Source organism: Naasia lichenicola, assembly GCF_004801885.1.
GTDB lineage: Bacteria > Actinomycetota > Actinomycetes > Actinomycetales > Microbacteriaceae > Naasia > Naasia lichenicola.
Genome location: NZ_SSSM01000006.1, coordinates 172,764 through 229,114, shown reverse-complemented (window position 1 = coordinate 229,114; position 56,351 = coordinate 172,764). Strand labels below are relative to the sequence as shown.

The following is a 56,351-nucleotide window of genomic DNA, read 5'->3' as shown; positions in this document are numbered from 1 at the left end:
GCAGGTCCTCGACGGACGGGCGGAGCGGATCGAGGTAGATGCTCGACCCCGAGATGCCCTCGGCGAACAGCTCGCGGCGAGCCAGCTCGTACGGGTCGAGGCGGCCGAAGCGCTCGTGCACAGCCTTCGTCGACGCCATGCCCCAGCTCAGCTTGTAGACCCGCCCGGAGGCGTCGGTCTGCAGCGCGCCGGGCGCCTCGATCGTGCCGGCGAACCAGGAGCCGATCATCACCGAGGCGGCGCCGGCGGCGAGCGCCAGCGCGACGTCGCGCGGGTAGCGCACTCCCCCGTCGGCCCATACGTGCACGCCCAGCTCGGCCGCGGCCTGCGCGGTCTCGAGCACGGCGGAGAACTGCGGACGACCCACCGCCGTCATCATCCGGGTCGTGCACATCGCGCCCGGCCCGACGCCGACCTTGGCGATGGTCGCTCCGGCTTCCGCGAGATCGCGGACGCCCTCGGCGGTGACGACGTTGCCGGCGACGATCGGGATGTCGAGCTTCAGGGAGCGGATCGCGGCCAGCGCCGCGATCATCCCCTCCTGGTGGCCGTGCGCGGTGTCGACGACGAGCACGTCGATCCCTGCGGCGACGAGCGCCTTCGCCTTCGCAGCGACATCGCCGTTGATCCCGACGGCAGCGGCGACACGCAGTCGACCGGAGGCATCGACGGCGGGCGTGTAGATGGCCTGACGGACCGCGCTCTTCCGGCTGATCGTGCCCACAACTCTTCCGTGCCGCAGGACGGGAGCGAACTCGATGTCCGCCGCGACCATCGCGTCGAACGCGGCCTTGGGAGAGTCGATGTCGTCCGCCTCCAGGGCGGGGTGGCGGCCGTGCACGAGATCGCCGAGGCGCGCATCGGCCAGCGCGGTGCCCAGGCGGGTCGCGGGGACCACGCCGACCAGGGTCTCGCCGTCCATCACGACGATGCCGTGGCCTTCGAGCGCGGGGAGGCGCTGGCGGGCGGCCTCCACCGTCGCCTCGGACGGCAGCACGTGCGCGGTGTCGAACTGGGTCGGCTGGGCCTTCACCCAGGCGATCGCCTCACCGAGCTCCTGCAGCGGCATGTCCTGTGGGAGCACTCCCAGCCCGCCGCGTCGTGCGAGCGACGCCGCCAGCCCCGGCCCCGTGACCGAGTTCATGTTCGCCGAGACGATCGGGATCGTCGCGCCCGTCCCGTCGGGGGTGGCGAGCGACACGTCGAGCCTGCTGCGGATGCCGGAACGGCTCGGGATGAGGAACACATCGGAGTAGGTCAGGTCGTGGCTGGGCATCGAGCCGTGGAACTCCATGAGAACTACGGTAGCGCGCGCCCAGCTTGGGCCTCCGGTCTCGTTAACGGGTTTAGGCTTGAGGACCGGACGCACAGCCGAGGCAATGGAGAGTGGGCGAGCACCCGTGTCGAGTCAATTGACCGGAACTGACGAAGGGGCGGCCGGAGAGTTCGGCGCCAATGAGTGGCTTGTAGACGAGCTCTACGAGCAGTACATCGTGGACAAGAATCTTGTCGACAAGTCGTGGTGGCCCATCCTCGAGGCCTACCATCCCGTCGAGTCGCACGTCGCGGAGGGCTCTCTGCCCGACGCCCCCGGTGCGCCGACGGCTCCTGGAGGCCCCGAGACGCCCGCGCCGTCGATCGCGCCGCCACCCGCTTCTACACCGAGCGCGCCGGGCTCCCCCGAGCCGAATCCGCCGGCACCCGTTGAGCCGACCGTCCCGACGCCGCCGGCCGAGCCAGCACCGGGCACGCAGCAGGTGCCGACGCAGCAGGCACCCACCCAGACCATGCCGACCCAGACCGTCTCGGGCGACACCGCGCAGCCGCTGGCGTCTCAGCCGCAGACGGGTCAGATCTCGGCCCGCACCACCTCGGCGCCGCCGAAGTCGCAGCCGATCCCCGCCGAGGCCCCCGCCGCAGCGATGCGCTCCGACGTGCCCGTCGAGGACACCGTCGTCCCCCTGCGCGGGATGGCCAAGTCGCTCGCGACCAACATGGACCAGAGCCTGTCCATCCCGGTCGCCACCAGCGTGCGCACGATCCCCGCCAAGCTGATGATCGACAACCGCATCGTCATCAACAACCACCTCAAGCGCACCCGCGGCGGGAAGATCTCCTTCACCCACCTGATCGGCTGGGCGCTGGTCCAGGTGCTCAAGGAGTTCCCGAGCCAGAACGTGCACTACGCCGAGATCGACGGCAAGGCATCGGTCGTGCAGCCCGCCCACGTCGCGCTCGGCATCGCCATCGACATGCCCAAGCCCGACGGCAGCCGCGCCCTGCTGGTGCCGTCGATCAAGCGCGCCGACACCATGGACTTCGGCGAGTTCGTCGCGGCCTACGAGGCGCTCGTGCGCAAGGCCCGCGGGAACAAGCTCGAGGCCGGCGACTTCCAGGGCACCACCCTGTCGCTGACCAACCCCGGCGGCATCGGCACCGTGCACTCCGTGCCGCGGCTGATGAGGGGCCAGGGCGCCATCATCGGCGCCGGTGCCCTCGAGTACCCGGCTCAGTTCCAGGGGTCGTCCGAGCACACGCTCATCGACCTGGGCATCGGCAAGACCATCACTCTGACCTCGACCTACGACCACCGCGTCATCCAGGGCGCAGGATCGGGCGAGTTCCTCAAGATGGTGCACGAGCTGCTCATCGGGCAGCGCGGCTTCTACGACGACATCTTCGCGGCACTGCGCATCCCGTACGCGCCGATCCACTGGAACTCCGACATCGCGGTCGACCTCTCGGACACTGTCTCGAAGACCTCCCGCGTGCAGGAGCTCATCAACGCGTACCGCGTCCGCGGGCATCTGATGGCGGACATCGATCCGCTCGAATACCGCCAGCGCACCCACCCCGACCTCGAGATCGAGCGTCACGGCCTCACCTTCTGGGACCTCGACCGCGACTTCGTGGTCGGCGGCTTCGGCGGCCGCCGCTCCCTGCTGCTCCGCGAGGTGCTCGGCATCCTGCGCGACTCGTACTGCCGCACAGTGGGCATCGAGTACATGCACATCCAGGTGCCAGAGCAGCGCAAGTGGATTCAGGACAAGGTCGAGCGTCCCTACGTCAAGCCGACGCACGACGAGCAGATGCGCATCCTCAGCAAGCTCAACGAGGCCGAGGCCTTCGAGACCTTCCTGCAGACCAAGTACGTCGGCCAGAAGCGGTTCAGCCTCGAGGGCAGCGAATCGCTGATCTCGATGCTCGACACCGTCATCCAGCGTGCCGCCGAGGACGAGCTGTCCGAGGTCGCCATCGGAATGGCGCACCGCGGGCGTCTCAACGTGCTGACCAACATCGCCGGCAAGACCTACGGCCAGATCTTCCGAGAGTTCGAAGGCACCCAGGACCCCAAGACGGTCCAGGGCTCCGGTGACGTCAAATACCACCTCGGCACCGAGGGCACCTACCAGGGTGCGGGCGGCGCGAAGATCCCGGTCTACCTCGCCGCCAACCCGTCGCACCTCGAGGCCGTGAACGGCGTCCTCGAGGGAATCGTGCGGGCCAAGCAGGATCGCCAGCCGGTCGGCTCGTTCCGGGTGCTGCCGATCCTCATCCACGGCGACGCCGCGATGGCCGGACAGGGCATCGTCTTCGAGACCCTCCAGATGTCGCAGCTGCGCGGATACCGCACCGGCGGCACCGTGCACCTCGTGGTCAACAACCAGGTCGGCTTCACCACTCCCCCGCACGAGTCGCGCACCTCCGTCTACGCGACCGATGTCGCCAAGGCGATCCAGGCGCCGATCTTCCATGTGAACGGCGACGACCCCGAGGCCGTGGCCCGGGTCGCCGAGCTCGCCTACGAGTTCCGGCAGGCCTTCCACAAGGACGTCGTCATCGACCTCGTCTGCTACCGCCGCCGCGGGCACAACGAGGGCGACGACCCCTCGATGACCCAGCCGCTGATGTACAACCTCATCGAGGCCAAGCGCAGCGTGCGCAAGCTGTACACCGAGGCGCTCGTCGGACGTGGCGACATCACGCAGGAGGAGTACGACAACGCCCACCGGGACTTCCAGGACCGGATGGAGCGCGCGTTCGCCGAGACGCACGCCGCGCAGACCTCGTCGATCCCGATCGTCAAGGTCGACGCGGACTCCGACGCGGTCGCTGACATCGAGCTCCCCGAGTCGCAGCGCGGAGACGCGGCCGCCGGCGAGCCCGAGACCACCGGCATCGCCGAGTCCGTCGTCACCCTGATCGGCGACGCGCACGCCAACCCGCCGCAGGGATTCTCGGTGCACCCGAAGCTGCAGGCGCTGCTCAAGAAGCGCACGGAGATGAGCCGCTCCGGCTCGATCGACTGGGCGTTCGGAGAGCTCCTCGCCCTCGGCTCGGTCCTGCTCGAGGGCACCCCGGTTCGGATGGCCGGCCAGGACTCGCGTCGCGGCACATTTGTGCAGCGGCACGCGGTCTTCCACGACCGTGAGAACGGTCAGGAGTGGCTGCCGCTCGCCAACCTCAGCGAGAGCCAGGCCAAGTTCTGGATCTACGACTCGCTGCTCAGCGAGTACGCGGCGATGGGCTTCGAGTACGGCTACTCCGTCGAGCGTCCCGATGCGCTCGTGCTCTGGGAGGCGCAGTTCGGCGACTTCGCCAACGGCGCGCAGACCGTCATCGACGAGTTCGTGTCGTCCGCCGAGCAGAAGTGGGCTCAGCGCTCGTCGGTCGTGCTGCTGCTCCCCCACGGCTACGAGGGCCAGGGACCGGACCACTCGTCCGCCCGCATCGAGCGCTACCTCCAGCTGTGCGCGGAGAACAACATGACCGTCGCGCAGCCGTCGACCCCCGCGTCGTACTTCCACCTGCTCCGTCGTCAGGCGTACTCCCGCCCGCGCCGCCCGCTCGTGGTGTTCACGCCCAAGTCGATGCTGCGCCTGCGCAGCGCGACCAGCGAGGTCGCCGACTTCACGTCGGGGCGCTTCGAGCCGGTCATCGACGATGCGCGGATCACCGACGAGGCCGCCGTCACACGCGTCGTCCTGCACTCCGGGAAGATCGCCTACGACCTCCTCGCCGAGGCCGCCAAGCGCGAGAACCCCGAGAGCGTCGCGCTGGTGCGCGTCGAGCAGTACTACCCGGTGCCGATCGAGCCGCTCAACGCGGTCCTCGACAGCTATCCGAACGCCGAGCTGGTCTGGGCGCAGGACGAGCCCGAGAACCAGGGCGCGTGGCCGTTCGTCTGCCTCGAGTTCAGCAAGCACCTGCACGGCCGCACGGTCTCCGTGGTCAGCCGGGCGGCTGCCGCGTCGCCGGCCGCGGGCTCGGCCAAGCGCCACGCCAAGGAGCAGGCCGACCTGGTCGCCCGCGCCATCGGCTAGCCCTCGCGCTGTCGCGCATCGAGATGCCGCTTGCCGTCCCTATTCCTGCCGAATAGGGACGGCAAGTGGCATCTCGTCTGCGCCTGAAACGACGAATTGCCACTTCTGGCTCTCAACACCGAGGTGTGGGAGCCAGAAGTGGCAATTCGAGAAGGGGTGCGGCCCGGGTCAGTGAGCCTGGTGGTCAGTGGGACTGCAGCGTGCGGATGCGCAGCAGGACCTGGTCGCGCAGCTCGGTGGGCGCCTGGTCCTTGCATGCACGCTTGACGGCCTCGGTCAGGACCAGGCCGACCTTGTGCTCGCCGGAGCAGTCGACGCAGTTCTCCATGTGCTCTCGGATGTCCGCCGCATCGGCGCCCTTGAGCTCATGGTGCAGGTACTCTTCGAGCTCCTGCTTGGCCTTGTCGCATCCGCAATCGGTCATGATCTGGTCCCTGCTCCCTCGTCCGGCACTGCCGTAGTGTCGGTGCTCGTGCTCCCGGCGCTCGCCCCGTTGGAGGCGACGCTCGCGGTGGTCTTGGTGGAACGGCGACGCGACGTCTCTCCGACGGCGATGCCCCGCTCCTTGGCGTACTCGCCCAGCAGCTCGCGCAGCATGCGACGGCCGCGGTGCAGCCGGCTCATCACGGTGCCGACCGGCGTCTTCATGATGTCGGCGATCTCCTGGTAGGAGAACCCTTCGACGTCGGCGAAGTAGACGGCCATCCGGAAGTCCTCGGGCACCGCCTGAAGGGCGTCCTTGACCGCGGAGTCGGGCAGGTGATCGATGGCTTCGGCCTCGGCGGAGCGTCCGACCGGCGAGGTGGCGGATTCGGCGCTGCCGAGCTGCCAATCCTCGAGGTCGTCGATGGTGCCCTGGTACGGGTTGCGCTGCTTCTTGCGGTAGCTGTTGATGAAGGTGTTGGTGAGGATCCGGTACAGCCACGCCTTGAGGTTCGTGCCCTGCTGGAATCCGGCGAAGGCCGCGTACGCCTTGACGAAGGTCTCCTGCACCAGGTCCTGCGCATCGGCGGGGTTGCGCGCCATCCGGAGTCCGGCGGCGTACAGCTGGTCGATGAACGGCAGCGCCTGCTCCTCGAAGAGCGCGCGAAGGTCGGACGGGGAGGGCTTCGGGGCGGCGGCATCGTCCGCCTCTGCCTCGTCGGCCTCGTCCTCTGCGTCGAGGGCCTCTTCGATCGTGTCCTCGGCCTCGTCGACCTGTTCAGCATCGACCTGTTCGGCATCGACGTCTGGGGCGAGCTCGGCCGGGACCGGCGCCTCTCCGGCCTGCTCGAGGGCGGTCTCTTCCAGCACTGCGGGGGCGGACTGGTCCGCGGGATTGCTCATCGCGCTCCAGCCTAGTTCGCCGGGTTCGCGCGGTCCGGCGAAGGTGGGAGCCGTCGTGGAACGGGGGCGCACGAGCAGTGCTGTCATCATCGCCGTCCCATCCTCTCGATGCGTCTCTCGATCCGCCGGTCGGCGGTGGCCAGTACTGTAGGTAACCGATGGGCATCTTGGGGTATTCCTCGCCGCAGTTCGAGCTGCCGGGCGACGAGTTCGAGTCGCGGGTGGCCGTTCCGCCGCCCACCACGGCATGGCTGGCACCGAATGCGACGGGCCCGCTCGGCTCCCGCGTCGCTCTTCCCGGATCGAAGTCGCTGACCAACCGCGAGCTGGTCCTCGCGGCCCTCGCCGAGTCGCCGTCGCGCCTGATCGCGCCCCTGCGCTCGCGCGACAGCATCCTGATGATCGATGCCCTGCGAGAGCTCGGAGTGACCATCGATCCCGTGAACGGGACCGACACGGGCTTCGGACCCGACCTCGTCGTGACGCCCGGCGAGCTCGGCGGTGGCGTCTCGGTCGACTGCGGCCTGGCCGGCACGATCATGCGCTTCCTTCCCCCTGTGGCCGGCCTGGCTCTCGGGCCGGTGACCTTCGTCGGCGATGCGGCCGCGTCGCGACGCCCCATGCGGACGACGATCGACTCCCTGCGCGCCCTGGGCATCGACGTGAGCGACGACGGCCGCGGCACCCTCCCCTTCACCGTGCACGGCACGGGACGGATCGAGGGCGGCGAGATCCAGATCGACGCCTCGGCGTCGAGCCAGTTCGTCTCCGGTCTGCTGCTCGCCGCCGCCCGCTTCGAACGCGGTCTGACACTGCGTCACACCGGCGAGCACCTGCCGAGCCTTCCGCACATCGAGATGACCATCGCCGTCCTGCGCGACCGCGGGGTCGAGGTGAGCTCGCCCGAGACCGGCGTCTGGATCGTCGAGCCGGGTCCGATCGCCGGTCGCGAGGTGGTCATCGAACCCGACCTCTCCAACGCCGCACCCTTCCTCGCGGCTGCGCTCGTCGCCGGAGGATCGGTCACGATCCCCCGCTGGCCCGAGTCGACGACGCAGGTCGGCGACCATCTGCGCGACCTGCTCGCCCGCTTCGGCGCCCAGGTCAGCCGAGTGGGCGACGCCCTCACGGTCGATGGGCAGGAGGGAGTGATCGGCGGCCGGAAGTTCGCCGGGATGGACATCGACCTCAGCGCCGGGGGCGAGCTCGCCCCCGCGATCGTGGCGCTCTGCGCCCTCGCGACCGGTCCCAGTCGAGTCACCGGGATCGGACACCTGCGGGGCCACGAGACGGATCGGCTTGCCGCGCTCGCGACCGAGCTGAACGCGATCGGCTGCCAGGTGACCGAGCTCGAGGACGGACTCGCCATCCGCCCGGGACAGCTGCGCGCCACGGATCGGATGTGGGGCGCCTACGAGGACCACCGGATGGCGACGGCCGGCGCGATCCTCGGGCTGGCCGTTCCTGGCATCATCGTCGACGACATCACCACCACGGCCAAGACGATGCCCGACTTCCCCAAGCTGTGGTCGCAGATGCTCGGACGGATCAACACGGGCGGCTTCACCCCGAACCTGGAAGTGCCGGAGTGACCGTCGCCAGGGCGTGCCTGTGAGGGGACGGCAGTGAGCTGGCTCGACGACGCCGACGACGACGGGCCGTACGGCGAGTACGACGAATCGGCCGCACGGGTGCGCCCGAATCCCAAGGGCAACCGACCACGGTCCAAGCAGCGCCCCGAGCACTCCGACGCGCAGCGCGGCCGCGTGCTCACGGTGGATCGCGGCCGCGTCGGCGTGCTCGTCCGCGAGGGCGAGGACGACGAGCACGAGATCTTCGCCAAGCGGGCCCGCGAGCTCGGTCGCAACTCGATGGTCACGGGCGACTTCGTGGATGTCGTGGGAGATGTCACCGGCGAGGATGGCACGCTGGCCCGGGTGGTCCGGATCGCGCCGCGCACCTCGCTGCTGCGCCGCAGCGCCGACGACACCGACGCCGTCGAGCGGATCATCGTCGCGAACGCCGATCAGATGCTCATCGTTGTCGCCGCCGCGAATCCCGAGCCGCGCACGCGCCTCGTCGACCGCTATCTCGTCGCCGCCTTCGACGCCGGGATCGAGCCCATCATGGTCATCACCAAGACCGATCTCGCCGACCCGACCGAGTTCCTGTCGGAGTTCGCCGTCCTCGATCTCGATGTGATCACGAGCGCCTCCGACGATCCGCCCCTCGACGCCCTCTACGAGCGCCTCGTCGGGCACACCACGGTTGCGGTCGGGCACTCGGGTGTCGGCAAGTCGACGCTCGTCAACGCGCTCGTCCCCACGGCCGACCGCGCGGTCGGGGTGGTCAACGAGGTGACCGGCCGTGGACGCCACACCTCCTCGTCGACGGTCTCCCTGCGGGTGCGCGCGCCGGGCGGCGGCACCGGCTGGATCGTCGACACCCCCGGTGTCCGTTCATTCGGCCTCGGCCACGTGGTCAAGGAGAACGTGATCCTCTCCTTCGCCGCGCGGGCGATCGTGCCGGACGGGGATCCGCCGGACGGGATCGCGCTGCGCGACGCCCATGACTGGGAGATCGTCGATCGGGTCATCGACGACCTCGAGCTCGGCGAGGTCGGCAAGCGCCGGCTCGAATCGCTCACGACCATCCTCACGAGCCTCGGCGGCACCGCCCGCGCCGGGGAGGCGGACAGCCCGTCGCTAGGCTGATCGCGTGAGCGACCCTGCACCTCAGAACGACGACGGCGCCCCTCTGTTCGACCTCGCGGACGATCTCCGGCTGGCCCGCGACCTCGCCGACATGGCGCATGTCATCTCGGTGGACCGCTTCCGCGCGCTCGATCTGAAGATCGAGACCAAGCCCGACCGGACTCCCGTGACGGACGCCGATCGGGCCGTCGAGCAGGCGCTCCGAGCGGCGCTGCGCGAGTCCCGTCCGCACGACCGGATCCTCGGCGAGGAGTACGGCGGCACCCGCGAACCCGGTCGACAGTGGATCCTCGACCCCATCGACGGCACAGCGAACTTCCTCCGCGGCGTGCCCGTATGGGGAACGCTCATCGCGCTCGCGGTCGACGGGATGCCCGTGGTCGGCGTGGTCAGCGCCCCGGCGCTCGGCCGGCGCTGGTGGGCGGCCCGCGGCGAGGGCGCGTGGACCGTCGACTCCCCCGGCGCAGATGCCCGCCGCATTCGGGCATCAGGCGTGCAGACGCTCGCCGACGCCTCGGTCAGCTACAACAGCCTCAAGGGCTGGATGGAGTGGGGCCGCGGACCGCAGCTGCTCTCGCTCGCCGAGCAGGTCTGGCGGACCCGCGGCTATGGCGAGTTCTGGTCGTACATGATGGTCGCCGAGGGCACCGTCGACATCGCCGGCGAACCGGAGATGCAGCCCTACGACAATGCGGCGCTCATCCCGATCGTCGAGGAGGCGGGCGGCCGCTTCAGCTCGTTCGACGGCGTCGCTGGTCCGTGGGAGGGCACCGCGCTCGCGACGAACGGGCTCCTGCACGACGCGACCGTCTCGGCCATCTCCGTCGCCTAGACCCTCGGGCGTCAGGAGAACCGCCCCGGGCCTCTGGCGGATCAGGCGCATTTCGCGTGTTCGCTGATCCGCGCAGATTCAGGCGGCCTTGACCCGCTGACGCAGGTCGAAGATGCCGAGCACGAGTGCGACGGCGATCAGCGAGAGCGACACCAGCAGGCCATTGCGGTAGCTGTCGTGGTAGATCGCCAGCCCGGCGTCGCTTCCGCCACCCTCCGCATAGAGGGTGGAGAAGAAGGTGGAGGATGCGGCCGCGACTCCGATGGCCGTGCCGATCCGCTGACCCAGCTGGCCCATCGAACCGGCGACTCCGCCCTCCGAGACCGGCACATCGGCGAGGGTGAGCGTCTGATTCGGCGAGATCACGAATCCGCCGCCGAGCCCGGCGACCGCGAGCGCCGCCGCCATCAGCCACGGCGTGAGCTCGCGCGGGGACAGCGTCGCCGCCAGCACGGCAAGACCGAAGCCGACGAGGACCACGGCCAGCCCGGTCACCACGAGTGAGCGCCCGCGCTTCTCCACCAGCCGTCCGCCGATCGATGCGGTGACGGCCGAGACGAGCGCGAACGGGATGGTGACCATGCCCGCGAAGACCGCCTGCAGGCCGAGGCCCTGCTGCAGGTAGAGCGTGGTCAGCAAGAAGGTGGCAGGCAGCGCGGCGAAGTAGGCCGTCGCGATGAGCAGCCCGTTGCGATACGAGCCGAGCTTGAACAGCGCGAATCGCACCACCGGCGTCTTGCCCCGGTCGGCGTAGCGGTGCTCCCAGAGGGTGAACGCCGCTGCGAACGCGACCGCGCCGATGAGGAAGAACCAGCGTCGCGGATCGTCCGTCGGCCCGCCTGTGGTGAGCACGAACGGGAGCATGAGCGTGAGGATCGCGCCGCCGAGCAGCGCGATGCCGACCGGATCGAGGTCTGCCGGCCCGCTGGGGGCCATCTGCTTCCGCGGCAGAAGGCGGGCGGCGAAGAAGAGCAGCGCGATGCCGAGCGGGATGTTCATCCAGAACAGCAGCCGCCAGCCGTCCTGTTCGCCGCCGACGAAGATGAGCAGACCGCCGATGGTGGGCCCGAAGGCGGTGCTGAGCCCGATCGTCGCGCCGAACGTGCCGAACGCACGCGCTCGCTCGGCCCCTTGGAAGAGCTGCTGCAGTAGCCCGATCACCTGCGGCATCTGGATGCCGGCGGCGATGCCCTGGAGGAAGCGGAAGATCAGCAGGAATGTGGTGTTCGGCGCGAGCGCGCAGGCCAGGCTCGTCAGGGTGAACAGGCTGACGCCGATGAGGAACATGGTGCGTCGGGAGGCGATGTCCCCGATCCGGCCGGCGGGCACGAGCGCGAGGCCGAAGGCGAGCGCGTACCCGGCGACGATCGACTGCAGCTCGGAGGGACCGGCACCGAGGGACGCCTCGATGGAGGGCAGTCCCACGTTGACCTTGGACAGGTCGAGGATGGTCAGCGCCGCGACGGCGACGCAGATGATGAAGGCCCTGCGCTTGGTGCGCTCGTCGATCTCGGGAGCGCCGTCCGACGCACTGGTCGAAGGCGAGGTGGACATCGATTCCACGGTATACCCGCCGTGGGGGCAGTCGCCTGCGCCCCCGTCAGCTCGGCGAGCGGAACCCTCGCTCGACGCGGGCGCGAACAGTGCCAGGATCGACGGATGCGCATCGACGGCATCGAGCTGCGGGTCGTGACCCTGCCCCTGGTCTCCCCCTTCGTCACCTCATTCGGCACTCAGACCGAGCGCACGGCGCTGCTGGTGCGAGCAGTCGCGGACGGCGTCGAGGGGTGGGGCGAGTGCGTCGCCCTGCCCGAGCCGGTCTACTCCAGCGAGTACGTCGTGGGCGCCCTCGACGTCATCGAACGGTTCCTCGGCCCCGCACTGCTGAAGGAGTCCGACCTCACGGCGGGTCGGGTCGGACCCGTGCTGCACTCGTTCGTCGGCCATCGCATCGCCAAGGCCGCCCTCGAGATGGCGATCCTGGACGCGCAGCTCCGGTCCGCGGAGCAGAGCTTCGCGGACTACCTCGGAGTGACGAAGGACCGTGTGCCGAGCGGGGTCTCCGTCGGCATCCAGCCGTCCATCGCAGATCTCGTCACGGCCGTGGGCGGCTATCTCGACGAGGGCTACCAGCGGATCAAGATCAAGATCAAGCCCGGCTGGGACATCGAGCCGGTAAAGGCGCTCCGTGCGGAGTTCGGCGAGATCCCGCTCCAGGTCGATGCGAACTCGGCGTACACCCTCGACGATGTCGCGATCTTCCAGGAGCTCGACGACTACGGGCTGCTGCTGATCGAGCAGCCGCTGTACGAGGACGATATCCGACTGCACTCGGTGCTCGCGCGGATGATCAGCACCCCGATCTGCCTCGACGAGTCGATCGTGTCAGCGCGGGCGGCGGCGGACGCGATCGCCCTGAACGCGGCGCAGATCATCAACATCAAGCCGGGCCGGGTGGGCGGCTATCTGGAAGCCATGCGGATCCACGAGCTGGCCTACTCCGCGAGCATCCCCGTCTGGTGCGGGGGCATGCTCGAGACCGGGATCGCCCGCGGCGCGAACGCCGCGCTCGCGGCGCTGCCCGGCTTCACCCTCCCCGGCGACATCTCCGGGTCCGACCGGTTCTACCGGGAGGACATCACCGAGCCGTTCGTGCTCGAGGACGGCTTCATCCGCGTGCCGACCGTTCCGGGCATCGCCCGCCTGCCGATCATGGACCGCCTCGAGGAGGTCACCGTCAGCACCCGGTGGATCGGCTCCGACCCGCGCTGAGCGGATGGGCTCGGCTCAGAGCGCCTTGGCCGCGGCGACGAGCACCTGGTTGAGGCTCGGTGCGCCCTCGGCGCGGAACACCTCGGCGCCGGCCGCGTTGCGGATCAGCACCGTCGGGGTCGCCTCGATGCCCTCCGCCTCAGCCTCGTCGACATGCGCGACGACGTCGAGATCGGCGAAGCTCGCTCCGGGAATGAGCCGTGCAGCCTCTTCGAGCACCGTGCGGGTCTGCATGCACGGACCACAGAACGCGGACGAGAACAGGACAAGCTGCACGGTCTGCACCTGCACGAACGACACCTCTCGACGAACCGGGCTCACGTGAGCCCTCAACAGCGGCGATGGTGGCCGGTTGTGGAGATGGGGGGAATTGAACCCCCGTCCACTGCTGTAATTCCGCGCCTTCTACGGGCGTAGCCAAAGAGAGCGTTCTACTCGGCTCCGACCTTTGCCCTTGGCATCCAGGTCGACGAGCCCAGTCTCAGTTCAAGTCCCACGACGCCCTGAGACACAGCGTCATAGCAAGCCCTCTAGCTGACGCCAGCATCCGCGACGAGGGCACGCGCGGGCTGACGGACTTCATGGCTCTGGCTTAGACAGCGAGAGCGAAGTCGGTGCGCTTGGAATTGGCACCTGTTGTTTGCAGAGATCGTTAACGAGATAACCCTGCATCCTCGGCCCGCTTCTCACAGTCATGCAGGCAATGTCGAAACCGATCATCCCCATGCGTGCCTTCCGACCGGTTCGCACCGGCCTGTGAAGGGGCCACCATCGCGCTGTTGAGTTGTGTCGCCGCCCTTTCGGACGGCTCATCAGTGTAGAACATCGGTCCGACCGGATCTATGCCCATCGGACGTGGGCCGTCCAACCTGTGTTGCTAGGTTGACCGGCGTGAACCTGGATTCCCCCAACGCTGCAGACGCAGATCCGACCCTCCCCGCAGAGTTCGCGGCTCTGGCGGAGTCGACGTACGTCTCCTTCACCACGTTCCGCCGCACCGGAGTCGGGGTCTCGACCCCGGTCTGGATCGCCCGTGCCGGCGATGCGCTCGTCTTCACGACCAGCCGCGAGTCGGGCAAGGTCAAGCGGCTGCGCGCCCGCGGAGACGTCCTCCTGCAGGCCTGCGACCGCGTCGGCGCGATCCCGGACGGGGCACCGGAGGTCGTCGGCCGCGCGGTTGTCGTCGAGGACCCCGACGGAATCGCGGAAGGCATCGCAGCCATCATCGGCAAGTACAAGGATGCGGCCACCCGTCTCATCGGCGGCACGGGCGACCGGATCGCCGCCACCCGCGTCGTCATCCGGATAGCGCCGGCAGCCTCGCCCGCCGATTGAACCGTTCACGCAAGCGGAGATCGGCTGATGAGGCCGGTTTCGACGCTGGATGAGACCCGAAGTCCGCTTGGGTGAACGCGGCGGACCCGTCGAGCGGCCCTAGTCCCCCAGGTTGCGCTGCGTGCCCATGGCGCGCTGCGCCTCGCGGGTGTCCTGACGCTCGCGCAGGGTCTGGCGCTTGTCGTACTCGCGCTTGCCCTTGGCGATCGCCAGCTCGACCTTGGCCTTGCCGTCGTTGAAGTAGATCTGCAGGGGAACGAGGGTGTAGCCGCCGTCACGGATGCGGTGGCTGATCTTGAGGATCTGCTCTTTGTGCAGGAGGAGCTTGCGCTTGCGCCGAGTGGCGTGGTTCGTCCAGGTCCCCTCGGTGTACTCGGGGATGTGCACCGCGTCGAGCCAGATCTCGCCGTTGTCGATGTACGCGTAGCCGTCGACCAGGGACGCGCGGCCCATCCGGAGGGACTTCACCTCGGTGCCGTAGAGCACCATCCCGGCCTCGTAGGTGTCCTCGATGGTGTAGTCGTGCCGCGCCTTGCGGTTGGTCGCGACGACCTTGCGACCCTGTTCCCGTGGCACGACGACTCCTGATCTTCCGCGCTGCTTCCGCCGGCGCATCCGCCCGCGGCGTCTCCGCAGGCAGCCGTTCAGTCTACGCGCGATCGCGGCCCACGTGGGGCCCGCCGGGGTCAGACCCGCAGGTGGCGGCGGATCGCGATGTTGGCCGAGCCCGCAGCCAGCACGACACCCACTCCGACGAGCAGCGGGACGACGACAAGGGCATCGGACATCGTCACGAACGAGAATCCGAGGTTGGTCTGGGCGAGATATCCCTGCACGAAGAACTGCACAAGAGCGACGATCACACCGCCCGCGAGCAGCGACCCCACCAGCGAGGCGAGCACCCCTTCGAGCACGAACGGCGTCTGGATGAACCTGTTCGACGCCCCGACGAGTCTCATGATGCCGAGCTCTCGCCGTCGTGAGTAGGCGGAGAGGCGGATCGTGGTCGAGATGAGGAGGCTTGCGGCGATGAGCATGATCGCGGCGACGCCGATGGCCGTGATGCTCGCCGTGTTGAGCACGGAGAAGATCTGGTCGAGGAACTTCCGCTGATCCACCACGCTGTCCACGCCGACGAGCCCGGCGAAGCTCTCGCGGAGCACGTCTGCCTGCGACGGGTCCTTGAGGTTCACCCAGAACGTCTGGTTGAGCAGATCGGGCGTGACGTAGTCGACGACGGCGTTGCCGGCGAACTGCTGCTTGAAGTTGGCGTACGCCTCGTCCTGGTTCTCGAAGTAGAAGGTCTGGATGAGCGGCGCGAGCGTGGGTGATTCGAGCTGCGCCTGGACGGCGGCGACCTGCTCGGGCGTCGCACCGCCTGCCGCGCACGCCTCGCTGCCGACCGTGCCGTTGCACATGTAGATGGCGACCTGAGCCTTGTCGTACCAGAACGTCTTCATCTGGCCGATCTGCATCTGCAGCAGCGCGGCCGCGCCGACGAAGGTCAGCGAGATGAAGGTGACCAGGACGACGGAGACGACCATCGACAGGTTGCGGCGGAGGCCCTGCCAGACCTCGGCCCAGATCAGTGCGATTCTCATGCGGTGGGTCCGACTTCCTGGCCCGATGTCTGCTGGGGGTGGGCGTCCGGGCGACGCAGTCCGAGCCGCACGGCGAGCGCGAGGGCGTCGTCATCGTCGTCGACCATCCGGCTCAGCCTGTCCTGGGGCGACGCCGACTCGGGCGCGGCAGGGCGGTTGGACGGGACGGGAAGCGGCGGCAGCGGCAGATTGCGCTGAGCCGCGAGCGCCGCGGACAGCGGATGCCGGCCGGGCGATGCCGGTCCATGATCGCCCATGGTGGGCACCGGCGCCGTGGACGCCGCGGCTGCGGAGACCGGCGCGGGCACGGGTGCTGCAGCGGGTGCTGCCGCAGACGCCGCGACGGGCGCGATCGGTCCGGTGACGGTCGCCGAGGCGGGTTGCGAAGCGGGCGAAGAGCTCGGCTCGGTCCGCTGCACCGGAAGCCGCGGGAACGATCCGGTCATCGTGGCGGTGGACCCCTGCAATGAGGGAGCGCGTGAGATGACCGGCACAGGCTCGGTGGAGACGCCACCGGCGCTGCCGCCTGAGGCCGGCAACGGGCTCATCGGCTCGACGACCGGGAAGCGCTGCGGGGTCGCGGAGACCAGCGGCGTGGTCGCAGGCCACGCTGGGCTCACCCCGAAGACCATCGGTGCGGGCTGCGTGGACGGGCTGGATGACGCGGCTGTGTCGGCCGTCGAAGCGGCAGGTGCAGATGCCGGCGGAGTGCTCTCGACAGCGGGAGGCATGCTCACCGAGAACGGGCTCGCATGCGGCGCAGCCGCAGCATGCGCGACCGGCTCCGTGGGCGTCTGCTCGCGGGAAGCCTGGTACTCGGACGTCCGGCTGCGAAGCGCGTCGTACCGCGGCGAGTGGGATCGAGGCGACTCGGTGCGGGGCGACTCGATGGGCGCAGACTCCGTCGGAGCCGACTCGGTGCGAGGCGACTCTGTGCGAGCCACGTCATAGCGAGGCGCCTGCGGCTGGCTCGCCGAGGGGATGATCGGCTGTGCACCGGTCGCCGCGAAGTAGGCGGGGTGCTCGGCGGTGGTGGAGGCGAACAGCGGAGTTGACGCGAGGGTCGACTCGAACAGCGAGGTGGCGGACGCCGCCGGCTGCGCGTGATGGTCGGCCGATGCCAGGATCGGGGCCTCGGCCGCGTGTGGCTCCCCGAGCGCTGCTGCGGTGGCTGCCGGCACTGACGTCGGTGCTGGGTTCGGGGCCGCCGTCTCTGCGGCGAACATCGACTGCACGATCTCGACGTGCCCGCTCTGCAGTCGGTGGTCGGTGATGGACTGGTGCTCGGAGGACGACCCGTCGCGTGCGCCCTGATGGGAGCCTCGGTCCGCGGCCTCGCCCGCGGAATCTTCGGCGGAATCCTCCGCGAGGTCATCGGCGAGAGACCACGATCCGGATGCCGCCGTCGGGGTGGGGGCGGCGACCGGCTCGACGACCGAGTCGGTGCGGACGAACACCGGCTGGGTGCCGGGATAGGCGTCGGGCTGCCGCCGGGCGGCGGCGGGCGCGAGCTCCACGGGTCCGGTGAACAGCCTGCCGAGAGGATCGGCCGACGCTGCCACCGACGCTGACGCCGCCGCGTAGGACGGTACTGGCCCGGTCGCCATGGCTCCGGAGGGGGTCGACGCCGTCGCCGCGGAGGCACCTGCGGCCGCCACCACGGGAAGGTCGAGCGAGGTGGTGTAGCCGCCCTCGACCTCGTCGCGGATGATGTCGCCGCCGATGAGCTCGATGACGCGGCGCTTCATCTGGTCGACGATGCCCACATCGTGGGTGGCCATGACGACAGTGGTGCCGCTGGCGTTGATCTGCGCGAGCACCTGCATGATGCCCTGGCTGGTGGTCGGGTCGAGGTTTCCGGTCGGCTCGTCGGCGAGCAGGATGGCCGGCTTGTTGACGACGGCGCGGGCGATCGCCACGCGCTGCTGCTCGCCTCCCGAGAGCTCGTGCGGGAGGCGCTCGAACTTGCCGCCGAGGCCGACCATCTCGAGGACGTCCGGCACGGCCTCCTGGATGAAGCCGCGGGACTTGCCGATCACCTGAAGGGTGAAGGCGACGTTCTGGTAGACGGTCCGGCCGGGAAGCAGGCGGAAGTCCTGGAAGACGACGCCGAGGCTGCGGCGGAAGTACGGGATCTTGCGGTTGGAGATCGCGCTGAGCCGCTGGCCGAGCACGTGGATCTCACCGGAGGATGGGCGCTCCTCCTTGAGCACCAGGCGCAGGAAGCTGGACTTCCCGCTGCCGGATGCGCCGACCAGGAAGACGAACTCCCCCGCCTGGATCTCGACGTCGACGCCGTTGAGCGCGGGCTTGGAGTTGCCCGGATAGAGCTTGGTCACACGGTCGAAGCGAATCATGGCCCCTCGAGCGTATGCAGGCCCGGTCCGGATGTCGCCGCGACACCCTGACCCGCCGAGTATTCATACGTTCCGGCTCCATGTGCACGAAATTCCGCGCACACGATGCACCTTTCGGGCACAGGAATCCGCTGCGATCGGGGCGCACCGGCGGACGCCGTGTCGCGTGGAGTACCTACGAAACCGGCCGATGTGCGCGGAATTTCGCGCACATTCGGCCGGAACGTAGGAAGGGTCGGGGCTAGTCGACCTTGGTCTTGCGCCAGCGGATGCCGGCGTTGATGAAGCCGTCGAGATCGCCGTCGAAGACGCTGCTCGGGTTGTTCACCTCGTGCTCCGTGCGGAGGTCCTTGACCATCTGGTATGGGGCGAGCACGTAGCTGCGGATCTGGTCGCCCCAGCTGGCCGTGATCGTGCCGGCGAGCTCCTTCTTCTTCGCGCTCTCCTCCTCCTTCTGCAGGATGAGCAGGCGTGACTGGAGCACCCGCAGCGCCGCCGCGCGGTTCTGGATCTGGCTCTTCTCGTTCTGCATCGAGACGACGGTGCCCGTGGGGATGTGGGTGAGGCGCACCGCGGAGTCCGTGGTGTTGACCGACTGGCCACCCGGTCCCGAGGATCGGAAGACGTCGACCCGGATGTCGTTCTCGGGGATGTCGATGTGCTCGGTCTCCTCCATCAGAGGGATGACCTCGACGGCGGCGAAGCTGGTCTGGCGCTTGCCCGCGGCGCCGAAGGGCGACATCCGGACGAGGCGGTGGGTGCCCGCCTCGACGGACAGGTTGCCGAAGGCGTAGGGGGCGTCGACCTCGAAGGTGGCGGACTTGATCCCGGCCTCCTCCGCGTACGAGGTGTCCATCACCTGCACCGGATACTTGTGCTGCTCGGCCCAGCGCAGGTACATCCGCAGGAGCATCTCGGCGAAGTCGGCGGCGTCGACGCCGCCGGCACCTGCTCGGATGGTGATGACGGCCGGCCGGGGGTCGTACTCGCCGTTCAGGAGCGTCTGCACCTCGAGCTCACCGAGCAGCTTCTGCAGGCCCTTCAGCTCGTCGCCTGCTTCGAGCGCGACCTCGTCCGCTGCTGCGCCGTCCGCTTCGTCGTTGACGAGCTCGACGAGCACCTCGAGGTCGTCGAGGCGGCTCTCGATGCTGTTCAGCTTGGCGAGCTGCGCCTGCGCGTGGCTGAGCTCGCTGGTCACCTTCTGCGCCTTCGCGGGGTCGTCCCAGAGATCGGGCACACCGGCCGCTTCGGAGAGGGTCGCGACGCGAGCACGGAGGTCATCCACGTCGATCACGGCTCGGATGTCGGAGAAGGTGGAGCGGAGATCGGAGATCTGCGCCGAGAAGTCGAGTTCGGCCATGGCCTGCCGAGTCTACCGCCGGGGCTGTCCGGCGATCCGACCGGCAGAAGCGTCGGATCGGGTCAGGAGTAGCCTCGGAGGGACATGACGAATGCTGCGCCCGAGTTCCGTTGGCGCAGCATCGCACTCCCGGCCCTGCTGCCGACTCTGCTCTTCTCGACCGGCGAGGGCGCGATCCTGCCGATCATCCCCGTGGTGGCCACCGATCTCGGCGCCACGCTCGCGGTAGCGGGTCTGATCGCCGCGATGGTCATGATCGGCGAGCTGGTCGGCGATGTGCCGAGCGGCTGGATCGTCGCCCGCGTCGGCGAGCGGGTGGCCATGCTCGGCGCCTCCTCGCTCGCGCTGCTCGGCCTTGTGCTCAGCGTCTTCGCCCCGAATCCGTTCCTGCTCGGCCTCGGCATCTTCTTCGCGGGGCTCGCGACGGCGGTGTTCGCGCTCGCCCGGCACGCGTTCATGACGAGCTTCGTGCCCATCGCCTACCGCGCACGCGCGCTCTCGACGCTCGGCGGCACATTCCGCCTCGGCTATCTGGTCGGGCCGTTCCTCAGCGCGGCCGTCATCCACATCACCGGCGACACGAAGGCCGCGTTCTGGATATTCGTGGTCGGCTGCCTCGGCGCCGCCATCACCCTGCTCCTGCTGCCGGATCCCGAGACGACCTTCGGCGCGGCCCGCCTCTCCCGGGCGCAGACGAACACGGGTGGAACCGCGACCGTCGCCCCGACGGAAGCGCGGATGGGCCTGTTCAGCACCCTGGCGGCCCGGCGGGATGTGCTGCTGCGCCTGGGGGTCGGCTCGGCGATCGTGGCGGCACTGCGCGCCAGCCGCCAGGTGATCCTGCCGCTCTGGGCGGTCAGCATCGGCCTGGCCGACACTCAGACGGCGCTGATCATCGGCATCGCATCCATCGTCGACTTCGGCCTGTTCTACGCCGGCGGGCAGATCATGGACCGATTCGGCCGCCTGTGGACCGCCCTGCCGTCGATGATCGGACTCGGCGTCGGCCACATCGGCCTCGCCCTCACCTCGGGGCTCCCCGGCCGCGAAGGCTGGTTCATCGTGCTCGCGGTCTTCCTGTCGCTCGCCAATGGCATCGGCGCCGGGATGCTGATGACCATGGGGGCCGACCTCGCGCCGCGCCGAGATCCGGCGCCCTTCCTCGGGGCCTGGCGGTTCACCAATGACGCAGGCGCGGCGGCAGCACCGGTGGCCGTCGCCGGGCTCACGGCGCTCATCTCGCTGCCGTTCGCCGCGGCCACCCTCGGAGTCCTGGGACTGGTCGGCGCAGGAGTTCTTCTGCGCTACGTGCCGCGCTTCGCGAGCGGTCGGACCACCTGAGCCGCGGCTCGCTCAGCTCAGCGGGTTGCCGTCGCGATCGGTCGAGGCATGGGTGTACATCGCGTCTGCTGCCTGCTCGAGGAACTCGGTCACGGTGCCGATGTTGTCGCCATCGAGGAACTTGGTGACGCTCGCGACGACCTGGTTGAACTCGACGTACATCCGGTCGGAGACGGTCTTGCCCTCCGCGGTGAGCTCGATGAGGGTGCTGCGCCGGTCGGCGGGATTCGGCAGCCGGCGGAGCAGCCCGGCGGTCTCGAGCCTGTCGAGAATCGCGGTCACGGCGCCGGTGGTCATCTCGAGGGCGGTCGCCAGCATCTTCGGGGTGACCTGGCCGGCCTGGCCGATGCGGCTCACGGCGCGCACCTCGGTGGGACCGAGCTGGTCGAGGGTGGCGAGGCGGTGCCGCACCGAATCGGCGGAGCGGATGAGCCGGATGGTCTGAGCGGTCAGCGCGTCGATTTGGTCGTCCGTCACGACAGTCGAGCCTATCCGGCGCGCTAGTCCGACGATCTCGCCGTCACCGGCGCCGTCGTCTTCGAACTCTTCCTGGCGCATCGACACCGCGGCTCCCCCGACCTGTTTGATTGCTGATCCCAAGATAGTGCTTCAGGTTCCATGAAGCTTTGATCTTGAGCAATCCTTCACCGGCAATCCGCGGCGGCCCGGTCGACTCCGCACCCAGGGGCTGAGGCGGGGAATCAATCCGGCTCTGCGAGAGTTGATGCAGGCATGGCGTTCATACGCACGCATAGATCGTTCGCGACAGATCGGACAGCACCCATGGCGGCACCACTCGAATTCGGCATCGACACCTTCGGCGATGTGACGAGGACGGAGGATGGCGCCGAGGTCGGCTACGCCCAGGTCATCCGAGACGTCGTCGAAGAGGGCGTCCTCGCCGACAGCGTCGGCATCGACTTCATCGGGATCGGCGAGCACCACCGCGCCGACTTCGCCATCTCGGCACCCGAGATCGCGCTCACCGCGATCGGCGCGCGCACCGAGCGCATCCGGGTCGGCTCGGCCGTGACCGTGCTGAGCTCGGACGATCCGATCCGCGTCTTCCAGCGCTTCGCCACCCTCGACGCCGTCACCAACGGTCGCGCGGAGGTCATCCTCGGCCGCGGCTCCTTCACCGAGTCGTTCCCGCTCTTCGGCTACGACCTCGCGCAGTACGAGGAGCTCTTCTCCGAGAAGCTCGACCTCTTCGGGCACCTCCTCGAGGAGGGGCCGGTCAACTGGGAGGGCACCTTCCGCCCGCCGGTGGTGAACCAGCGCGTCTTCCCCACCACCGAGTCGGGCTCGCTCAAGGCGTGGATCGGCGTCGGCGGCAGCCCGGAGTCGGTCGTTCGGGCCGCCCGCTACGGCCTCCCGCTGATGCTGGCGATCATCGGCGGCGACCCGAAGCGCTTCGCGCCCTACGTCGACCTGTTCCACCGCGCGCTCGCCCAGCTCGAGATGCCCGACGACCTGCCGATCGGCGTGCACTCCCCCGGCTACGTCGCCGAGACGGACGAGCAGGCCTCGGCCGAGTTCTTCCCCGGATTCAAGGAGAACCGCGACAAGATCGGCAAGGAGCGCGGTTGGCCGCCCATGGCCCGCGGCGAGTTCGACCAGGAGGTTCGGCACGGCTCCCTCTACGTCGGCTCGCCCGAGACGGTGGCGCAGAAGATCGCCGCGACGGTGCGCGCACTCGGCGTGCAGCGCTTCGACTTCAAGTACAGCGCCGGCCCGACCTCGCACGCCAAGCTGATGAAGAACATCGAGCTCTACGGCACGAAGGTCATCCCCCGCGTGCGCGAGCTGCTCGCCTGAGTGCTGCCCGTCCCGCGGATCAGAGGATGAGCGCGCTCATCGCTGCGCGCCCATGCCTCGGCCGACCAGCACGGCTGACAGGACCGTGAGAAGCGCGCCGATGCCGACCGCGGCGAGGACGACGACGGGGATCTGGCCGCTGACCGCAAGCACGATGGGCGGGAGGGACGGCACCAGCGAGACGAGCTGGAGGATCACGAAGGCGAGCGAGGGCCTGCGCCTGCCCGACCAGGCGAAAGGCACGAGGACGATGGCGGCCAGGGCCATCGCCGGCATCAGGATCGCGAGCAGCACGACGACGACGTCCATCCCCGAACCGTCGAAGCCGATGTCCGAGACCGCGGGGATGGCTGATGCCACGAGGAGGACGACTCCGAGGATGAGGCCGATCCGCAGGCTGATGGGTCGGCGGGCGGACCGTGCGGGCAGGGCAGCGGACGAGGTGAGTGACATGGGATCTCCGGAACTGTGGCGGCGGATGGCGCCCGACTGGGGCCATGGCCGATCGTCGCCCTCGCATCCGCCCATCTCACGGGGGCGCAGCCGTGCTCACCCGGGAAGGATCGACGAATCCACCTGATCCGGGTAGGGGCGCACCCCTACCCGCCGACGTCCTGACACCGCCAGACTTCGGTCATGGAAGTGGACCCGATCCGCGTGCTGGTCGCCGATGACCATCCGATCGTCCGGGGCGGACTCGTCGCGCTCCTCGACACGCTCGATGGGGTCGAGGTGGTCGCGCAGGCAGCGGATGGAGCGGCCGCCGTCCGTGAAGCCGTCCTCAGCAGGCCCGACGTCGTCATCCTCGACCTGCGGATGCCGCACCTCGACGGCGTCCAGGCGGCGCGACGGATGGCGGTGGAGGTGCCGGAGACCGCCGTGCTGGTGCTCACGATGTTCGACGAGGACGAGCTCATCGCGGATGCACTCGCCGCCGGCGCCCGCGGATACCTCCTCAAGGGCGCGGAACCGGAGGAGATAGAGCGGGCCGTCCGAGCCGTGGCCGCGGGAGGCGCGATCTTCTCTGCGGATGTCGCGTCCCGAGTCCTCGGCCGGTCGCGCGCATCTGAGCCTGCTCCCGCGTTCCCGCAGCTCACTGCTCGCGAACGAGAGGTTCTCGACCTCATCGCACGCGGAATATCGAATGCGGCCATCGCGACCAGGCTGGGCATCGCCGCCAAGACCATCGGCAACCACATCTCGGCGATCTTCCTGAAGCTGGGAGTCGCAAGCCGGCCGGAAGCCATCGTCCTGGCTCGCGAGAGCGGCTTCGGCGCATGACCGCCAAGCGCATCGGACTGGTGCTCGCCGCGCTTCTCGCACTCGCCGCGATACCTCCCGCTCTGGAGATCGCCCCGGATCCCGAGACAGACAGCGTGGCGCTTCCCCTGATCGCGCTCGCCATCACGGTCGCCGTCGCACTCGCCACGCTGGTTCTGCTCATTCCCGCCTGGCGGGGTGGCCGACGGTCCAGCGTCGCGATCGCCGTGCTGGCGCTCCTCGGCGCCATCCCCTCCCTCCCGGTCTACTTCCTCCCCGCCGATGTCGTGCCGGCGGGCGGCGTCGTCGCAGCGGCCATCGGGACTCTCCTCTGCCTGACCGCGTTCGCCCTCGTGCTCATCGATGTGTCGACGTTTGTCCTCTACCTCGTCACATCGCTCGCGGTGGTCGCCATGTACGCGATCGTGGTGGCCGTGGCCTCGGAGTTCCTGCCCGCGGCGGCCGATCGAACGGTGCACACCGTCGCCGCGATCTCATTCGCACTGCTCTTCGGACCGCTGCTGTCCCTCCTCCGGCGCGCGGTGGGCCGCAGCATCTACGGCGATCGCGCCGATCCCGCCCGCACGGCGCTCAAGATCGGGTGGGGAGCCACTGAACGACAGGACGGCACCTCCGCTGCCCTGTCGGCGACCGCCCGCGCCCTGCGGCTGCCCCGATTGGAGCTGCAGCGCTCGGGCAGCACCGTCGCCGACTCGGCGGCATCCCCCACCGTCACGCCCAGCCGCCGCGTAGTGGAGATGCCTGTGGATGTGGAGTCGGATCTGATCGTCCGGGTCACCCTCCGTCCGGGCGAGCGGCGTCTGCACTCCCGGGATCGGGACGCCCTCCAGCTCGTCGCCCTGTCCCTCTCCCATCTCGTTCGGGAGACGCAGCTCCTCGAGGACCTCCGCCTCGCCAGAGCCGGCATCGTCGAAGCCCGCAGTCGCGAGCAGGTGCGGCTGCATCGCGATCTGCACGACGATCTCGGCCCCCTGCTCACCGGTGCCGTGATGCGAGCCGATGCCGCTCGCAATCAGATGTCCGCGGACGATCAGGCCCGTGCGAATCTCGACCTGGCGCGTGCGGACCTCCGCAGTGCGATCGCTCACCTGCGCCGAGTCGTCGAAGGCCTGTGGCCGCTCGATCTCGAACAGCGTGGCCTCTGGAGCGCCGTCGAGCACCGCGCCGATCGCGCGGGAGCATCGCTGATGCTTCCGGCCGCGCGCCCCGAGCTCTCGGCGGCGATCGGTCTCGCCGCGTTCCGGATCGTCGGAGAAGCCCTGACCAACGCCGAGAAGCACGCGCAGGGTCAGCCCGTCTCCGTGACCCTGGCGCTCACCGCGGGCAGCCTGGAGATCGAGATCGCCAACGAGGCGACGATGAGCCGACCCGTCGGAAACGGGATGGGTGTCCCATCCCTTCGGCACCGAGCCGAGGAGCTCGGCGGCCACGCGGACATCGGACCCGTGCCGGGCGGCTGGCGGGTGTTCGCCCGGCTGCCGAACGCCACCGCCGTCGACCTCGAGGAGGTCGAGGCACCGGCATGACGGCTACTGGAAGACGCTGCGCGCGGTGGAGGTCACCTCGATCAGAACACCGTCGGGCATCAGAGGCGACAGGACGGGTGGGTGCCAGGTGGCGGCGAGGGTGACGATCGCCGAACGGCCATCGCTCGTCTCCGCCCGGATCACGCTCAGCTCGTCGAAGCCGTCCGCGGATGGAGCGAGGTCGAGGTACTCCTGCACCGCGGCGACAATGGATCCGGAGTCCAAGGTCGCGCGCACCTCGCCATCCAGCACAGCGACTCCCTCGAGCTCGTAGGACTCGGCTCCACTCAGCGCCGCACCGTCGGCGAGCGAGAACAGCCGGGCTCGGGAGAGGTAGAGCGAGCTCGCGGACGCGGCGACGAGCACCATCGCGAGCGCCAGCGCCGTGAAGATCGCGATGAGCGGAAGGGTCGAGCCCTCCTCGCTCCGCAAATGTGGCTTCCGGATGACGTTCATGGTCCGACCCACAGCATGGATACTCGCTGACTCGCCGATGCCTCGACCGGGATGGACGACGCGAGTCCAGAGGACATCGATGGAGGAAGCAGCGGGAGCGGCACGGTCGCGCGCACGGCGATGGTGACGATTCCCGCACGCTGCAGACAGGTCGCGGGATCGGGGGTGCAGCTCACCTGCACTTCCGCGGTTCCCTCGTCGACGCCGAAGTCGGCGAGCGCGTAGCGGACGGCGAGATCCGCGCGATCCCGGGCAGCGGCCGGCGTCTCGGTGCGGACGTAGACCCGTGCAGCCTGTCGGGCGGCGCCTTCGACGGCGAACGCTGCGCCCTGCACCGCGGCGAGCGCCAGCACGAGGTAGACGAAGGGCACGAGCAGCAGCACACCGGCGGTGACGAACTCGACGGACGCGGAGCCGTCCTCCATGCCGTGGTCTCGGCCGGTGAGGCGTGGCGGCTCATTCGGGGACCTCCTCCACGGCCGCATGGCCCGTCACCTCCAGTCCCTCTGAGACTCCGAGGAGGGCGATCACAGGCAGGGCCCCGGTCACCCGCACCTCGGTCGCCGGATGTCCGAGCCATTCCGTCTGCCCCACGGCGACCGTCACGGGATAGCCGTCTCCGAGCGCCAGCGCGATGAGCTGCCGCGTGCGCAGCTCGCCGTCGCCTGGAACGGCGTCCGCCAGAGCAGCGATCCGCGCGCCCTCCGCCGCCGCGTCGGTGATGGTGTTGCGCACATGCAGCGCGACCCCGAGCTGGATGACGGAGAGGGCGAGGAAGCAGAGCATCGCGCTGACGAGCACGAACTCGGCGGGAGCGGATCCGGTCTCGTCCCGCAGCGGCGATCGTGCGCGGACGCGTCGACGTGGAGCCGCGGACCCGGTCATGGCAGTGGCGGCGGTCAGATCGCGGAGACGCGGGAGATCGCCTGCTCGAAGACGGTGCTGAGCGCCGGACCGGCGAGACCCCAGATGAGCAGGACGAGGCCGGCGGTCATGAGCGTGATCAAGACCCAGCCCGGGACATCGCCCCTCTCGTCGGACAGACGGGGAAGCACACTGCGGAGGTGCCAGAGGAGTGCACGATCCGCCCTGCGAACCGGGCGGACGGTGGTCGAGACTGCGGCGCGAATCGGGGAAGGCGAGGCGGGTGAGTTCGTCATGCTGGCGATTGTGGTCGCATCGGAATACCGGTGTCGGAAGTTATCCACAGAACATGGCCTGGTCGGCTTCCCTGCGGCGACTCCCCCTCGCGTCGTGCGCATCTGGCGGCTTCGCGCCGATCCAGCGAGGATGGGTTCCCACGGCCGAGCCCAATGAGGAGGCGGGGAGACCATGCTCGAAGCGCTCGCGGGAACCGGATTGGCGGCCGCCGCCGGCCTCAACGCCTACATCCCGTTGCTCGCCCTGGGCCTGCTCTCCCGATTCAGCGACCTCGTGGCCCTTCCATCGGGCTGGACCTGGCTCGAGAACCCGTGGGTGCTGGGCATCATGGGAGCCCTGTTCGTCGTCGAGGTGATCGCGGACAAGGTGCCCGCCCTCGATACCGTCAACGACGTCATCCAGACCGCTGTTCGTCCGGCGGCCGGCGGCATCGTCTTCGGCTCGGGCACCTCCGCTCCGACAGCAGCGGTCTCGGACCCGAGCAGCTTCTTCGAGTCGGGCAGCTGGATCCCCGTCGCGATCGGAGTCGTCATCGCGCTCGTCGTGCACCTCGCCAAGGCCGGCACCCGCGCTGCAGCGAACACCGCGCTCGCCGGGATCGCCGCGCCAGGACTCAGCGTCGCCGAAGACGTGGTCAGCGTTCTCCTCGTCGTGTTCGCGATCCTGCTGCCCGGGCTCGTCGTCGTGGTGCTCGCGGGTCTCATCGCCGCCCTGGTGATTGTCATCCGCACCGCTCGGCGGGTGGCCGCTCGCCGAAGGGAGAAGGCGGCGCTCGCGGCCCTCTGAGCACACCGGAGAAGCGGTCAGAGGCCGGTCTGCAGGACGAGGACGCCGGGGAATATGGCGATCAGGACGGTCACCGGCAGGATGAGGAACACCAACGGGATGAGCATGGTCACCTCCTTGCGGCCGGCCATCTCGAGCAGGTCGCGCTTGGCCTCGTCGCGGCAATCCTGGGCCTGGGCACGCAGGACGTCCACGAGCGGCGATCCCCGCTCGAGCGCGCCGATGATCTGATCGGTGGCCCGAGTGAGCGGCGCCATGGCCAGCTCGCGTGACAGGGTCTCGAGGGCCGCAGCGAGCGGAACGCCGCTGGACACCGCGGTGACGACTCCCCCGAGCTCCCGCGGCAGCTCACCGGCACCGGCCCGGGCGACGCGGCGGAGCGCATCGAGGATGCCCTCCCCTGCCGAGAACGAGAGGCTGAGGAACTCCAGCACCGTCGGCAGCTCGCTCGTCATCCGACGCACCCGGGTCTGGGCCGCACGGGCGAGCAGCTGGTCGCGCACGATCACCGCCCCCGCTCCGACGAGCGGCGGCAGAGCGAGCAGCACGATCGGCGCGATCGGCCGGGTCTGCACAGCGACGATGCCGGCGAGCGCGCCGATCACGGCCCCGAGGATCAGCCAGCCGAGCTGATGCAGGCGGTACCGCTCGAGCACGAGACCGCTGCCGGATTGACGCAGTCGCAGGGCGAGCCGGTCTGCACCGCCGAAGACCGAGGCGATGGCACGCACCGCACTCTCCACGGCCGGGGCCGCGAGCACGCCGAGCACGGGAAGAGGCTCGACGGTGCGACGTCGAGCGAGGATGCGGGCCTCGTTCGAGACGTCGGCGAGATACGGCGCCATCCGCACGGCGAGCCGCGGCCGCGCGATCCGCGGGGTGAGACTCGCCAGCGTCCAGAGGCCGAGTCCGAGAGTGCAGCCGAGCGCGACGGCGAGGCCCAGCAGGGGCGTCATCGGAACCACCGCCGCTCCTCGGGCAGCTTGCCGATGGCGAGCATGAGGCGGTACGCCACGACGGAGATCGCGCCAGCGGCGAGCAGCACGGTCAGCCCGGTGGGGGTGTCGTAGGCCGCCGCCGCCTCCGGTCGGGTGCAGAGCAGGACGAGGACCAGCCATGGCGCGGCGACCCCCAGCCGCGCGGCGTTCGCCACCCACGACTGCCGGGCCTCGATCTCGGCGCGGACGGCGGCCTCCTGACGCAGGTTCGAGGAGAGCGCGCGCAGCACTGAGGTGAGCTCTGTCCCGCCGACCTCGCGCGCCATCCGCAGCGTCTCGAGGATGCGGTCCGCCGTCGGATCGGCGAGGGCCGCCTTGAGGTCGTCGAGGGATCGGGAGAAGCTGCCGGTCGCGCGGTAGTCGCGCTCGAAGGCGACGAACGGATCACGCAGCGCGATCGGGCCCGCCGTGGACAGCGCCGCGACCGCGTCGGGAAGCGCGAGCCCCGCTCGGACGGATCCGAGCAGGTGGTCCACGAGATCCGGCCAGCCCAGTCGGCTGAGCTTGCGCCTGCTCGCCGCCCGCCAGCCGACGAGGCCGAGCGGGAGTCCGAAGCCGACGAGCCCGGCGATCGATGCCAGGGTAGAGATACCCGTCAGAGCCATCGCGATCCCCCAGATCGCCACCCCGGACAGCGCCGAGATGGCCAGGAACGCGGGCAGCGGCACCCTGCCCATCCCCGCTCGCACGAGTCTGTCGCCGAGCTCGACAGCCAGGCGGGACGGCGGGCGCTGCACGCGACGTCGTGCCGGCCAGAGCCATGGGGAGAGCGCCAGAAGCAGTCCTGCGGCGAGGAGCAGTCCGACGATGACCGTCACGCCGCGGCCTCGCTCAGCACCGCATGCGGATCGAGCCCCGCGGCGACGAACTTCTCCGTCCGAGTGGGGTGGCCGCCGGTCGCCCGCAGCCGACCGTCGCGCAGGGCGAACAGCGAGCTCGCGCCGATCACCCCGCCCGCACCCGGCGCGCCCTCGACGTTGCCGGTCGGAGCGAGGATCTCGCTGACCCGGCGCCGCCCATCGCGAGTGAGCTGGCAGTGCACGACCAGGTCGATGGACGACGCCACGGTCGGCACCACGAAGGCGCCGTCGATGTTGCGGCCCGCGAGCAGCGGCAGTGTGCAGAGCTTGGTCAGGGCGTCGCGGGCGCTGTTGGCGTGCAGGGAGCACATGCCGGGGATGCCGCTGTTCAAGGCGATGAGCAGGTCGAGCGATTCGGCCTCGCGCACCTCGCCGACCACGATCCGATCGGGACGCATCCGCAGCGCCTCCTTGATCAGGCGCCGCAGGGTGATCTCGCCCGTGCCCTCGAGGCTCGGCTGGCGGCACTGCATCGCGACCACATCGCGGCCGGGGAGGTCGAGCTCGAAGGTCTCCTCCACGGTGATGATCCGCTCCGAGGGTCGTGCGGACGAGAGCAGGGCCCCGAGCATCGTCGTCTTGCCCGCCTGGGTCGCGCCCGAGACCAGGATGTTGAGGCCCGCGAGCACGCTCAGCCGCAGGAACTCCGCCGCCCGACGGTCGAGTGAGCCGAGCTCGACCAGCTCGTGCAGGCCGCGCAGACCCGACCGGAACTTGCGGATGTTGACGGCCCAGTGCCGGTGCGTGACGTCGGGAATGACGACGTGCAGCCGAGAGCCGTCGGGCAGCGACGCATCGACGAACGGACTCGATAGATCCACGCGCCTGCCGGAGCTCTGCAGCATCCGCTCGACGAGGTCGCGGATCTCAGCATCGGAGAGGACCAGCGGAGTCAGCTCGGTGAGGCCGTTCTTGGCGATGAAGACCCTGCACGGGCTGTTGATCCAGATCTCCTCGACGCTCGGATCGTCGAGGAACGGCTGCAGCGGACCGAAGCCGGTGAGCGCGGCGAGCACCTCGCGGTGCACCGCCGATTCGCTCGCGATCATCGGATCGCCGGTGCCGACCGCACGTTCTGCGTAGCGCTCGATCTCATCGCGGACATATCCGACGGCGAGGTCGCGCTGCTGCGCGAGATCGATGCCGTCGCGGCGGACACGGGCGCGCACCCGATCCGTGATGAGTGTGACTGCGCTGGACATGCGCCGATGCTCGCACCGCGATCGCTCCGTCTGCAGAAGTTATCCACAACAGGGCCTTGCCTACCCAGGCCGGTCCAGGGCCGTCGTGTCCGGATTCAGCGTCCGGCGCGGGCCAGGTTCTCGCGGGTGCTGCGATGGCGGGCCAGCACCTCGGCCATCGGGTCGACGATCTCCTCATCGGTGACCTCGGCGATGGACGTGCGCAGTCGCCCTGCCATGACGGCACGGCGACGACGCGCACCGATCTTCGCCCACCAGCGGGCGAGGCCCGCCGTGACGATCCCGAGCAGCAGCCCGGCGGCAACCAGCAGCAACGGAACAGGCACGACCCCCATCATCGGAGTCTCCGGGCGAGGCAGGGCGAGCAGCCCCCACAGATACAGACCGAGCAGCCACAGCCCACCGGCGATCGCAGCGGCGGCGAAGATCCCCTGCAGAACCCCAGCCACCGACCACCAGATCGGCCGCCGTGCAGTCACAGACGTCCGGACCACGGCCTGATCGAGAGCATCGGGCAGTGCATCGCCGCTGCGTGCTGCGGCCTCCATCTCCTCGACCCAGTCCAGCGGCAGTCCGACGGACGCGCTCCGCGTGAACGAGCGGACCGCCAGGTCGACGGCGGATCGGGCCGAGCTGGAGGAACGCGGGATCGACGAGCGCGAGAGCCGCACGGACGCGTCGTCGCGGTCGGCTTTTGCCCCGGTGGGGCTGTCCCGATCGATGCCGAGCCGATCGGTGCCCGCGGAGCCGAGTCGCAGACGGCGCAGCGGATCCCGCCGCACCCTGGCCACCCAGCGGGTGAACGGCCAACCGGACGCCGCGAGCGCCTGGCGCCGGTAGTCGCGCTCCACCGCGTCGAGCACGACCGGCACCCCCGCCGCCCGGCCGAGGGCGGAGTCCAGGTCGTCGCGGGACAGCAGCTCGAGATCCGCTTCCGAATCGCCGACCTGCTCGCGCAGGCTCCGAGCGACGGTGATCACATCGGCGCTGAGCCGCCGACGCGACGCGGCATGACCGGCGACCGACTCCGCGAGCCGACGGGTCAGCTCGGGAAGGCCGGCACCCGTGCTCGCAGACGTCGGAAGGACTGCCGCTCCGCGGATGCCGTCCTGGGCGAGCAGGCGCCCGAGATCATCGGCGATCCGATCGACCGCGCCGGGCGGGATGCGATCCTCCTGATTGAGCACCGCGAGCGTCACGGCCTCATGCTCGCCCAGGATCCGCACGAAGTCGTCGTGCAGTCGCGCGTCGGCGTACTTCTGGGGATCGGTGACCCAGACGAACATATCCGCAAGCTCGAGCACGCGCTCGGCCTCGACCCTGTTCGAGAGCTCGCGGGAGTCGAAATCAGGCAGATCGAGCAGGATGAGGCCGTCCAAGGACGGTCCGGAGGTGCTCGCTGCCCCGACCAGGTATCGAGAGTCGACACCGAGCCAGTCGAGCAGCGGACCGGCCTCGCGGTCGCCCCAGATCGCGGCGGTCGGTCGGGAGGTGGTGGGTCGGCGTGCGCCCGTCCTCGATACCTCTGCCCCGACCAGGGCGTTGAACAGCGACGACTTGCCGCTTCCCGTCGCCCCGGCGAGCGCGACGACGGTGTGCTCGCCGGACAAGGACGTGCGCTCCCCCACCTTGGCGATAAGGGTCCGAGCGCGGGTCACCGCAGCCGGATCGAGGCTGCGCTCGCCCGAGGCCAGCGCCGATCTCAGCGCCTCGAGCCGGGCCGCCAGATCGTCGTTCGGATTCGGCGATCCGCCGCGGCCGAGGCGAGCGGGGCTCATCGCGCAGTCCTCACCGCATCGGCGGCGGACGCCAATGCCTCGCTCTGCTCGCCGTCGACGCCGACGTCGAGAACGGCGTCCTCGTAGCGCTCCAGCTCTGATGCGTAAAGGTCCTCGACCCGTTCGAAGAGCCTCTCGCGGGCCTTCCGCGCGAGATCGCGCACGGCCTGATCGCCGAAGACCGCCTCGAGCACCTTCTGCCCGGCGACCGCGGTTCCGCCGGCGATGCCGACCTCGAGCATGGCGAGCCCCGCTGTGCTGGCGAACGCCACGAGGATGAGGGTCAGTCCGAGGCCGTTGACGCCGTACGCCAGCAGCCGCGCGGTCACCCGGCGGTCCTTGCCCTCTTCGCGCACCATGGCGAAGATGTCGCCCTGCCAGTCCCGCACCAGCCGCTCGATCCGGTCGTCGAGATCCGGGCTGGCCTGCAGGAGGGTCGGATGGGCTGCGAGGAGCTGGGAGCCGCCGGGCAGGGACCGCCAAAGGCGCACTGAGGCGCCCGCAGCGAGCTCCGCATTGTTCGCGATCAGCGCCGCAACACCGGTCTGGAGGGCCTCGCCGAGCCGCTCGCTGGGCGGCGGCTCGCCGCGGAAGAACGAGGTGATCCGATCCCGCAGCCGCGAGACGGTCGACTCGACCTGGCGGAAGAACTCGCCCGTGCCGACGAACTCCTGCCAGCGCGCCAGCACCTCGCCGCGGAGCAGAGTGCCGTCCTGCATGCCACTGGTGACGCCCGAGAGCGCATCACGATAGGACGCCTCGGCGCTCTCGGTGAGTGCGAGGACTGCCGTGCTCTGCTCCTCGAGGGCGGTGACGATCGAGGCGACGCGCCCGTCGAGCGACTCGAGCGCGCCTCGAAGCGTCTGACGGATGACCGCCGCGCGAGCCTGCGCGTCGCCGGCCAGGTCGTCGAGCCACCGCCGAGGCGCGTCCGTCTGCGAGCTCGGCAGCAGTCCGCGCTCGAGCGAGGACTCGGTGATGGCGAAGATGGGAGCAGAACCGAGCCCCTGCTCGGTCAGCATCTCGCTGAGGTGGGTCGAGATCTCGGCCACCACGTCGGCCGGAACGCGGTCGAGCACGATCGCGACGGAGGTGCCGCGTTCACCCGCCTCGCGCAGCAGATCCCATGGGACCGCGTCGGCGTAGCGGGCGGCGGTCGTGACGAAGATCCACAGGTCTGCGGCGGCGAGCAGCTGGGCCGCGAGATCCCGGTTGGCCGAGACGACGCTGTCGATGTCCGGGGCGTCGAGCAGGGCGAGGCCGCGGCCGACCGCATCGGTCGCGACGAGCCGGACGGAGTTGATACCCGATCCGACGCCTGAAGCCGTGTCCGCCGCCGCGGTCACCCGGGCGAGGCCGGGCAGGATCCGCTGATCGGTGAACCATGACGCGTCGTCGGGATGATGGATGAGCACGGGTGACCGGGTGGTCGGACGGAGCACGCCCGGCGAGCTGACCTCACGCCCGACGAGCGAGTTGACGAGGGTGGACTTGCCGGCCCCCGTGGATCCGCCGACGACAGCGAGCACGGGGGCATCCATCGAGGACAGCCGCGGGAGGACGTAGTCGTCGAGCTGGTCGAGCAGGCGCCCGCGGGTCTGCCGAGCCGCCTCCGCGCCGGGGATGTCCAGCGGCAGAGGGGCACCGTCGAGCACGCGTCGAAGATCAGCCACAGCCGAGAGCAGGGTCGCACCCGCGCTTCCCGGTCCTCCTGGCATGCTCGCTCCTCTTCTGCGTCGGTGCTCGACCCTACGTTCTCACGCCTTCGCCGGTCGGACGCGACGGTTGCGATCCTGCGGATAGGACAGGAGATGCCTCGGCCGCGCCGACGGGCCGCCAGACTGGATGCACCGCTGACGAGAGGGACGACATGGCGATCTCCGAGACGACCGGACATGGGCCGAATGAGCCGCGCGTCGTGCTCGTGCGGCACGGCGAGACCGAATGGAGCCGCACCGGTCAGCACACGGGGCGCACGGACATCCCGCTGTCGCAGGCCGGCGAGTACAAGGCGCAGCTCGTCGGGGATGCACTGGCCGGAATCCCGTTCGGGCTCGTGCTCAGCAGCCCCCTCGGCCGTGCCCGCGAGACGGCCCGGCTCGCCGGATTCTCCAATGCGCAGCCCGATCCGGATCTGCTCGAGTGGGACTACGGGGGCTACGAGGGCATCACGAGCGCCGAGATCATCGAGCGCCGCGGATCTCCCTGGACCATCTGGACCGACGGCGTCCCACCCGGCGAGACCCCCGGGGAGAGCGCCGGGGACGTGAGCATCCGAGCTCAATCGATCTGCGATCGGATCGAGCCCGTCCTGGAGGCCGGCGGGAAGGTTCTGCTCTTCTCGCACGGCCACTTCCTGCGAGCGCTCGCCGCCCGGTGGCTCGGCCTGGAGGTCAAGGACGGCTCGCTGCTCGCCCTCGACACCGCGTCGATCAGCTCCCTCGGCTTCGAGCACGGTCGCAGGGTCATCACGGGCTGGAATCGGGTCCCCGGACGCTGAACCGTCCTACCTCGCCGAGCGCGGGTCTCGCGCGGTCGCTATCGCCGAGCGCGGTGGGTCCACCGATCGCGCTCGGCTGCAACGACCGCGCGAGGTGGGTGCGAGGCGGAGCTCAGACGGGCGACATCAGCTCGGCGACGACGCCGTCGATGACCGCGCTCGGCGTGCCGAAGCGATGCGCGGTGATTGACACCGCCTGCTCGAGCAGGAACGGCAGCAGCTCCAGGCGCCCGGAGCCGAGCACCGGCCCCGACCAGACGGCGACATCCGGGCGCCCTCCGGTCAGCGCCGCGACGCGGTCCGCCGCACCGAGATAGCGCACACGTACCCCTCCGCCGTTGGCGATGTGCGCCGACCACAGCTCGTCCGTCTCGACGAGCGCTGATCCGCCGGATTCGCGGATCAGCTCCCTGACGGGTCCAGGCAGCTCGACGGCGGTCGATACCGCCAGACGCGATCCAGATCGCAGGCCAGCCGCCAGCACGCGCAGCACGTCCACCTGCGACGCCCTCTCGTCGGCGCGTATGACGACCGGCGACAGGGTGGGCCGATACCGGAACAGGTTGTGTTCGGCCGCCACCCCCGACGGATCGACGACTCGTCCGAATCGGGCAGACCATTCCGTCTGGTCGCTCAGCGCCCCCGCTCGCACGGAGGCGGCCTGCTCCGGGGGCAGCTCTGCCGAGGCGACCGCCAGCAGTCGCTCGACGAGCGGATTGAGGGTGGACTCGTCCTCCTCCGGATGAGCGGTCGCCCCATCCGCCTCCCACGTTCCGAGACCGAGGAGGTAGTTCGGCCCCCCGGCCTTGGCGCCCGGTCCGACCGCTGACTTCTTCCAACCGCCGAACGGCTGACGGCGCACGATGGCTCCGGTGATCCCTCGATTGACGTAGAGGTTGCCGGCCTCGATCCGATCCAGCCAGCGTCCGATCTCGATGCCGTCGAGCGAGTGCAGACCAGAGGTCAATCCGTAGTCGACGTCGTTGACGAGCTCGATGGCCTCGTCGAGCGTCGCCGCGGTCATGATGCCGAGGATCGGCCCGAAGTACTCGATGCGATGGAAGGCGGAGCCGCGGGCGACGCCGTCGCGCACGCCGGGGCTCCACAGGGTTCCAGCGTCGTCCAGCCGGCGCGGCTGGACGAGCCAGCGCTCCCCCGGGCCCAGCGCCGTCAGCCCCTCGAGCAGCTTCGGACCCGGGGTCTCGACGAGGGGCCCCATCCGGGTCGTCGGATCCTCGGGCCGTCCGACCACGAGCGACGAGACGGCGTCTAGCAGCTGGGAGCGGAATCGACTCGAGCTGGCGACCGAGCCGACCAGCACCACGAGCGAGGCGGCGGAGCACTTCTGGCCCGCGTGGCCGAAGGCGGAGGCGACGACGTCCTTGACCGCGGCGTCGAGGTCCGCCGATGGGGTGACGATGATCGCGTTCTTGCCGCTCGTCTCCGCGAGCAGCGGAAGGTCGGGGCGGAACGAGCGGAAGAGCTCGGCCGTCTCGTAGGCGCCGGTGAGGATCACCCGATCGACCATCGGGTGGGAGATGAGCTGGCGTCCGAGCTCCCGCTCCCCCACGTCGACGAGCTGCAGCACGTCGCGGGGAATGCCGGCCTCCCACAGCGCCTCGGCGATGACGGCGCCGCACCGCGCGGTGACGGGCGCAGGCTTGAAGACCACTGCTGAGCCCGCGGCGAGCGCAGCGAGCGCCGACCCCGTGGGGATGGCGACCGGGAAGTTCCAGGGAGGGGTGACCAGCGTGACCCCGGCGGGCACGAAGCGGGCGCCCGGGATCTGATCGAGTTCGGACGCCAGCTCGGCGTAGTAGTGCGCGAAGTCGATGGCCTCGGAGACTTCGGGGTCGGCCTGGTCGACGGTCTTGCCGCCTTCGGCCACCATGATCTCGATCAGGTCGGCGCGATGGGCCTCGAGGACGTCGCCCACCCGATGCAGCACCCGGCCGCGTTCGGCTCCTGCCAGAGCGCCCCACGCCTGGCCGGCCGTTGCGCCGTCCTTCAGCACGGCATCGAGCTGCGATTCCGAGTCCATGCGAGCTGCGGCCAGCGCCGACTGGCCGAGTGTCGTGCCGGGAGCCCGCGCGAGCAGGGCGCTCACCCATGCCCGGTTGTCCGCGACTGCCGGATCGGTGTCCGGGGTGTTCTCGAATCGCCCCGCGGCGGCACGCTCGACGGCCGCGAATCTGTCGGCGACCCGATGCGAGACGGGCACGACCGCGTCGAGCTCGGCGACCGATCCGAGGAACCGCTCCCTCTCCCGCTCGAAGAGCGCGGCGTTCTCGCCCATCTCGAAGACCGCCGACATGAAGTTGTCCTTCGAGGCGCCCTCCTCGAGTCGGCGCACGAGGTAGGCGATGGCGACATCGAACTCGGCCGGAGCGACGACGGGAACATAGAGCAGCAGCGATCCGACCTCGCGCCGAACTGCTTCGGCCTGGCCCTGCGCCATGCCGAGGAGCATCTCGAACTCGATGCCGCTCCGCACCCCACGGCGTCCGGCGAGCAGCCAGGCGAACGCGATGTCGAACAGGTTGTGCCCCGCGACGCCGAGCCGCACATTGGCGATCCGATCGGGCCGGAGTGCGTAGTCGAGCACGCGCTTGTAGTTCGTGTCCGACTCCCGCTTGCTGCTCCAGGTGGCGAGCGGCCAGCCGTGCACGGAGGCTTCGACCTGCTCCATCGGCAGGTTCGCGCCCTTGACCAGGCGCACCTTGATGCCCGCCCCGCCGCGAGCGCGCCGCGCGGCCGACCACTGCTGCAGGCGGATCATCGCCGCGAGAGCGTCCGGGAGGTAGGCCTGCAGCACGATCCCCGCCTCGAGGTCCCGGAAGTCGGGCTCATCGAGCAGCCGTGTGAAGACGGCGATGGTGAGATCGAGGTCCTTGAACTCCTCCATGTCGAGGTTGATGAACTTCCTCGGCCGGGACGCGGCGGCTCGAGCGAAGAGTGGTCGGAGCCTCTCCACGACATCCGCGACCGATTCGTCGAACGCCCACGGCGCATGCGGTGCGACGGCGGCCGAGACCTTGATCGAGACGTAGTCCACGTCGCTCCGTCCGAGCAGGCGCAACGTGCCGTTGAGGCGTCGGCCCGCCTCGCGCTCGCCCAGCACAGCCTCCCCGAGCAGGTTCATGTTGAGCCGGACGCCCGGGGTCCGGATCTTCGCGATCGCCGGGCCGAGTCGCGACTCGGTGGCGTCGACGATGAGATGCCCCACCATCCGGCGGAGCACGCGGCGAGCGATCGGCACGACGACAGCCGGCAGGATCGGCGCCGTCCAGCCGCCGAGCCGCACCGCGGCCCGAAGGGGCAGCGGCAGGAAGCCGGGAACGAGGGGCGCGACCCGCGAGAGGTTGCGGGCGGCCACCCGCAGGTCCTCTGGACGAACGACTCCATCGACGAAGCCGACTGTGAAGTCCAGCCCCTTCGAGTCCTTGAGCACTCCGGCGAGCCGGGCGCCGGATGGATCGATCGTCGCGGACGCCGCCTCGCGGAGCCACCGTTCGACCAGTGCGATGGACTCGTCGACCAGGTCGAGATCTCCTGCATCCGACGGCGTGGGCGCGATGGGCGGCGGCGCGAGCTCGGTCATGGCGACAGTCTGCGCTCCCCTCATTGGGAAGCGGAAGCGACCTTTGCTGACGGATACTGGTAAGCCGAACTGAACGATGGGGGTTCCATGCTCGACGTGCGCCGGCTCGTGCTGCTCCGCGAGCTCTCGATCCGCGGAACGCTCGCCGCCGTTGCCGAGTCGATGAGCTTCAGCCCGTCGGCCGTCTCGCAGCAGCTGGCCCTGCTGGAGCGGGAGGCGGGCGTGCCCCTGCTCAGGAAGGCAGGCCGCCGCGTGCTCCTCACACCGCAGGCGGAGGTGCTCGTCGAGGCGGCGCGCGAGGTGCTCGACACCCTCGAGCGCGCCGAAGCGGCGGTGCACTCCTCGCTCAGCACTATTCGCGGGCGGGTCCGCGTGGCCGTGTTCCAATCGGCGGCGCTGGCGCTGATGCCGGCGGCGCTCAGCGCGATGAGCCGTCTGCATCCCGAGGTGCGGGTCGAGATGGTGCAGCGCGAGCCCGGACAGGCGCTCTACGACACCTGGGCCCGTGACTTCGACCTCGTCCTCGCCGAGCAGTATCCCGCGCATTCGGCCCCCTGGCTCGACGGGCTCGATCGGCGCGACCTCACGTCCGACGCGATCCAGCTCGCCGCTCCCGGCGAACTCGGCGGCACGATCCGCGAGCTCGGCGATGCGCGGGGAATGGCGTGGGTGATGGAACCGCCCGGGACGGCGTCGCGGCACTTCGCCGAGCAGCTCTGCCGTCGGATCGGCTTCGAACCCGACGTCCGCTACGAGACCCCGGATCTGCAGGCGCAGATCCGCCTCATCGAGTCGGGCAATGCGGTCGCCCTCATGCCCGAGCTGGTCTGGGCCGGCCGGCCGACCAGCTGCGCACTGCTCGATCTGCCGGATCTGCCGCGCCGGACCATCTTCACCGCACAGCGGGCGGCGGGCATCTCATCGCCTGCGATCTCGGCGTTCCGCGCCACTCTCGAGGCGGCCGCAGCTTCTGCGGCGTGACGCATCAGCCGAAGAGGATGGCGGCCTCGTCGTAGCGGGCGGCGGGAACGGTGTTCAGCTCGTGCACGGCGTCGGCGATGCTGACCGAGACGATCTCGGTGCCGCGCAGTGCGACCATCGACCCCCACTGCTGCTGGTGCACGCTGTCCGCCGCGGCCATGCCGAGACGGGTCGCGAGCACTCGGTCGTAGGCGCTGGGCTCGCCGCCGCGCTGCATGTGGCCGAGCACCTGCGAGCGGGACTCGATGCCGGTGCGCTCCTCGATCATGGGGGCGAGAATCTCGCTGATCCCGCCGAGCCGCGGCCGGTTGAAGGCGTCGAGGCCCTTGTGCGAATGCGCATCCTCCATGCCCGCGAACTTGAAGCCCTCGGAGACGACGAGCACGGGCGCGCGCCCGCGGTCGCGGACGCTCTCGACCCAGCCGCAGATCTCGTCGATGGTCTTCGGCTGCTCGGGGATCAGGATCGCGTGCGCACCGGACGCCATGCCCGAATGCAGGGCGATCCAGCCGACGTGGCGGCCCATGACCTCCGCCACGATGCAGCGCTGGTGCGACTCCGCGGTGGTCCGCAGACGGTCGATGGCCTCGGTCGCGATCTCGACGGCGGTGTCGAAGCCGAAGGAGTAGTCGGTGCCGCCGAGGTCGTTGTCGATGGTCTTCGGCACGCCGACGACGTTGATGCCCGCGTCAGCGAGGCGGCGGGCGGCAGTGAGCGTGCCCTCTCCGCCGATGGCGATGATCGAGTCGACGCCGAGCTCGGACATCGTCTTGCGGATGTTGTCGGGGCCGCCCTTCTCGCCCTCGAAGGGGTTCGTCCGGGATGAGCCGAGGATCGTGCCGCCCTGGCGGCCGATGCCGCGGACCGTGTGACGGTCGACGTGCATGGTGTCGCCCTCGACGAGGCCGCGCCAGCCGTAGCGGAACCCGACGAACTCCGCGTCGTGGGTGCGCACGCCCTTGAGGACCGCGCCGCGGATGACCGCGTTGAGTCCTGGGCAGTCGCCGCCCGATGTGAGTAGCCCGATCCGCATTGTCGCCTCCTGCGAGAGTTCCTCCCCACAGGGTAGAGGCACTGACGAGGGCCGGAATTCACCGAGTCTCCGTGCGGAAGGCGGGACTTGAACCCGCACGCTCGAAAGCACAGGAACCTAAATCCTGCGTGTCTGCCAATTTCACCACTCCCGCGACGACGCTCATTCTATTTACGGGTCGACTCGTGTCTCCGATCACGCCATCATCCGAGCGGATGATCATCGGGTTCCTCCCCGGGGATGGAGGGGTTCTCAGTTACCCTGATCGGAGCGCCTGCGCTCCCAGCTTCGCAAGCACCGTGCCTCCGCACGCACGTGCGTCAGCTGCCACCGCCCGACGCCCGACGACGACTGGACCACCGTGCTCTCCACAGCCCTGCTCTCCACCGCCCTGCATCCCGCCGGCCTGCATCCCACCGCCCTCATCCCGTGGCTCGACCCGCAGAACATCATCGAGGGGTTCGGCGCCTTCGCCCTCCTCGCGGTCTGCGTCATCGTGTTCTCCGAGACCGGTCTGCTGGTCGGCTTCCTGCTCCCGGGCGACACCCTGCTCGTCATCACGGGCGTGCTCACCTTCTCGGGCACCCTCGGCGTGGACATCTGGTGGGTGTGCCTCGCGATCTCGTTCGCCGCGTTCCTCGGCGGCGAGGTGGGATATCTGATCGGCCACAAGGTCGGTCCGCGGATATTCGAGCGCAAGGAGAGCGGGCTATTCAGCATCGAGAACGTCAATCGCACCAATGCGTTCTTCACCCGCTTCGGCGCCCTCGCCGTGATCATCGCCCGCTTCGTGCCCATCGTGCGCACCTTCGCCCCGATCGCGGCAGGCGTCGGCCACATGGACTACCGCCGGTACTCCCTCTACAACGCCGCCGGCGCCGTGCTGTGGGGAACGGGCGTCACCCTGCTCGGCTTCTTCATCGGCTACATCCCGCCGGTGCGCGACTTCGTGGTGGAGTACATCGACCTCATCCTGCTCGCCGCCGTGGTGGTGACCATCGTCCCGACGGTCTTCCACTACATCCAGTCCTCGCGCAAGGCGAAGAGGGCCCGCGTCGCCGGTACGACCCCGCAGCGCACGGAGACTCCGACGCTCGACTGAGCCGCCTATCCGGTGGCGAGCAGCACCAGCAGCGTGATGTTCAGGGTGATGAGCGCGGCCGCGGCGGCGGCGGCGAGCACGGTGGTGTGCAGGCGGTTGACCGCGTCGCCCATGGTGCGCCGCTGAGCCGTGAGCACGACGAGCGGGATCAGTGCGAACGGGATGCCGAACGACAGCACCACCTGACTGAGCACCAGGGCGAGGGTGGGATCGAAGCCGATCGCCAGCAGCACGAGGGCCGGCAGCAGGGTGATCAGCCGACGCATGAGCAGCGGGAGGCGCACGTGCAGCAGCCCGTGCATGATCTCGGCTCCGGCATATGCGCCGACCGAGGATGACGCGAGTCCGGACGCCAGCAGCGCCACGGCGAACAGGACGGCGATGCCCGATCCGAGTCCGGCCGAGATCGCCTGGTAGGCGCCCTCGAGCGAGTTGGTGCCGCTGACCCCGCGCACGTTGGCCGCGGCGATCAGCAGGATGACGACGTTGACGCCGCCGGCGACGACGAGCGCGATGGTGACGTCGATCCGAGTGGCCTTGAGCACCTGGGTGCGGAACGCGCCCGACTCGAGCAGTCCGAAGCGGTCACGGGTCAGCGCGGAATGGGCGTAGATCGCGTGCGGCATCACGGTGGCGCCGAGGATCGACGCCGCCAGGAGGACGGATCCGGAGTCGGCGAACCGCGGCACGAGGCCCGCGAGCGCCTCGCCGGGATCCGGAGGGCCGAACAGGATGCCCGCGCAGAAGCCGACGACGATGATCAGCACGAGGCCGGTGATCACCCGCTCGAAGGGTCGCGGTCCGCGCCGGCTCTGCAGCGTCAGCAGCAGGATGGAGATGACGCCGGTGATCACTCCGCCGGCGAGCAGCGGCAGGCCGAAGAGCAGGTGGAGCGCGACGGCGCCGCCGATGATCTCGGCGATGTCGGTGGCCATGGCCACGAGTTCTGCCTGGACCCAGAAGGCGTAGCGCGCCGGCCGCCGGGTCAGGCGCTGTCCGAGGTTCTCGGGCAGGCTGCGCCCCGTGACGATGCCGAGCTTCGCGGACATGTACTGGATGAGCCAGGCCATCGCGTTGCCGGCGACGACCACCCAGATGAGCAGATAGCCGTACTGGGCGCCCGCCGTCATGTTGCTCGCGACGTTGCCCGGGTCGAGATAGGCGACTCCGGCGACCACAGCCGGGCCGAGGAGCGGCAGCAGGCGCGCGGCGTGAGGAGGCACGGCGGCTTCGACGCGCTCAGCGACCATCGGCGGCTCCTGATTTCGGTGTACCGAAAACATAGCGGCTTCCGACGGACACGCGGACCGCTCGCCAGGGATCTACGAGGTGGAGATCCAGATGGAGGGGTGCAGCCACGCGGGCAGCGAATCGGCGGTCACCTCGCTGCCGATCGACAGCCGTCGCGCTTCGAGCTCGCGCAGCACCTCGGGATCGCGGTCGCTGATCCGCACGATGCGCCCCTCCCGGGCGCCGTCCTGCGCCTCGAGCAGCACGGCATCGGGCATCCGGATGACACCGTCGAGGGCGGGGATGGGATCCCCGTGCGGATCATGGGTCGGATGCCCGAGCTGCGCGTCGATCGCGTCGAGCAGACGATCGCTCATCACGTGCTCGAGCACTTCGGCCTCGTCGTGGACCTCGTCCCACGAGTAGCCGTACTGGCCGACGAGCCAGCTCTCGATCAGGCGATGCCGCCGGACGATGCCGATGGCCTGGTTCCGACCTGCATCGGTGAGCACCACAGCGCCGTACGGCTCGTGCAGCACGAGTCCGTGTCCGACCAGCTTCTTCACCATCTCGGTCACGGTCGACGGAGCCAGGCTCAGCCGGGCGCTCAGCTGGGAGCTGGTGATCGGCTGATCCTGCCACTCGGTGTGCGAGTAGATGGCCTTGAGGTAGTCCTCGACGACCGTGGCGGACAGGGCCTTGGACATGCCTCGACCCTACCGATCCGAGTCCCTCGTGGAGATGCCGTCAGGCGTGCTGGGACTCCTCATGGTCCGCATGGGTCGCCGGCTCGAGCTGGAACGTCGAATGGGCGACATCGAAGTGGCCGACGAGGCACTTCGACAGGCGGTCGAGCAGGTCGTCCGCTCCCCCGCTTTCGAGCACGCCCGGTTCGACCACGACGTGCGCCGTGAAGACGGGGGCGCCTGCGGTGATCTGCCACACGTGGACGTCGTGCGCATCGACCACGCCATCCGTGCCCAGGATGTGGCTGCGGATCTCGGCGACGCTGGTGCCGGTCGGCGCCGACTCGGTGAGCACCGAGGTCACGTCGCGCAGCAGCGCGATGGCGCGCGGCACGATCAGCGCCGCCACCGCGAGCGAGGCGATCGAGTCGGCCCGGTCGAAGCCGGTCGTGACGATGACGATGCCGGCGACGATCGCGGCGACTGACCCGATCATGTCGCCCAGCACCTCGAGGTAGGCGCCACGGACGTTCATCGATTCGCTCGTGCCGCTCCGGAGCACGAGGGCCGCCGCGATGTTGGCGCCGAGGCCGACGATCGCGACGATGAGCATGGGTCCGCCGAGGATCTCGGCACGATCGACGGAGAGCAGTCGGATGACGGCTTCGACACCGACCCACAGCGCGACCCCGATCAGCAGGAGCGCGTTGACCATGGCTCCGAGCACCTCGGCCCGGCGGTAGCCGAAGGTCGAGCGCTCGCTCGGCGGGCGCGCGGCGACGGCGCTGGCTACGAGGGCGATCACGAGGGCGATGACGTCGGACGCCATGTGGCCGGCGTCGGCGAGCAGGGTGAGTGACCCTGTGATCAGCGCTCCGACGACCTCCACGACGAGGAAGGCGGCGGTGATGCCGAGCGCGATCGCGAGACGTCGACGGCTGGATGAGCCGTGCGCCGCGGAATCGTGATCGTGCATGGGGTCCACGGTACGGGCTCATCCTGCACGGCACCAGGCACGACGAGCCGTCCGACCCCTGGCTGATGCGCGTCGGACGGGCGGATCAGTCCTGCAGCAAAGTGGCGCGCAGCCAGGGTATCAATGCAGTGAAGGCCTGGGTGCGGTGACTGATCGCGTCCTTCTCCACCGCCGTCAGCTGGGCGGCGGAGACGTCGAGCCCCTCGGGCCGGAAGATGGGGTCGTAGCCGAATCCACCGCCGCCGGTCGGCGCCTCCAGCACCGAGCCGGGCCAGACCGCTGTGACGACGTGCTCGCGTCCGTCGGGCAGCACGGCGGCGGCCGCACAGGTGAACTCGGCGGCCCGCTGACCCTCCGGGATGCCGGACAGCTTCTCGAGAACGAGCGCGACGTTGTCCGCAGAATCCCGTGTGCCCGCGTAGCGCGCCGAGAAGATGCCCGGGGCGCCATCGAGCGCCTCGACCGAGATGCCCGAGTCATCGGCGATGGAGGCCAGGCCGGTGTGCGCGGCCGCGGCCCGCGCCTTGATCAGCGCGTTGGCCGCGAAGGTGTCGCCATCCTCGATCGGCTCGGGTCCGTCGTAGGCGCGCAGCTCGAGCCCGTCGAGGTGCGGCCCGAGGATCCGACGGAGCTCATCCACCTTGTGGGCGTTGTGCGTGGCGAGCACGACGGGCACGTCGATCACGCTCATGCGTCGATGTTCACGCGTCGGCGCTCTGCAGCGCGGCGCGCTGGAACTCTGCCAGCTGGTTCGTACCCGCCAGAGCCAGGTCGAGCAGCGAGTCGAGCTCGCGACGGTCGAACGGCGCCCGCTCGGCCGTGCCCTGGACCTCGACGAACAGGCCGCGTCCGGTCGCGACGACGTTCATGTCGGTCTCGGCGCGCACGTCCTCGACGTAGGCCAGGTCCAGCATGGGCTCGCCGTCGATGATGCCCACCGAGACGGCGGCGACGGTGTCGATGAGCGGCTGGGCCTTCTGGCCGATGAACTTGCGTCCGCGAGCCCACTCGATCGAGTCGGCCAGAGCGACGTATGCGCCGGTGATCGCCGCGGTGCGGGTTCCGCCGTCGGCCTGGAGGACGTCGCAGTCGAGCACGATGGTGTTCTCGCCGAGCGCCTTGAGGTCGATGATGGCGCGTAGCGAGCGGCCGATCAGTCGGGAGATCTCGTGCGTGCGACCGCCGATCTTGCCCTTGACCGACTCGCGGTCGTTGCGATCGTTGGTGGCGCGCGGAAGCATCGCGTATTCGGCGGTGACCCAGCCGGTGCCCTTGCCCTGCAGCCAGCGGGGCACTCCGTTGGTGAACGAGGCGGTGCAGAGCACCTTGGTGCCGCCGAAGGAGATGAGCGCTGAGCCCTCGGCCTGGGAGCTCCAGCCCCTCTCGATGGTGATGGGTCGGAGATCTGCGGGGGTCCTGCCGTCGGCGCGGGCCACGGGTTGTCCTTCCGGTGCGGACGCCGCCGTCTCGGGCGCGTCGTGTGTAGGCGGGTGGGTGGTCGTCGGGTGGGCGGTGCGCGCGTCAGCTCGGGGTGGCGAGCTGCGCGCGGTCGGGGAGCTGGATGGCGCCGGTCATCACCGATTCGGCGAGGGGCGCTTCGAGGCCGAGGAAGCGGTGCGCGAGGCGGGTGAACTCGTCGGCGCTCTCGCCCGTCGCCTCGTAGTCGCGGCGGGGCGGCAGGTCGGAAGTGCGCAGCAGGTCGTGCTGGACGAGTGTGCGGTACACGTCGCGGGCGGTCTCCTCGGCGCTGGAGACGAGGGTGATGTCCTCGCCGACCACGTACTGGATGGCCGCAGACATCAGCGGATAGTGGGTGCAGCCGAGGACGAGGGTGTCGATGTCCGCGTCGAGGAGCGGCTGCAGGTACTCGCGGGCGACGGCGAACAGCTCGTCTCCGCTGGTGACGCCCGCTTCGACGAACTCGACGAATCGCGGGCAGGCCACGCTGACCAGCTCGAGGTGCGGCGCCGCGGCGAACGCGTCGTCGTATGCCTTGGAGGTGATGGTCGCGACGGTGCCGATCACGCCGACGCGTCCGTTGCGGGTCTGGCGGACTGCGGTGCGGACTGCGGGCTGGATGACCTCGACCACGGGGATGCCGTGGCCGACGGTGTAGCGCTCGCGCGCATCGCGGAGCACGGCGGCCGACGCCGAGTTGCAGGCGATGACGAGAAGCTTGACGCCCTGGGCGACCAGGTCGTCCATCACGTCGAGGGCGAAGCGGCGGACATCCGCGAGCGGCTTCGGCCCGTACGGGCTGTTGGCGGTGTCGCCCACGTAGAGGATGGATTCGCGGGGCAGCTGGTCGATGATCGCGCGGGCCACGGTGAGCCCGCCGACCCCGGAATCGAAGACTCCGATCGGTGCATCAGCCACCAGAGCAGTCTAGGCGGCGGTGGAGGCCCGGGACGCTGACGTCAGCGGCACACCACTGTGCAGAGGACGGTGCGGAGGACTGTGCATGCGAAGCGGCGGATGGCCCTACTGGCGGTGGGTGGTGTCCCGCCCGGAATCCTTGCGACGCAGCGAGGTGATGACCAGCGCGACGCCCAGTGCGATGAGCACGGTCGCGGCGACGCCTGCGGGGATGAGGTCGAGGCCGCCGACGCTGGACATGGCGTCGATGGGCGCGACGAGGGTGTGGAGGCTGAGCATGAGTGGGTCTCTCAGGAACAAGGGGGACGCGCTCGGGTGAGGCGCGCATTCCTGGCTGCGGGTACAGCAGGTCTTGCGCAATGCTAGAAGCGGCGGGATGCGGGCCGCGCCTCCCAGTTCAGGGGGCTTCGATCCCCGTGTTTCCGGGGATCCGACGCCCTGAGAGCCTCCGCCCGCCGCGTAGGCTGGCATGGTGACGCAGAGCACCGCCCTTCTCACCGACCGATACGAGCTCACGATGCTCGACGCCGCACTGCACGCCGGCACCCACGAGCGCAGGTGCGTCTTCGAGGTCTTCGGACGGAGCCTGCCGGGCGGGCGACGCTACGGCGTGCTCGCCGGCGTCGGGCGCGTCCTCGACGCCATCGAGGCCTTCCGGTTCGGGGAGGACGAGCTGAGCTGGCTGTCGGACAACGCGATCGTCGGCTCCCGCACCCTCGACTGGCTCGCCGACTATCGGTTCCGCGGCGACGTGTGGGGCTATCGGGAGGGCGAGCTCTACTTCCCGGGCTCCCCCGTGCTCGTGGTCGAGGGCAGCTTCGCCGAGGCGGTGATCCTCGAGACCGTCGTGCTCAGCGTGCTCAACTACGACAGCGCTGTGGCCACCGCCGCGGCTCGGATGGTGTCCGCGGCGGCGGGACGACCCATTGCGGAGATGGGCTCCCGACGTGTCGGCGAGCGCTCGGCAGTGGCGGCGGCTCGGGCGGCATGGATCGCGGGCTTCTCGGCGACGTCGAATCTCGAGGCGGGACGGACCTGGGGCGTGCCGACGATGGGCACGGCCGCGCACGCCTTCACCCTCCTCCACGACACTGAGGAGCAGGCCTTCCGCGCTCAGGTCGACGCCCTCGGGCCGTCGACGACGCTGCTGGTGGACACCTTCGACGTGCCGACGGCCGTGCGCCGCGCGGTCGAGGTGGCGGGCACCTCGCTCGGCGCCGTCCGGATCGACTCGGGCGATCTGCCCGTGCAGGTGGCCGAGGTGCGTGAGCTGCTCGACTCGCTCGGCGCGACGGAGACCCGGATCACGGTGACCAACGACCTCGACGAGTTCGGCATAGCCGCGCTCTCCGCCTCCCCCGTCGACTCGTATGGCGTCGGCACGTCGCTCGTCACCGGATCGGGAGCTCCCGCCGCCGGCATGGTCTACAAGCTCGTCGCGCACCAGGATTCCGCCGGAGAGTGGCTGTCGGTGGCGAAGCGTTCGGCGAATAAGGCCAGTGTCGGCGGACGCAAGCACGCCTACCGCCGGCTGTCGGAGTCCGGAACGGCGACGACCGAGCTGATCCGAGTCGATGCCGCGCCCGTCGACGGGGAGCGCCCCGGCTCGGGCGAGCGCGCGCTGCACGTCCCGCTGATCCAAGACGGCGTCATCGACCCGCGGTGGCGAGGCGCTGCGGGCGCCGCGGCCGCTCGCGCCCATCACGCGGATGTGCTGAAGGAGCTCCCGCCTCAGGCCTTCCGGCTGCGCGCCGGCGACCCGGTCATCCCGACGGTCACCGCGTAGCGGTCGAGTCGTCGGGTCGAGGACTGCCCGGCTACTCGTTCATCGATTCGTAGATCTCCTTGCAGGAGGGGCAGATCGGGAACTTCGACGGGTCGCGACCCGGAACCCACTTCTTGCCGCAGAGCGCGATGACCGGCTTGCCGGTGACGGCGGACTCGACGATCTTCTCCTTGCGCACGTAATGCGCGAAGCGGTCGTGGTCGCCCTCGTCGAGCTGCTCCTTCTCGATGAGCTCCTGGAGCTCACGATCGAGGGTGTCCGTCCCCCCGCCCGCATCGGCTGCCGCACGCTGATCCCACATGCCCGAAAGTCTACGCGCGACGGCGGTGGCTCCTGCTGGTCCCCGCACCTGCCTCTGGCCCCCGACGGCTGCCATCAGCTTCGCGTCGCGGCGCCGACGAGCTCGGGTCCGCGGCGGTCGTAGATCCAGGATCCGACGGCCACTCCGAAGACCAGCGCGACGACGCCGAGCGATACGCCGGACACGAGGGAGGCGACGAACCAGCGCGGGTCGGTGAAGAAGCCGAGCCAGGCGAAGACGATCGCCGGAGCGGCAGGGATGAGCGCGGCTGGGAAGGCGATCGACTGCACGGCCGCCGTGGTGGCGCCGGCGCTCTGCGGCTGGGCGAAGGGGCTGTCGCCCGGCTTGACGACGGGGTACGGGAACCGTGCGGAGATCAGGCTGGAGAAGCCGAGACCTGCGAACAGCAGCGCCGAGCTGACGCCGATGAGGCCGCCGACGACGTTCCACTGCCCGTAGAAGTAGGCGCTGATGAACGATCCGAGGATCACGACGGGGATGCCGAGCACGAGCGCCGGGAAGAGTCGTCCGATCCGGTCGGCGCGCCCCTTCACCCCGGAGGCGACGTGCATCCAGATCGCGGTGCTGTCGTACGCGACGTCGTTGTGCATCGCCCATCCGAGGAAGAGGCTCATCACCGGCACGGGCAGCAGAGCGAGCAGCGTGCTCGGCACTCCGACGACCAGCAGCGGGATCATCATCAGCAGCGGGGTGATCGGGATGATGATGAGCGAGACGCGGTAGCGGGGATCGCGCAGCCAGTAGGTGGCGCTGCGCGCGGAGACCGCGGCGGTCGGTCCGCTGGGCAGCCTGTCGAACCAGCCGAGCCCCGTGTAGTGCCGGGCTCGCGCCTCGCGCTCCGGCGTGACGAGCATCCAGCCGAGCAGAGCGCGCCAGACGACCAGCAGCACGACCAAGGACGCCGCGGCGATCAGGATGCGCAGGATCGCGAGCCCGTAGTTGCCCTCGGCGGCGTCGCCGGGAGCGGACCAGGCCGCACCGAGCGGCGACCAGGCGAGGCCGTCGGCGAGGGCGGTCGCGGCGCTGAGGCCGTCGCGCTGCCAGTTCACGCCTGCGAGCACGATGATCCCGGGCGAGATGAGCACGAAGGCCAGGATGCCGAGCAGGGCGGTGAACTCTCGAGCGCGACGGGTGGCCAGCAGGAATGCGGCCACCGAGGTGCTGACGCGGGCAACGACGATGCATGTGGCGATCGCCAGCGCGGCCCCGAGCACCCCGAAGACGAAGGAGCCGAAGTCCCGCGCCCAGGTGAAGACCGACACCCCTCCGAAGACGATGATCACGAAGGAGGGGACGCTGATGAGGGCGGCGAAGAGCAGGTAGAGGGCGAGCCGCGTGTTCTCGATGCCGAACAGGGCGAAGCGTCTCGGGTCGAGGGTGTCGTCCACTCCGAATGCCAGCGGCACGAGGGCGAACCCGAGCACGAGCGCCGATCCGATGATCACGACGATCGCGCGAGCCACCTCGACCTCGGCGAACCGCAGCAGGACGAGGGTGACGACGGCCAGGATGGTGATGCCGAGGCCGTAGGCGATCGCGAGCACGAGCCCCACCACCTGCCACGGGCTGCGCTTGAACGCGTTCGCGAGCAGGCGCAGCTTGAGGCTCAGGAAATCCCGGATCATGTGCTGCCCTCCTCTCGCCCTGCTGGAACCGTGGTCATGTATGTGTCGTGGTCTGCGTCAGTCCGTGAAGCTGTGCAGCCACTCCATGCCCTCGGCCGCCTTGCGGCCTCCGGCCAGCTCGACGAAGCGCTCCTCGAGGGACGCGCTCCCCCGCACCTCGTCCATGGTTCCCGCCGACAGAACCCGTCCGTTGACGATGATCGCGACGTGATCGCACACGCGCTGGATGAAGTCCATGCCGTGGCTGGACAGCACGACGGTGCCCCCGCTCGCCACGTAGCGCTGGAGGATCTCGTTGAGGTTCGCCGCCGACACCGGGTCGACGGACTCGAACGGCTCGTCGAGCACGAGCAGTCGGGGCGAATGGATCATGGCGGCGGCGAGCGCGATCTTCTTGGTCATGCCGGCGGAGTAGTCCGCGACGAGGCGATCGACCGCGTCCTCGATCCCGAAGGCGGTCGCCAGGTCGGCAGCTCGGGTGCGCACCGTCTCGTTGTCGAGCCCGCGGAGGGCGCCGGAGTAGTAGAGGAGCTGGGCGCCGGTGAGCCGGTCGAAGAGGCGGAGCGCGTCGGGCAGCACGCCGATGATCCGCTTGGCCCGGGCGGGCTCCTTCCAGACGTCGACGCCGTGCGCCAGCACCCGGCCGGAGTCGGGGCGCAGCAAGCCCGTGATCATCGACAGCGTCGTGGTCTTCCCCGCGCCGTTGGGGCCCACGATCCCGTAGAACGAGCCCTGCTTGACCTCGAGTGCCACGTCGTCGACGGCGATCTGCTCGCCGAACCGCTTCGTGAGACCCTCGATCTCGAGGACCGCCTCACCCAGGTCGCGTTCCGGTGCCGGTATCCGCATCGGCTTCGCGGAGGCCCGGCGCGGAGTGCGCGGCTGGGTGCGGGCAGCGTTGCGCGGCGCGGTGCGGGCGGCGATTCGCGCTCGGGTGGCGTCGATCGTGGAGCTGACCAGGGACTTCGCCTCGTCGAGAAGCTGCGGTCCGATCGGTGGGGTCGGGGGGACGGAGACGACGGAGGTCGGGGCGAGTTCGACCAGCTCCTCGATCTCGACCTCCTCGACCTTCCGGCCGGCCGGTCGCGGGGCCTCAGAGACTCCGTTGTCGGCTCTCCGCGCAGGCTTCGCCTGAATCCCCTGCTCGGTCTCCTGAGCGCTCTCCTGCTCCGTCTCGTGCACGAGGGCGGACAGCGCCGAGAGGCCATCGTGATCCGGCTCGTCGGTCGATTCAGAGGTCGATTCAGAGGTCGATTCAGAGGTCGACTCAGCCGTCCGCTCCACAGTCGGCTCAGCGGGCTCGTCGACGGGCGGCTGAGCGGCCGGCGTGACCTGCGCCGCATCCTCGTCGCGGGCGTCACGCTGAACCGGGGCCTTGCGGTCCGCCGTTGGGGCCGCCGCGACGGGAGCGTGCGTCTGATTCTTCGCCGCATCGAGGTCGAGGATCTCGATGGCTCCGGTCGAGGCGGCGGCCGACGACGGCACGCTCTGGGTGACGGTCGATGCCGCAGGAGCATCGGTCGGAACGGGACTGAATGCAGCCTTGATCAGGGGCGCCACGGTGCGCGAGAGGCTCTGCAGTCGCTGCTGCCAGGTGGCGGGAGTCCCGGTCGAGTCGGCGGGCGCGGTGGGCGCCGTCTCGCGAACCGAAGCGTCACGGGACTCGGAGGAGCCGGACCGCGGCTGCGACTCCGCCAGGACTGCGGCCACGCGAGCGCTCGGCGGATGCGGCGCTCGCAGCGCGGCGAGCGCAGGGCGCTCTACCCGGGCGCGCGCGGGCGGGACCGCGTCCGTGGATCCAACGGAAGCCGGCTCCGCCTCGACAACCGGCTCCGCCTCGACAACCGGCTCCGCCTCGACAACCGGCTCCGCCTCGACAACCGGCTCCGCCTCGACAACCGGCTCCGCCTCGATGATGTCCTCGACGGGCATCGCCGACTCAGACTTCACGGCGACCGCCTCAGGCTCGTCCACGATCGCTTCGGCCGCCGGCTCCACTTCCACGGACTCCACGTCCACCCGCTCGATACCCGTCGGCTCGGCCTCCGTCGACTCGGCCTCCACCACCGGCTCCTTCTCGGATCGATCGGCCGTCGACGACACCGTCGACTTCGTGTCGTTCTGAGCCGACGTCTTCGGCCGGGTGCTCTTTCGAGCGCCCGCAGACGAAGAGGCAGGCTTGCGCTTCGCCGCCGGGGGCGCGGGTGCGGGGCTGGACTTCGTCTCTTCGGCGGCATCGGCTGACGTCGTCGGATCCTCGGCGGCTGCGGAGGATTCGGGACGGTCGGGTGCGGTGCTCACCGGTCGAGGTTATCAACGCCATGCGTCCGAATTCTGCGCCTTATCAGGGTGGGCATTGTTCGACGACCCTTCGGACCCGATGCGGAGCCCACTCTCAGACGTCCCTCAGATGGCTGTCGCGAACCTAACGATCCGGACACGGACGGGCGCCGCAATATACCCCTCTTCGACGTCGCATAGGTAAACTGGATGTGACATGACGGGGTGTCGGATACAAGGCGCGGCATTGGGGGTTCATTGCAGCGCGCGGGTCGCATTCCAGTCGGCTCGCCACGAGACGACTGTTTTAGGAGCGCGACATGACCACCCAGATCGTCATCCTCGCCGCGGGCATGGGTTCGCGGCTCGGAAGATCACTGCCGAAGCCGCTGACGGAGCTCAGTGACGGCCGCACCATCATGGGCCAGCAGTTCGACAACATCCGGCACACCTTCGGCAGCGCTGCCCAGGTCACCGTCGTCGTCGGCTACAAGCTCGAGCACATCATCGAGGCGTTCCCCGAAGCGTCCTTCGTCTACAACGAGAAGTACGACCAGACGAACACCTCGAAGAGCCTGCTGCGCGCCCTGCAGGCCTCATCCGCGGGCGGAGTGCTCTGGATGAACGGCGATGTGGTCTTCGACCCGGCCGTGCTCGACCGCACCCTGCCGCTCATCGCCCGCGACCACTCGTTCGTCACCGTCAACACCTCGTCGGTCTCCGACGAGGAGGTCAAGTACACCACCAGCGCCGAGGGCTACCTCCAGGAGCTGTCCAAGACGGTTCGCGGAGGGCTCGGCGAGGCGGTCGGCATCAACTACATCTCCTCGCGCGACAAGGCGATGCTGATCCGCCACCTCAGCCGGGTGGGCGCCCAGGACTACTTCGAGCGCGGCATCGAGACGGCCATCCAGAGCGAGCGGATGCTCGTCGAGCCCATCGACATCACCGACCTCTACGCGGTCGAGGTCGACTTCGCCGAAGATCTCGAGCGGGCCAACCTCCAGCTCTGACTCGGTCCTCCGAGTCCTGAGCGCGCTACCCGAACGGCTGAGCGCCGCCGGGTAGAGTGCTCGCGTGACCTCAGCTGTTCTCGAAGCGCCAGCGTCGGCGCGCTCGACAGGCTTCAAGAGGTACCGCGAGACCCTCTGGCTGCTGACCGCGCGTGATCTGCGCGTCCGCTACTCCACGTCGGCGCTCGGCTACTTCTGGTCCATCCTCGACCCGCTGGTGATGGCGGGGATCTACTGGTTCGTCTTCACCAAGGTCTTCGAGCGTGATGTGGGCGAGGAGCCGTACATCGTCTTCCTGCTGGCGGCGCTGCTGCCCTGGATGTGGTTCAACGGTGCCGTCAGCGACTCGACCCGGGCGTTCCTGCGCGAGGCCAAGCTGGTGCGCTCCACCAACATCCCGCGCACGATCTGGGTCGGCCGGCTCGTGCTGTCCAAGGGCATCGAGTACCTCTTCAGCCTTCCGGTGCTCGCCGTGTTCGCGATCATCGGCGGCGCCCCGATCAGCGGATGGATCGTGCTCTTCCCGCTCGCCGTGCTGATCCAGGCGATCCTGACCGTCGGGATCGGACTGATCGTCGCCCCGCTCGTCGTGTTCTTCCGAGATCTCGAGCGTGCGGTAAAGCTCATGCTCCGGTTCCTCTTCTATGCATCCCCCATCGTCTACAGCGCCTCTGATCTGCCGGCCGGACTGCACTTCTGGTCGGCGTTCAATCCGCTGACCGGGCTGTTCGGGCTCTACCGTGCGACCTTCTTCGCGCAGGAGCTCGACTGGTTCCTGGTCGGCGGCTCGATCGTCGTCTCCGTGGCTCTGCTGCTGATCGGCCTGCTCGTCTTCTCCCGCAGCGAGCGCGCTGTGCTGAAGGAGATCTGAGTGACGAATCCTGCTCAGAGCCCGTCGCGCGATCGGGTCGCAGAGGCTCCCGTCATCGAGGTGACCGGAGCGGGGATCCGCTTCCGTCGCAATCGGGGTGGCCGTCGCAGCTTCAAGGATCTTCTGTCGGGCAGCTCACGACGCAGCCGGCCGGACGACTTCTGGCCGCTGCGCAATGTCAGCTTCTCGGTCGGCCGTGGTGAGGCCATCGGGGTCGTCGGCCGCAACGGTCAGGGCAAGTCCACCCTGCTCAAGCTCGTGGCCGAGGTCGTGCTCCCCGACGAGGGCACGGTCGCGGTCCGCGGCGGGGTCGCGCCGCTGATCGAGATCACCGGCGCCTTCGTGGACGACCTGACCGTGCGCGACAACGTGTTCCTCACGGCGGGCCTGCACGGCATGCCCAAGAAGGAGATCGCGGCGCGCTTCGACGAGATCATCGAGTTCGCGGAGATCGGCGGCTTCGTCGACACCCCGTACAAGCACCTGTCGAGCGGGATGAAGGCGCGCCTCGCCTTCTCCGTCATCTCGCGGCTCGAGGAGCCCATCCTGCTCGTCGACGAGGTGCTGGCGGTCGGGGACCGCGGCTTCCGGGAGAAGTGCTACGCCCGCATCGACGAGCTCCTCACCGGCGGGCGCACCCTGTTCTTCGTCTCCCATAGCGAGAAGGATCTCCGGCGCTTCTGCACCCGCGGGCTGTACCTCGACAAGGGCAAGCTCGTGCTGGATGCGCCGATCGACGAGGTGCTCGCCCGATACGCGCGCGACACCGGCACCTGACCGATACCTGCTTCGAATCGGGCCGCTCTCGCCCAGGCGCGCTCGGTGGGGCAGTCCGCACCCGTGACCCCTGTTTCCTGATCGCGGGACCCAGCGTCGCTCCGTAGAATCCGGGGATGCCGGAAGATGCACCGCTGCCTGGGGCCGTGACCAAGAGCTTCGACAAGCTGCTCTCGGTGCAGAGGCCCGTCGTTCTCGCCAATATCCGCGCCATCCGCAAGCGGCATCCGCTGGCCTCTCCCGCCGAGGTGATCTCGATCCTCGAACGGCACTATCTGACGGCGGTGACCACCGGCGGGGCTGCCGTGGGTGCGAGCGCCGTCGTACCCGGCATCGGCACGGGTGCAGCTCTCGCCTTGAGCGG

The 56,351-nt window shown here is 69.7% G+C and carries 51 protein-coding genes, 1 tRNA gene and 1 other RNA gene (2 of these 53 cut by a window edge); 19 read left to right on the top strand and 34 right to left on the bottom strand.

The features are described 5' to 3' along the window. Positions 1-1,294, bottom strand: partial view of a GMP reductase gene (gene guaB1, locus E6C64_RS17240; RefSeq protein ID WP_136428913.1) — the 5' portion only. The gene continues 143 nt to the left of window position 1, outside the view; 1,294 of the gene's 1,437 nt are visible here — the first part of the coding sequence; it begins with the start codon at positions 1,292-1,294; its stop codon lies beyond the left edge, outside the window. A 106-nt stretch (positions 1,295-1,400) separates the two neighbouring features. On the opposite strand from guaB1, the gene E6C64_RS17235 reads away from it, so the two are divergent. Further along, positions 1,401-5,324, top strand: a complete 3,924-nt coding sequence (locus E6C64_RS17235; RefSeq protein ID WP_233255698.1) for a multifunctional oxoglutarate decarboxylase/oxoglutarate dehydrogenase thiamine pyrophosphate-binding subunit/dihydrolipoyllysine-residue succinyltransferase subunit — start codon at positions 1,401-1,403, stop codon at positions 5,322-5,324. A 184-nt stretch (positions 5,325-5,508) separates the two neighbouring features. Here E6C64_RS17235 and E6C64_RS17230 read toward each other — a convergent pair whose 3' ends face one another. Next, positions 5,509-5,748: a zf-HC2 domain-containing protein gene (locus E6C64_RS17230; RefSeq protein ID WP_136428911.1), complete on the bottom strand. Its 240-nt coding sequence runs from the start codon at positions 5,746-5,748 to the stop codon at positions 5,509-5,511. Then, a complete protein-coding gene (locus E6C64_RS17225; RefSeq protein WP_136429327.1) occupies positions 5,745-6,500 on the bottom strand; it encodes a sigma-70 family RNA polymerase sigma factor in 756 nt (251 codons plus the stop codon). The genes E6C64_RS17230 and E6C64_RS17225 overlap by 4 nt, the downstream gene beginning before the upstream one ends. Positions 6,501-6,808: 308 nt before the next feature. Between E6C64_RS17225 and aroA the strand changes: the two genes are divergently transcribed. The 3 genes from aroA (at position 6,809) to E6C64_RS17210 (ending at position 10,196) form a co-directional block, all read left to right on the top strand. Next, positions 6,809-8,242 carry a 3-phosphoshikimate 1-carboxyvinyltransferase gene (aroA, locus tag E6C64_RS17220; RefSeq protein WP_136428910.1) on the top strand — a complete coding sequence of 478 codons (1,434 nt, stop codon included), beginning with the start codon at positions 6,809-6,811 and terminating at the stop codon, positions 8,240-8,242. A gap of 33 nt (positions 8,243-8,275) precedes the next feature. Then, entirely contained in the window at positions 8,276-9,364 is a 1,089-nt protein-coding gene (gene rsgA, locus E6C64_RS17215) for a ribosome small subunit-dependent GTPase A (RefSeq protein ID WP_136428909.1), read from the top strand. Between the two features lie 91 nt (positions 9,365-9,455). Continuing rightward, positions 9,456-10,196 (top strand): inositol monophosphatase family protein, encoded by a 741-nt coding sequence (locus tag E6C64_RS17210; protein WP_136429325.1) that lies wholly within the window; start codon positions 9,456-9,458, stop codon positions 10,194-10,196. Positions 10,197-10,274: 78 nt separating this feature from the next. Here E6C64_RS17210 and E6C64_RS17205 read toward each other — a convergent pair whose 3' ends face one another. Continuing rightward, positions 10,275-11,750, bottom strand: coding sequence for an MFS transporter (locus tag E6C64_RS17205; RefSeq protein ID WP_136428908.1), 1,476 nt, complete (start codon positions 11,748-11,750; stop codon positions 10,275-10,277). A 105-nt stretch (positions 11,751-11,855) separates the two neighbouring features. Here E6C64_RS17205 and menC point away from each other — a divergent pair, with 105 nt between their 5' ends. Next, on the top strand, positions 11,856-12,968 hold the full coding sequence (gene menC, locus E6C64_RS17200; protein WP_136428907.1) for an o-succinylbenzoate synthase: 1,113 nt from the start codon (positions 11,856-11,858) through the stop codon (positions 12,966-12,968). Positions 12,969-12,983: 15 nt separating this feature from the next. On the opposite strand, the gene E6C64_RS17195 is transcribed toward menC, so the two are convergent. Beyond that, entirely contained in the window at positions 12,984-13,259 is a 276-nt protein-coding gene (locus E6C64_RS17195) for a thioredoxin family protein (protein WP_233255697.1), read from the bottom strand. A gap of 61 nt (positions 13,260-13,320) precedes the next feature. Beyond that, positions 13,321-13,692: a transfer-messenger RNA gene (gene ssrA / locus E6C64_RS17190) on the bottom strand. A gap of 167 nt (positions 13,693-13,859) precedes the next feature. Here ssrA and E6C64_RS17185 point away from each other — a divergent pair. Further along, on the top strand, positions 13,860-14,303 hold the full coding sequence (locus E6C64_RS17185; RefSeq protein ID WP_233255696.1) for a PPOX class F420-dependent oxidoreductase: 444 nt from the start codon (positions 13,860-13,862) through the stop codon (positions 14,301-14,303). Positions 14,304-14,402: 99 nt separating this feature from the next. On the opposite strand, the gene smpB is transcribed toward E6C64_RS17185, so the two are convergent. The 4 genes from smpB to prfB all read right to left on the bottom strand — a co-directional run bounded on the left by smpB (position 14,403) and on the right by prfB (position 19,621). Next, positions 14,403-14,879 (bottom strand): SsrA-binding protein SmpB, encoded by a 477-nt coding sequence (gene smpB / locus E6C64_RS17180; protein WP_136428906.1) that lies wholly within the window; start codon positions 14,877-14,879, stop codon positions 14,403-14,405. A gap of 110 nt (positions 14,880-14,989) precedes the next feature. Next, the gene (gene ftsX / locus E6C64_RS17175) at positions 14,990-15,904 is read right to left on the bottom strand and encodes a permease-like cell division protein FtsX (RefSeq protein ID WP_136428905.1); all 915 of its coding nucleotides are present in this window, start codon (positions 15,902-15,904) and stop codon (positions 14,990-14,992) included. Beyond that, positions 15,901-18,261, bottom strand: coding sequence for a cell division ATP-binding protein FtsE (gene ftsE, locus E6C64_RS19595; RefSeq protein ID WP_136428904.1), 2,361 nt, complete (start codon positions 18,259-18,261; stop codon positions 15,901-15,903). Before ftsE ends, ftsX begins: the two co-directional genes overlap by 4 nt. 241 nt (positions 18,262-18,502) lie before the next feature. Next, a complete protein-coding gene (gene prfB, locus E6C64_RS17165) occupies positions 18,503-19,621 on the bottom strand; it encodes a peptide chain release factor 2 (RefSeq protein ID WP_136428903.1) in 1,119 nt (372 codons plus the stop codon). Between the two features lie 84 nt (positions 19,622-19,705). Between prfB and E6C64_RS17160 the strand changes: the two genes are divergently transcribed. Beyond that, positions 19,706-20,962, top strand: coding sequence for an MFS transporter (locus E6C64_RS17160; protein WP_136428902.1), 1,257 nt, complete (start codon positions 19,706-19,708; stop codon positions 20,960-20,962). Positions 20,963-20,974: 12 nt separating this feature from the next. Here E6C64_RS17160 and E6C64_RS17155 read toward each other — a convergent pair whose 3' ends face one another. Continuing rightward, the gene (locus E6C64_RS17155; RefSeq protein ID WP_158437915.1) at positions 20,975-21,439 is read right to left on the bottom strand and encodes a MarR family winged helix-turn-helix transcriptional regulator; all 465 of its coding nucleotides are present in this window, start codon (positions 21,437-21,439) and stop codon (positions 20,975-20,977) included. A gap of 306 nt (positions 21,440-21,745) precedes the next feature. Here E6C64_RS17155 and E6C64_RS17150 point away from each other — a divergent pair, with 306 nt between their 5' ends. Further along, positions 21,746-22,780 (top strand): LLM class flavin-dependent oxidoreductase, encoded by a 1,035-nt coding sequence (locus E6C64_RS17150; protein ID WP_136428900.1) that lies wholly within the window; start codon positions 21,746-21,748, stop codon positions 22,778-22,780. 36 nt (positions 22,781-22,816) lie between these two features. Here the strand turns inward: E6C64_RS17150 and E6C64_RS17145 are convergent, their stop codons facing one another. Next, entirely contained in the window at positions 22,817-23,233 is a 417-nt protein-coding gene (locus E6C64_RS17145) for a hypothetical protein (protein WP_136428899.1), read from the bottom strand. A gap of 183 nt (positions 23,234-23,416) precedes the next feature. Between E6C64_RS17145 and E6C64_RS17140 the strand changes: the two genes are divergently transcribed. Continuing rightward, complete coding sequence (locus tag E6C64_RS17140) at positions 23,417-24,061, top strand: response regulator (RefSeq protein ID WP_136428898.1); 645 nt, start codon at positions 23,417-23,419, stop codon at positions 24,059-24,061. Further along, the gene (locus tag E6C64_RS17135) at positions 24,058-25,587 is read left to right on the top strand and encodes a sensor histidine kinase (RefSeq protein ID WP_136428897.1); all 1,530 of its coding nucleotides are present in this window, start codon (positions 24,058-24,060) and stop codon (positions 25,585-25,587) included. Before E6C64_RS17140 ends, E6C64_RS17135 begins: the two co-directional genes overlap by 4 nt. A 3-nt stretch (positions 25,588-25,590) precedes the next feature. Here the strand turns inward: E6C64_RS17135 and E6C64_RS17130 are convergent, their stop codons facing one another. From E6C64_RS17130 to E6C64_RS17115, 4 genes are read right to left on the bottom strand one after another with little or no spacing between them, the layout of a single operon-like run. After that, on the bottom strand, positions 25,591-26,043 hold the full coding sequence (locus E6C64_RS17130) for a pilus assembly protein TadG-related protein (RefSeq protein ID WP_136428896.1): 453 nt from the start codon (positions 26,041-26,043) through the stop codon (positions 25,591-25,593). Next, positions 26,040-26,468, bottom strand: coding sequence for a hypothetical protein (locus tag E6C64_RS17125; RefSeq protein WP_136428895.1), 429 nt, complete (start codon positions 26,466-26,468; stop codon positions 26,040-26,042). Before E6C64_RS17125 ends, E6C64_RS17130 begins: the two co-directional genes overlap by 4 nt. A 31-nt stretch (positions 26,469-26,499) precedes the next feature. Further along, the gene (locus E6C64_RS17120) at positions 26,500-26,928 is read right to left on the bottom strand and encodes a TadE/TadG family type IV pilus assembly protein (protein WP_233255695.1); all 429 of its coding nucleotides are present in this window, start codon (positions 26,926-26,928) and stop codon (positions 26,500-26,502) included. 14 nt (positions 26,929-26,942) lie between these two features. Next, the gene (locus E6C64_RS17115) at positions 26,943-27,173 is read right to left on the bottom strand and encodes a hypothetical protein (RefSeq protein ID WP_438941876.1); all 231 of its coding nucleotides are present in this window, start codon (positions 27,171-27,173) and stop codon (positions 26,943-26,945) included. Between the two features lie 202 nt (positions 27,174-27,375). Between E6C64_RS17115 and E6C64_RS17110 the strand changes: the two genes are divergently transcribed. Beyond that, a complete protein-coding gene (locus E6C64_RS17110; protein ID WP_136428893.1) occupies positions 27,376-27,990 on the top strand; it encodes a DUF4126 domain-containing protein in 615 nt (204 codons plus the stop codon). A 17-nt stretch (positions 27,991-28,007) separates the two neighbouring features. Here the strand turns inward: E6C64_RS17110 and E6C64_RS17105 are convergent, their stop codons facing one another. From E6C64_RS17105 to E6C64_RS17085, 5 genes are all read right to left on the bottom strand, one after another. Then, entirely contained in the window at positions 28,008-28,946 is a 939-nt protein-coding gene (locus E6C64_RS17105; RefSeq protein ID WP_136428892.1) for a type II secretion system F family protein, read from the bottom strand. Then, positions 28,943-29,806: a type II secretion system F family protein gene (locus tag E6C64_RS17100; protein ID WP_136428891.1), complete on the bottom strand. Its 864-nt coding sequence runs from the start codon at positions 29,804-29,806 to the stop codon at positions 28,943-28,945. Before E6C64_RS17100 ends, E6C64_RS17105 begins: the two co-directional genes overlap by 4 nt. Next, complete coding sequence (locus tag E6C64_RS17095; protein ID WP_136428890.1) at positions 29,803-31,050, bottom strand: TadA family conjugal transfer-associated ATPase; 1,248 nt, start codon at positions 31,048-31,050, stop codon at positions 29,803-29,805. The genes E6C64_RS17100 and E6C64_RS17095 overlap by 4 nt, the downstream gene beginning before the upstream one ends. 95 nt (positions 31,051-31,145) lie before the next feature. Further along, complete coding sequence (locus E6C64_RS17090) at positions 31,146-32,828, bottom strand: GTPase (RefSeq protein ID WP_136428889.1); 1,683 nt, start codon at positions 32,826-32,828, stop codon at positions 31,146-31,148. Beyond that, positions 32,825-34,546, bottom strand: a complete 1,722-nt coding sequence (locus E6C64_RS17085; RefSeq protein ID WP_136428888.1) for a dynamin family protein — start codon at positions 34,544-34,546, stop codon at positions 32,825-32,827. Before E6C64_RS17085 ends, E6C64_RS17090 begins: the two co-directional genes overlap by 4 nt. 152 nt (positions 34,547-34,698) lie before the next feature. Here E6C64_RS17085 and E6C64_RS17080 point away from each other — a divergent pair, with 152 nt between their 5' ends. Continuing rightward, complete coding sequence (locus tag E6C64_RS17080) at positions 34,699-35,328, top strand: histidine phosphatase family protein (RefSeq protein WP_136428887.1); 630 nt, start codon at positions 34,699-34,701, stop codon at positions 35,326-35,328. A 112-nt stretch (positions 35,329-35,440) separates the two neighbouring features. On the opposite strand, the gene E6C64_RS17075 is transcribed toward E6C64_RS17080, so the two are convergent. Continuing rightward, the gene (locus E6C64_RS17075) at positions 35,441-38,929 is read right to left on the bottom strand and encodes a proline dehydrogenase family protein (protein ID WP_136428886.1); all 3,489 of its coding nucleotides are present in this window, start codon (positions 38,927-38,929) and stop codon (positions 35,441-35,443) included. An 87-nt stretch (positions 38,930-39,016) separates the two neighbouring features. On the opposite strand from E6C64_RS17075, the gene E6C64_RS17070 reads away from it, so the two are divergent. Continuing rightward, positions 39,017-39,910 (top strand): LysR family transcriptional regulator, encoded by an 894-nt coding sequence (locus tag E6C64_RS17070; RefSeq protein WP_136428885.1) that lies wholly within the window; start codon positions 39,017-39,019, stop codon positions 39,908-39,910. Positions 39,911-39,914: 4 nt separating this feature from the next. Here E6C64_RS17070 and E6C64_RS17065 read toward each other — a convergent pair whose 3' ends face one another. Together E6C64_RS17065 and E6C64_RS17060 are read right to left on the bottom strand one after the other, a co-directional pair. Next, complete coding sequence (locus tag E6C64_RS17065) at positions 39,915-40,943, bottom strand: 6-phosphofructokinase (protein ID WP_136428884.1); 1,029 nt, start codon at positions 40,941-40,943, stop codon at positions 39,915-39,917. A 72-nt stretch (positions 40,944-41,015) separates the two neighbouring features. Next, positions 41,016-41,097, bottom strand: a tRNA-Leu gene (locus E6C64_RS17060). A gap of 252 nt (positions 41,098-41,349) precedes the next feature. On the opposite strand from E6C64_RS17060, the gene E6C64_RS17055 reads away from it, so the two are divergent. Further along, complete coding sequence (locus E6C64_RS17055; RefSeq protein WP_136429317.1) at positions 41,350-42,045, top strand: DedA family protein; 696 nt, start codon at positions 41,350-41,352, stop codon at positions 42,043-42,045. A 5-nt stretch (positions 42,046-42,050) separates the two neighbouring features. Here the strand turns inward: E6C64_RS17055 and E6C64_RS17050 are convergent, their stop codons facing one another. The 7 genes from E6C64_RS17050 to E6C64_RS19155 form a co-directional block, all read right to left on the bottom strand. Beyond that, complete coding sequence (locus E6C64_RS17050) at positions 42,051-43,295, bottom strand: Nramp family divalent metal transporter (RefSeq protein ID WP_136428883.1); 1,245 nt, start codon at positions 43,293-43,295, stop codon at positions 42,051-42,053. Positions 43,296-43,367: 72 nt separating this feature from the next. Continuing rightward, positions 43,368-43,982: a metal-dependent transcriptional regulator gene (locus tag E6C64_RS17045; protein ID WP_199241085.1), complete on the bottom strand. Its 615-nt coding sequence runs from the start codon at positions 43,980-43,982 to the stop codon at positions 43,368-43,370. A 40-nt stretch (positions 43,983-44,022) separates the two neighbouring features. After that, complete coding sequence (locus tag E6C64_RS17040) at positions 44,023-44,937, bottom strand: cation diffusion facilitator family transporter (protein ID WP_136428882.1); 915 nt, start codon at positions 44,935-44,937, stop codon at positions 44,023-44,025. Positions 44,938-45,022: 85 nt separating this feature from the next. Then, positions 45,023-45,628, bottom strand: a complete 606-nt coding sequence (gene rdgB, locus E6C64_RS17035; RefSeq protein ID WP_136428881.1) for an RdgB/HAM1 family non-canonical purine NTP pyrophosphatase — start codon at positions 45,626-45,628, stop codon at positions 45,023-45,025. 10 nt (positions 45,629-45,638) lie between these two features. After that, the gene (gene rph, locus E6C64_RS17030) at positions 45,639-46,373 is read right to left on the bottom strand and encodes a ribonuclease PH (RefSeq protein WP_136428880.1); all 735 of its coding nucleotides are present in this window, start codon (positions 46,371-46,373) and stop codon (positions 45,639-45,641) included. Positions 46,374-46,458: 85 nt separating this feature from the next. Further along, the gene (murI, locus tag E6C64_RS17025; RefSeq protein ID WP_136428879.1) at positions 46,459-47,313 is read right to left on the bottom strand and encodes a glutamate racemase; all 855 of its coding nucleotides are present in this window, start codon (positions 47,311-47,313) and stop codon (positions 46,459-46,461) included. 105 nt (positions 47,314-47,418) lie between these two features. Further along, positions 47,419-47,592, bottom strand: a complete 174-nt coding sequence (locus E6C64_RS19155) for a hypothetical protein (protein ID WP_158437914.1) — start codon at positions 47,590-47,592, stop codon at positions 47,419-47,421. Positions 47,593-47,785: 193 nt separating this feature from the next. Between E6C64_RS19155 and E6C64_RS17020 the strand changes: the two genes are divergently transcribed. Continuing rightward, positions 47,786-49,099, top strand: coding sequence for a nicotinate phosphoribosyltransferase (locus E6C64_RS17020; RefSeq protein ID WP_136428878.1), 1,314 nt, complete (start codon positions 47,786-47,788; stop codon positions 49,097-49,099). Positions 49,100-49,130: 31 nt separating this feature from the next. On the opposite strand, the gene E6C64_RS17015 is transcribed toward E6C64_RS17020, so the two are convergent. The 3 genes from E6C64_RS17015 to E6C64_RS19480 form a co-directional block, all read right to left on the bottom strand. Next, entirely contained in the window at positions 49,131-49,400 is a 270-nt protein-coding gene (locus E6C64_RS17015) for a DUF3039 domain-containing protein (protein ID WP_136428877.1), read from the bottom strand. 74 nt (positions 49,401-49,474) lie between these two features. Then, positions 49,475-51,046, bottom strand: coding sequence for a hypothetical protein (locus tag E6C64_RS17010; RefSeq protein ID WP_136428876.1), 1,572 nt, complete (start codon positions 51,044-51,046; stop codon positions 49,475-49,477). 57 nt (positions 51,047-51,103) lie between these two features. Beyond that, complete coding sequence (locus E6C64_RS19480) at positions 51,104-51,895, bottom strand: ABC transporter ATP-binding protein (protein WP_233255732.1); 792 nt, start codon at positions 51,893-51,895, stop codon at positions 51,104-51,106. Between the two features lie 1,751 nt (positions 51,896-53,646). Here E6C64_RS19480 and E6C64_RS16995 point away from each other — a divergent pair. The 4 genes from E6C64_RS16995 to E6C64_RS16980 form a co-directional block, all read left to right on the top strand. Beyond that, complete coding sequence (locus E6C64_RS16995) at positions 53,647-54,339, top strand: phosphocholine cytidylyltransferase family protein (RefSeq protein WP_136428875.1); 693 nt, start codon at positions 53,647-53,649, stop codon at positions 54,337-54,339. 64 nt (positions 54,340-54,403) lie between these two features. Next, positions 54,404-55,210 carry an ABC transporter permease gene (locus E6C64_RS16990; RefSeq protein ID WP_136428874.1) on the top strand — a complete coding sequence of 269 codons (807 nt, stop codon included), beginning with the start codon at positions 54,404-54,406 and terminating at the stop codon, positions 55,208-55,210. Further along, positions 55,211-55,987: an ABC transporter ATP-binding protein gene (locus E6C64_RS16985; RefSeq protein WP_136428873.1), complete on the top strand. Its 777-nt coding sequence runs from the start codon at positions 55,211-55,213 to the stop codon at positions 55,985-55,987. A gap of 116 nt (positions 55,988-56,103) precedes the next feature. Further along, positions 56,104-56,351, top strand: partial view of a hypothetical protein gene (locus tag E6C64_RS16980; protein ID WP_199241084.1) — the 5' end (the start) only. It continues 634 nt past the right edge of the window; only the first 248 of its 882 coding nucleotides appear in the window; it begins with the start codon at positions 56,104-56,106; the stop codon falls past the right edge of the window.

Bases quoted from the DNA above. Each gene is read 5' to 3' on its own strand.
- E6C64_RS17230 (WP_136428911.1), bottom strand. From the start codon at position 5,748: ATGACCGATTGCGGATGCGACAAGGCCAAGCAGGAGCTCGAAGAGTAC.
- aroA (WP_136428910.1), top strand. From the start codon at position 6,809: ATGGGCATCTTGGGGTATTCCTCGCCGCAGTTCGAGCTGCCGGGCGAC.
- E6C64_RS17210 (WP_136429325.1), top strand. From the start codon at position 9,456: ATGGCGCATGTCATCTCGGTGGACCGCTTCCGCGCGCTCGATCTGAAG.
- E6C64_RS17205 (WP_136428908.1), bottom strand. From the start codon at position 11,750: ATGTCCACCTCGCCTTCGACCAGTGCGTCGGACGGCGCTCCCGAGATC.
- menC (WP_136428907.1), top strand. From the start codon at position 11,856: ATGCGCATCGACGGCATCGAGCTGCGGGTCGTGACCCTGCCCCTGGTC.
- ftsX (WP_136428905.1), bottom strand. From the start codon at position 15,904: ATGAGAATCGCACTGATCTGGGCCGAGGTCTGGCAGGGCCTCCGCCGC.
- ftsE (WP_136428904.1), bottom strand. From the start codon at position 18,261: ATGATTCGCTTCGACCGTGTGACCAAGCTCTATCCGGGCAACTCCAAG.
- prfB (WP_136428903.1), bottom strand. From the start codon at position 19,621: ATGGCCGAACTCGACTTCTCGGCGCAGATCTCCGATCTCCGCTCCACC.
- E6C64_RS17160 (WP_136428902.1), top strand. From the start codon at position 19,706: ATGACGAATGCTGCGCCCGAGTTCCGTTGGCGCAGCATCGCACTCCCG.
- E6C64_RS17150 (WP_136428900.1), top strand. From the start codon at position 21,746: ATGGCGGCACCACTCGAATTCGGCATCGACACCTTCGGCGATGTGACG.
- E6C64_RS17145 (WP_136428899.1), bottom strand. From the start codon at position 23,233: ATGTCACTCACCTCGTCCGCTGCCCTGCCCGCACGGTCCGCCCGCCGA.
- E6C64_RS17140 (WP_136428898.1), top strand. From the start codon at position 23,417: ATGGAAGTGGACCCGATCCGCGTGCTGGTCGCCGATGACCATCCGATC.
- E6C64_RS17135 (WP_136428897.1), top strand. From the start codon at position 24,058: ATGACCGCCAAGCGCATCGGACTGGTGCTCGCCGCGCTTCTCGCACTC.
- E6C64_RS17130 (WP_136428896.1), bottom strand. From the start codon at position 26,043: ATGAACGTCATCCGGAAGCCACATTTGCGGAGCGAGGAGGGCTCGACC.
- E6C64_RS17125 (WP_136428895.1), bottom strand. From the start codon at position 26,468: ATGGAGGACGGCTCCGCGTCCGTCGAGTTCGTCACCGCCGGTGTGCTG.
- E6C64_RS17120 (WP_233255695.1), bottom strand. From the start codon at position 26,928: ATGACCGGGTCCGCGGCTCCACGTCGACGCGTCCGCGCACGATCGCCG.
- E6C64_RS17110 (WP_136428893.1), top strand. From the start codon at position 27,376: ATGCTCGAAGCGCTCGCGGGAACCGGATTGGCGGCCGCCGCCGGCCTC.
- E6C64_RS17105 (WP_136428892.1), bottom strand. From the start codon at position 28,946: ATGACGCCCCTGCTGGGCCTCGCCGTCGCGCTCGGCTGCACTCTCGGA.
- E6C64_RS17095 (WP_136428890.1), bottom strand. From the start codon at position 31,050: ATGTCCAGCGCAGTCACACTCATCACGGATCGGGTGCGCGCCCGTGTC.
- E6C64_RS17090 (WP_136428889.1), bottom strand. From the start codon at position 32,828: ATGAGCCCCGCTCGCCTCGGCCGCGGCGGATCGCCGAATCCGAACGAC.
- E6C64_RS17085 (WP_136428888.1), bottom strand. From the start codon at position 34,546: ATGCCAGGAGGACCGGGAAGCGCGGGTGCGACCCTGCTCTCGGCTGTG.
- E6C64_RS17080 (WP_136428887.1), top strand. From the start codon at position 34,699: ATGGCGATCTCCGAGACGACCGGACATGGGCCGAATGAGCCGCGCGTC.
- E6C64_RS17075 (WP_136428886.1), bottom strand. From the start codon at position 38,929: ATGACCGAGCTCGCGCCGCCGCCCATCGCGCCCACGCCGTCGGATGCA.
- E6C64_RS17070 (WP_136428885.1), top strand. From the start codon at position 39,017: ATGCTCGACGTGCGCCGGCTCGTGCTGCTCCGCGAGCTCTCGATCCGC.
- E6C64_RS17065 (WP_136428884.1), bottom strand. From the start codon at position 40,943: ATGCGGATCGGGCTACTCACATCGGGCGGCGACTGCCCAGGACTCAAC.
- E6C64_RS17050 (WP_136428883.1), bottom strand. From the start codon at position 43,295: ATGGTCGCTGAGCGCGTCGAAGCCGCCGTGCCTCCTCACGCCGCGCGC.
- E6C64_RS17045 (WP_199241085.1), bottom strand. From the start codon at position 43,982: ATGTCCAAGGCCCTGTCCGCCACGGTCGTCGAGGACTACCTCAAGGCC.
- E6C64_RS17040 (WP_136428882.1), bottom strand. From the start codon at position 44,937: ATGCACGATCACGATTCCGCGGCGCACGGCTCATCCAGCCGTCGACGT.
- rdgB (WP_136428881.1), bottom strand. From the start codon at position 45,628: ATGAGCGTGATCGACGTGCCCGTCGTGCTCGCCACGCACAACGCCCAC.
- E6C64_RS19155 (WP_158437914.1), bottom strand. From the start codon at position 47,592: ATGCTCAGCCTCCACACCCTCGTCGCGCCCATCGACGCCATGTCCAGC.
- E6C64_RS17015 (WP_136428877.1), bottom strand. From the start codon at position 49,400: ATGTGGGATCAGCGTGCGGCAGCCGATGCGGGCGGGGGGACGGACACC.
- E6C64_RS17010 (WP_136428876.1), bottom strand. From the start codon at position 51,046: ATGATCCGGGATTTCCTGAGCCTCAAGCTGCGCCTGCTCGCGAACGCG.
- E6C64_RS19480 (WP_233255732.1), bottom strand. From the start codon at position 51,895: ATGCGGATACCGGCACCGGAACGCGACCTGGGTGAGGCGGTCCTCGAG.
- E6C64_RS16995 (WP_136428875.1), top strand. From the start codon at position 53,647: ATGACCACCCAGATCGTCATCCTCGCCGCGGGCATGGGTTCGCGGCTC.